The following is a 56365-nucleotide window of genomic DNA, read 5'->3' on the forward strand; positions in this document are numbered from 1 at the left end:
TGGGCGCCGACGTGCACGGTGCGATCGCGCAGCGACTGGGCGAGATTCCGCCGATGCCCGACGCCGCGCCCGGCGAGTCCGCCGGATACGGCGGCGCGCAGGCGCTGCGTGCGGCATTCGACGCCGCGACGCACGCTGGCGGCGCGCTCATGGACGGCGACGAGGTGTACCGGAACCGCTTCGCCGCGTTGCCGTTCGACCAGGCCTATCGGCCGCTGGCGCCGAACGGGCACGGTGCGCGCGTGCATCCGGTCGCGGTGATGCCGGGCGCGCAGACAACCGTCGTGGTCGGCGCGGGCGATCCGGTCCACACCGAACGCGATCACCGGATCCGGATCCAGCATCACGCGCAGCGCGGGCAGAATTCCGCGAGTCGCGAAGCGCATCCACGTGCGGCGAATGCGCCGGCCGATCGTGGCGCCGGCACCTGGACGCGCATGGTGACCCCGGTCGGCGGCGACAACTGGGGCGGCGTGAGCGTGCCGCGCGTCGGTCAGGAAGTCTGGACCGAGTGGCTGGAAGGCCAGCCGGACCGGCCGGTTGCGGTCGCCGCGCTGTACAACGGGCAGGGCAACGCCAACGCGCAGCACAATGCGTTCGCGGGCGGCCCGAGCGGCAGCACGGCCAATGCGGCGGCCTGGTTTGCCGGCAACGACCATGCGGCCGTGCTGACCGGCTTCAAGACGCAGGACATGAGCGCGAGCCAGACCGGCGCGGGCGGCTCGCGGCAATTCATGCTCGACGATACGGCCGGCCAGTCGAGTGCGCGCCTTTACACGACCGATCACGACAGCGGCCTGACGCTCGGCCACATCAAGCAGGTGCAGGACAACCGCCGTCTGGCCGATCGCGGCTACGGCGCCGAACTGTCGACGCAGGCGGCCGGGGCGCTGCGCGCCGGTGCCGGCCTGCTGATCAGCACGGCGCCGGGCGTGAACCAGATGGACGCGAGCGCGGCGAGCCAGGTGCTCGCGCAGCAACGCGAGATGCTGCAGGGGCTCGCGGATTTCGCGCGCAAGCAGGGGGCGGAGCCGGGTGTTAGCACGGCGCAGCCCGGTGTCGCGAGTGCCGGCGCGAGCGCCGCGTCGCCGCTCGCGGCGATCGAGGGGCTGCAGCAGAGCCAGGTGTCGATCGGCGCGACGCGCGAAGGCAACGGCGCGGGCGGTGCCGGCGGCGGCGGTGCGGTTGCGTGGCAGCATCCGCATCTCGTCGCACACGGCGCGGCCGGCGTCGTCGCGATGACCGCGCGAAGCCACGTGTGGACGTCGGGCACGCAAAGCGTGCTGAGCGCAGGACGCGACGTGCAGGTCACGGTCCACGGCAAGTCGAGCATCGTCGCGAAGGAAGGCATCGCGCTGTACACGCACGGCGCCTCGGGCGGCAGCCGCCCGGTGCCGGCCGTCGGCATCGCGCTGCACGCTGCGACGGGCGCCGTCACCGTGCAGGCGCAGAACGCCGGGACGCTCGACGCCAATGCGCAGCGCGCAGTGACGGTGTCGAGCGCGCAGGCGAGTGTCGCGCTGCAGTCGCCGAAGCGGCTGCTGCTGACGGCCGCCAACGCCTTCCTGAAGATGGAAGGCAACGACATCGTGATCGGCGCGCCCGGCAAGGCGACGTTTCATGCGGCCCAGCACACGCTGACCGGGCCGCGTTCCGCGAACGTGCAACTGCCGTCGATGAACAAGCCCGCGTGCGTCGAATGCATGCGGGATCTCGCGCATCGCCATGAAGCGATCGCCACGCGCGGGTGACGGCGATGACAACGCTGCTTCAGACCTGGGAAACGACGGCCGCCGCGGAGCACGCGGCGTTTCCGGATACCCATCGCTATCTGCTGGCCGATGCTTCGCAACTGCCGATCAACGCGGCGCCGTGGCGCGAGCTGATCGCGCAAGGGCAGGTTCACAACCTGCTCGCCGGTCAGCCGGAAGCGAGCAACCCGGAAGTCTGCGCGCTGGTGTGCGACTATCGTGCGCCGCACGTGTCGGCGTTGCTCGAACGGCAGCTCGCGCGGCGGCCGTTCGCGTTTCTGTCGCTGGTCAGCGTCTATCCGCTCGACGAACTCGCGCCGAAACTTGGTATCAGGACGCGCGTGACGTTGCCCGACGATCGCGACGGCCTGCTGCGGTTCTACGATGCGGCGGTGTTCCAGACGCTGGCAGGCGCACTGTCCGGGGCGCGCTATCAGGCGCTGTTGTCGCCGTGCGTGTCGTGGACCTGGGTGTGTCGCGATGGAACCGTCGGTACGGTGCGGCATCCGCGCCGGCACGAGCGGATCTTCTACGCGCGCGTGGACGCCCGCGAGCTCGACGCATTGCGCCGCGGCAGCCGGCCGGACGCCGTGCTGGCCGAATTGCGGCGCAACGGCCGGATCCCGGCCGACGCGGATCCGTTCGACACATACGCGCGCATGCTCACACTGTTCGGCATGCTGGATGCACAGGGGCTGAACGACGACAGGCTCGCCTACCGGATCGGCGCGACGCTCGCGATGGTCGGCCACGTGCGGCTCGACGATGCGAGTGTAGCCGAGTGCATCGCCGCGCATCGGCACGATCACGACGCGTTGTGCGACGCATTGCTGGATCGCCTGCTCGAGCACGGCGAGGCAGCGAATGCCGCGACGGAACAGGAGGCGCAGCGATGAACGTGCCCGCGCTGTTTTCGTTGCGCGGCCGGGCCGGGCGCATGCAATGGTGGAGCGTGACGGTGCCGTTGCTGGTCGCCGGTTCGGTGTTCGACGCGCTCGCCGATCTGCCCGCCGCGCAGCGTGCGCAGACGATCGTCGACCTTGCCGGATGGGCATTCGCGATCGTGATGATCTGGCTGCTGGTCGCGGTGTCGGTGCGGCGCTGGCACGACATCGGCAAGTCCGGGTGGTGGACGCTCGTCCATGCAATTCCCGTCGTCGGCGCGTTCGTCGCGATCGCGATGAACGGGTTCGTCCGTGGCGACGACGTACATAACCGGTTCGATCCGCCGTCGCGCGGTGAAGGCAACAACGACGCAAGTTTGCGAGGGTATCGATGAAATTCAGGGCAGGGATGCACGTTTTGGCGCTGGTCGGGCTCGGTGTGCTCGCCGCATGCGGCAAGCACGGCGTCGACGTGTCGGCGGAGCCGCATAACGTGTGCGTTACCGGATACAACGAGTACGGCCGCAAGCTGCACGAATTCTGGCTCGACAACGAGCACAAGTCCGGGTGCTTCGGCAATCCGGCGGCGCGCGAGGACGGCGAGGCATTCGGCGGCGGCGGCGGCTTTGCGTGTGGCTGCAAGGTGACGCCGGGGCAGAAGGTGAAGCTGTACTGGGAATTCGCGCAACCGCTGGCCGACATTCAGCGCGGCATCCAGCCGGAGCGCAAGACGATCGACGTGACCATTCCGCAGCCGGAATCGCCGACGTCGCGCTATCTGCGCGTGTATTTCCGCAAGAACGGTACCGCCGAGCTGCAGTGGGTCGACGACATGAACGCACCCGAGCTCAAGCCGACCCAGGAGAAGTGAGCGCCATGGCCGAAATCAACCTGAAGAAGGATGCCGCAAGCGCGGAGACGGATCGCGTCAGGGCGGAAGCCGAGCAGATGTGCCCCGCATGCGAGCACATGCTGTGGGTCAGCTTCTATTTCGACGGATTCGGTTTCGGCGACAAGGAAGGACCACGAACCAACATCCTGAAGCTGTTCAACGCCGCATACGACAAGAAGAACAAGAACATGCGGCGCTTCTACTATCCGGGGCTCGGCGCCGATTTCGACCCGGAAGCCGGCGTGCTTCGGCAGGTGTTGAAGGACAAGGCGCTCGACACCGCCGGCGAAAAGGCCGGCGACAAGCTCAAGGAGATGACCGTCGACAAGGCCAAGGAGAAGGGCATGAAGACGGTCGAGGACGCGTGGAAGCAGAGCGGCAGGAAGGGGAATTCCACGCTGAGCGGCCGCGTCGGCGACACGGTTGGCACGGTGTTCGACAAGGCGAAGGAAGGCGTGGGCGACGCACGGAAGCGGCTCGAGCGAGCAGTCGCGCGGCCGGGGGCGGAAAAGAACCGCGCGTTGCGTTACCTGAAGCGCGAATGGCGAGGGTTCTGGCGCGATGTCGTCAAGTATCCGTACCGGATTCCGAAGACGGTCCTGAAGGAGGTCGGCAAGGAAACGCTCGGCGCGCTGGCCGAGTCGTTCCAGCTCTCGCGCGACACGAAGCTCGGCGCCGCGCTGTTCAATACCGGCGTCGATACGCGCCTGAAGGCGGCGGACGAAGATTTCAAGGCGGCCGTGGCGGGCGCGAAGCAGGCGGGCACGATCAACAAGATTCATGTCGCGATCTTCGGGTACGACATGGGCGGCGGCCTCGCGCTGGCCTTTGCCAAACGGTTGCTCGAGGAAACCTGCAAGGGCGGGAAGTACGACGGCGTGGCGGTCAAGATCAAGTTCATGGGCCTGTTCGACTGCGTGACGAACCGTTTCGACGACAACCTGCTGACGGGCTACATTCCGTTGAGCAACGCGGTGTCGTCGGATCTGATCTTGTCGCCGGACATCGAGAAATGCGTGCACTACGCGGCCGCGCATGAACTGCGCGTGTACAAGCCGTTGACGATGCTCGGCGTCGATCCGGCCGACATGCGCGGCCGGCGGCAGGAGCGCCTCTTTCCCGGCGCGCAGGTGGACGTGGGCGGCGGCGCGATCGAAGGCGAGGACGGCATTTCCGACAAGCTTGCGCGCCTGCCGCTCGAGATGATGTACCACCGCGCATACGGCGCGGGCATTCCAATGCCGAGCCTGACCGCGCTGGCGAACGAGGACGGCGCGCTGTATCAGCAGATCGTCGCGCCGCAGGAGGTCCAGGCCTTCCAGCTCGACTACCGGGTGGCCGTCAAGAAGCTCGTGGCGACGACGCGCGAGATTCCGCCGCTGTCGCCGCTGGGCGCCGGCATCGGCTATCCGTCGGCGGCGCTCAGGCCGTCGACCGGGCCGCTCGATTTTCTCAATCCGAAGCCGCTGCCCGACATGACGGACGGTTGCCGCGTGCCCGACCGGACGCCGCCGCGCCCGGTCGTCGTGACCGACCTGCCGAAGGACATCCAGGGCGAGCTGAAGGGCCACATGGTCGTGTACATCCAGTGGCTGCGCATGTGGTACGACCGGGCCGAGAATCGCACGGCCGCGACACAGCGCAAGCCGGGGTGGCTCGGCGGCGCGGCGAATCCGCTGGCGTACGGCCGTTACGAGAAGCTGGTGCGCGAAATCGACTACCAGAAGCAGCACGGCACGCGCCCGGGATACGGGTTCGATCGGAAGCAGGCGATGAAGCAGCTCGACGGCGAGTTGCCCGCGTCGATGTTCAATACCGACCCGCAGGCGCAGGCGCTGTTCTGGCTGTGGAACAATCCTGGCGAGCGCCTGCCGCAAGTCGAAGCGATGTATCCGCTGTTCGTGAAGCACGTGCACGACAGCATGGCCGAGAGCGATATCGAGGCCGTGTGGAGCCACCTGGTGTCGATCAAGAACTACATGAATACGCGGGCGATGCAGAAGATCGCGACCGCGCCCGACAAATCCTTTCTGGATCGCGTCGCGGACGTGTACCACTCGCTGGTGTCGACCGTATCCGCACCGTCCGGCACGACGGTCGTTCGATAGTCGGCCGGCCGCCGACCCACGCCGGCCGCCAACGCGCGGCTGGCCCGTGCGTTACTTCGAGATGTACCAGAGCGCGTCGGTGCTGACGCGCGCGGCCGGCTTCGTCGTGGCCGGCACCTGAGGCGTCGCAACGGGGGGCGGCGTGTTCGACGTCACTGCGGTGGGCCACGTCGCCGGCGTATTCGACGGGGTCGATGCCGTCGACGCATTGGCGGTACTCGCGGTCGGTGCCGAACCTGACGTCGACGCCGTGTCGATGTACCAGAGCGCATCGGACGATGCGATCCGCCTGGTCGACGCATTCGCAGCCGGCTGTTTCGCAGCCGGCGCGGTGGCAGCCGTTGCCGCCGTCGCGCCCGAACGCGGCGTTCCCGCCGCCGCCGTTGCCTGCGCCGTCGTCCCGGCTCCGCCACGCTGCGCACGCGCCTCGAACGGCCCGAGCTGGAAGATTAACGTTTGCGCGGGACGCGTCAGGACGGCATACGGGAACTGCAGCTCCCACGACATCAGCACGCGGCCCGACGACGTTTCCGTGAAGATCGCCGGCAGGTGCTTCATGTCGCTGAACTGCACGTAGACCCGCGCGCCGTCGTCGAACACCTGGGTCGGCTTGGCCTGGTCCGCCCCGGTGACCGTCCAGCCGAAGTTGTACGTGCCGGCCGGGCCAGCGGGGCCGCCCTGCGGGGGCGCCGGCGGCGGAGCCGACGAGATCGTGCGCGGGCGCGTGACCTGCTGCGGGGCGGACACGCTCAGGCTCGCGAACGGGTTGTACGCCTGGGCCTGTTGCGGCGGCGTAAAGGACGGTGGAAGGATGGGCATGGGAGTATCCGGCGAATCCGGCATGGTCCGGATTGCATCATAGACCTTGCGCGCATAGGCGAGGCGCTTGTCGGGCGACGCGGAGTTGTACGCGCCGATCGCGTTCCAGTTGGCGCCGAGCTGGCGGATGTTCTGCGACAGGATCCACGCGCCGACATACGCGTTCGTGCACGCATCGAACAGGCTCTCCCGCGTGATGCCTTCGCGTGCGAGCGTCGGCAGCCAGGTGCTGTTGATCTGCATCAGCCCGATGTCGACCGTGCCGTTCGTGTTGGTGTTGACGGCGTTCGGGTTCATGCCCGACTCCACCTGCGCGATGCCGCGCATCAGGCTGACGCTCACGTGCTGGAACGCGGCCGCGTCGTCGAGGCAATCGGCCCGCGCGACGCCGTGCAGCGCGCACGACAGCGCAATCGTCGACGCGATTTTCAGCGTTTCTCGGCTGATCGAACGGGTGGTCTGACGCGGCATGGCAGGATGGGGCGGAATCCGGGCGCCCGGTGCAAGGAAATTACGCGAGACGCGAAGTGTGCCATAGCGAGCAGGCAAATGGCTCGCGTCAAACTTTCCTTTGCATTTGCCCATGCGCCCGACACGCCTTTTTATCGTGTCCGATCGCGGCGTGCGGCGAAGCATTATCGGTAAATATGGCCGGATTTCACGGTGAATGCCGGGGCAATGGCGGCGCCGGAATACTGACGCATCGCGTCATTCGTTCCAGGAAATCGGTGCTGAATCAAACCGGATGAAAATCGGCAGGCAGCCGATATCCGGGGTGAAACGGGCGATGAAAAGGCGATCGGGAAACACGCCGGCGGCCGGTGCCGCCGTATCGGTCGATGCGGATTCGGCCGGCCGCACGGCGGACAGCCGGCCGTTTTGCATCAGAAGCGGTGACGCAGGCCGAGGTTGACCATCGTCTGCGAGCTCGTGCCCGCGTAGCCGTACGAACCGATCGACGCCTGCGCGCCCATCGAGCCGCCGTTGCCGTCGCCGGTCTGGCCGCTTGCGTGCTGGTACGCGGCGGTCAGGTAGACGTCGGTGCGCTTCGACAGGTTGTAGTCCGCGCCGGCCGATACCTGGTGATAGGTGGCCGACGTGTCGCCGCCCGAGCGCGTATAGCTGTAGCCGACGCCGACCAGCAGCGCGTTCGTCGCCTGGTAGTTCACGAAGCCTTGCCCGGTGTTGTAGTGCTCGTTCGAGTTGAATACCGAGCTCGCATCGCGGCGATACTGCGCGTTGCTGTAGCCGAGGCCGAACGTGAACGGGCCGGCGACGTACTGGCCCGCGATGCGCGCGATGCCGATCGAGTGCGCGCTTGCATAGCCGTTGTTGATCGGGCCGTCGAAGGTGCCATCCGACGAGCTGGTCCAGCCGTTGCGCAGCCCGTTCGACGCAGGGCTGTTGGTCGCGTGGAAGTAACCGCCCGCGACGCTGAACGGCCCGTTGTTGTACGACACGGCGGCCGAATACGATTGCGCGGCGCCGGTGCTGCCGGCGATGCCGCCGAACGAATACATCGCGGAGAACTGCAGGCCCGCATAGACGGCCGACGTGTACTTCACCGCGTTGTCGACGCGGAAGCTGTTGTCGTAGTTGTCGACGTCGCCGGGCGTCGCGAACACGCTGCCGAGATAATTGTCGGCGGTGATGCCCTGCACGAGATCGACGAGCGGATCGTACTGGCGGCCGAACGTGAGCGTGCCGTAGCGGTCGCTCGTCAGGCCGACGAACGCCTGCCGGCCGAACATGCGGCCGCCCTGGCCCTGCCGGCCGTTGCTCGGGTCGAAGCCGTTCTCGAGCTGGAACAGCGCCTTCAGCCCGCCGCCGAGATCCTCGGTGCCTTTCACGCCGAAGCGGCTGCCGGCCAGGTTGCCCGCGCTGCTGTTGCCGAGCATCCACGCGTTGTCCTTGCCCTGCGCATGGTTCACGTAGGTGATCGACGTGTCGATCACGCCATACAGCGTGACGCTCGACTGCGCGTGCGCGACGGGTATCGCCGCGAATGACGCGATGGAAATCAGCGAGAGGGTCGTGCGTTTCATTTCATCTCCTTGCGCATTGGCTTGTATTCGTGATCCGGAATGGCAGGAGACTACCGAGTGCGATTAAAACGGAAAAACGAAATTCTCTTTTGTGGCTTGAGGCAGACAGGGATGTGCTCCAGTCTCGACGATCGAGGGATTTGAATTATTGAAAATTGCGTATCAATTGATTGTCATTTCGCAATTTGGCCATTCCGGCTTGCATATCTCGCGATAATCTCGATCGATTTGACGGGGCGTCGAGGCGACCCGGATATTGTTATCGATCCGTCAAATAACTATTTAATGAATCGATTTGGCCGCGGTGTAATGAATGTGTTAACGACGCGTCGGGCGACGGCATCGCGGCGGCGTCTCCCTTCCTGTCGCGTTGTCGTTGTGCGCGTGGCACGCCGGTCGTCGATCCGGTCTTGTATATAATAATCATTCTCATTTACAAGATCGTTGACGCCTGCGCACCCCGGAACCCGGCCATGTCTGCTGACCAGCTGTCCCTCCATCGAGAAATCGACGCCCTCTATACCGGCCACCACGCGTGGCTGCGCGGCTGGTTGAGCCGGAAGCTCGGTTGCGCGCACCGCGCGGCCGATCTGGCGCACGACACCTTCATGCGCCTGCTCGCACGCGACGAGCCGATCGGCGCCGACGAACCGCGCGCGTTCCTGACCACAGTCGCGCAGCGCGTGCTGAGCAACCACTGGCGGCGCGAGCAGATCGAGCGCGCGTATCTCGATGCGCTCGCGCAGCGCCCCGAAGCGCATGCGCCGTCGCCGGAGGAGCGGGCCGTCGTGCTCGAGACGCTGCTCGACATCGACCGGCTGCTCGACGGCCTGCCGCTCGCGGCGAAGCGTGCGTTCCTGCTCGCGCAACTCGACGGGCTCACGCAGGCCGAGATCGCGCGCGAACTTGGCGTGTCGCTCGCGACGGTGAAGCGTTATCTCGTGAAGGCCGGCACGCAGTGTTTCTTCGCGATGGCGGCCTGACCGATGGCCGCCCCGGGAGCGCCGGCGGTGCCGCCGCAGGTTGCGCGTCGCGCGGTCGAATGGTGGGTCGACCGGCAGGCCGGCCGCACCGGCGAAGCGTTCGACGCCGCGCTCGCGCGCTGGCGCGCGGAGGATCCGGCGCACGACGCGGCATGGCGCCATATCGAAACGATGCAGCACAGATTGGGCGGGCTCACGGCCGGGCTCGACCCGCAGGCCGCGCACGCGGCGCTGCTGTCGCCGCGTGCGGGCCGCCGCCGTGCGGCCGTGAAGGCGCTGGCCGTGCTGCTGTTCGTGGGCGGCGCCGCATGGATGGCCGAGCCCGCGCGGCGCGCGGCGATCTGGCCGGCGGACCTGCGAACGGCGGTCGGCGAGCGGCGCACGGTGACGCTCGCGGATCGCACGGTCGTCGTCCTCGATACCGACACGGCGCTCGACGTGCGCTTCGACGCCGCCGCGCGCCGCCTGCGCCTGCTGCGCGGCACGATCATGGTGACGAGCGGCCACGACGATCGCGTGCCCGCGCGGCCGCTCGTCGTCGCGACCGCGCAAGGCGAGTTGCGGCCGCTCGGCACACGCTTCGCGGTGCGGCAGCGCGACCGCGCGACGCGGGTCGAAGTGTTCGCCGGTGCCGTGCGCGTGCAGCCGGACGATGCGGCGGCAGGCGCGCGCGTGATCGCGGCCGGGGAGGGCGCGGATTTCACGCGCGATGCGATCGGCGCGCAGGCACCGCTCGATGCGTATGCGTCCGCGTGGACGGGCGGCATGCTGGTCGCGTCGCGCATGCGGCTGGCCGACCTCGTCGCCGAGCTCGACCGCTATCGCCGCGGCAGCCTGCGCTGCGATGCGGCCGTGGCCGACCTGCGCGTGTCGGGTACCTATCCGCTCGACGATCCCGCGCGTGTGCTCGACACGCTGAAGGCGACGTTGCCGATCGATGTGCACTACCTGACGCGGTACTGGGCGACGGTCGTGCCGGCCCGTTCCTGAGCGTGTCGAAAAAAATTTCCGCCGACCTGAGCTGTTTCTCGATGTTCGCGTGACATGGGTAATGAAAGCAGCACTGGCCCATCGTCCACCGACTTCCCGATCATGGTTTCCATCCGTCTCACGTATCGGCGCCGTCCGGCGCCCGCCCGACATCTGCCGCGCGCCGCGCACCCGGCCGCACCTGCCGCGCCCGGGCACCTCGCGCGCCGGCTCGCCGGTGCCGTCCTGGTGTCCGCGCTGCTGCCGCTGCCCGCGCTGGCCGACACCGATGCGGCGCCGGCCGCGCAGCGCGCGGCACGCCGTGCGTTCGACATTCCGGCCGGGCCGCTCGAAGCGGCGCTGAACCGGTTCGGCCGCGACGCGGGCATCCTGCTCGCGTTTCCGGCCGAGCTGACGGCCGGCCTGACGAGCGGCGGCGTGCAGGGCCGCTTCGAAGTCGACGGTGCGCTCGACCGCCTGCTGGCGGGCACGGGGCTCGTCGCGTTGCGGCAGCCCGGCGGCGGCTACACGCTGAAGCGCGCGGACGGCACGGTCGCACGACCCGTGGCGGCCGGCATGGCCGCGGGCGCCGAGTTGCCGGCGATCACGGTGCGCGACAGCGCGCTGCGCGCCGAAAGCTATCGCGCGCCGAAGGAGGCGGGCGTGCTGCGTTCCGACATCCCGCTGCTCGACACCGCGCAGGCCGTCAACATCGTGCCGGCGCAGGTGCTGCGCGACCAGCGTCCGCGCAATCTGGACGACGCGCTCGGCAACGTCAGCGGCATCACGCAGGGCAACACGCTCGCGGGCACGCAGGACACGATCATGAAGCGCGGCTTCGGCGGCAACCGCGACGGCTCGGTCATGCAGAACGGGATGCCGCTCGTGCAGGGGCGCGCGTTCAACGCGGCGGTCGACAGCGTCGAGGTGCTGAAGGGGCCGACGTCGCTGCTGTACGGGCTGATGGATCCGGGCGGCGTGGTCAACGTCGTCACGAAGCAGCCGCAGCTCGTGCGCTACAACGCGATCTCGCTCGGCGCGTCGACGTTCGGGCACGGCAAGAACGGCGGCAGCGCGACCTTCGATTCGACGGGGCCGGTCGGCGATTCGCGGCTCGCGTACCGGCTGATCGTCGATCAATCGAACGAGCAGTACTGGCGCAACTTCGGCGAATACCGGCAGACCTTCGTCGCCCCGTCGCTCGCGTGGTACGGCCGCGATACGCAGGTCGTGGTGTCCTACCAGTACCGGACCTTCCATTCGCCGTTCGATCGCGGCACGGCGCTCGATCCGCGTACCAACGCGCCGCTCGACATCCCCGCGCGGCGGCGCCTCGACGAGCCGTTCAACAACATGGACGGCGAATCGCACCTCGCGCAGCTGAGCGTCGATCACCAGTTCAACGCGGACTGGAGCGCGCATCTCGGTTACAGCTACAACCGCGAGACCTACGACGCGAACCAGTTGCGCACGACGGGCGTCGATCCGGTGAAGGGCACGCTGTCGCGCAGCAACGATGCGACGCACGGCTCGCTCAGCACCGACAGCTACGGAATCGGCTACGTGAACGGCAAGCTGACGCTCGGCGGGATGCGGCACGAAGTGCAGGTCGGCTTCGATACCGAATACCGTCGCATCTACCGCAAGGACATGCTGCGGCAGGCCGTGAAGACGCCGTTCAGCTATGTCGATCCCGTCTACGGGCTGCTGCCGCCGTCGAGCACGGTGTCCGCGAGCGACAGCGACCAGACCGACACGCTGCACGATGCGTCCGCGTTCGTGCAGGACACGATCCACCTGACCGACAAGTGGATCGTGTCGGGCGGGCTGCGCTACATCACGTACAACCAGGTCGCGGGGCGCGGCCGGCCGTTCACCGCGAACACCGATCTCAGCGGCTCGAAGTGGCTGCCGCGCGCGGGCGTCGTCTACAAGTGGACCGATACGTTCTCGCTGTACGGCAGCTATTCGCAGTCGCTGAAGCCGTCTTCGTCGATCGCGCCGATGACGGGCTACATCATCGACGGCGCGACGCCGCCCGAGGAAGCGACCGCGTGGGAAGTGGGCGGCAAGCTCGACCTGCCGGGCGGGATGACGGGCACGCTGGCACTCTTCAACATCGACAAGAAGAACGTGCTCGTGTCGCAATACAACGACGCGACCAAGCTGACCGACTGGCGCACGTCGGGCAAGGCGCGCTCGCGCGGGATCGAGCTCGACGTGTCGGGCCGGATCGGCGAGCGCGTGAACGTGATCGCGAGCTACGCGTACATCGACGCGAAGACGACCGAGGATCCGCTTTACGCGGGCAACCAGCTGTGGAACGTCGCGCGCCATACGGCGTCGCTCGCGGCCGTCTACGATGTCGGCACGCTGGCCGGCGGCGACAACCTGCGCATCGGCGCGGACGTGCGCTACGTCGGCGCGCGGCCCGGCGATTCGGCGAACAGCTTCACGCTGCCGTCGTACGTGCTCGCCGACGCGTTCGCGACCTACGACACGCGGATCGGCAAGCAGAAGCTGTCGTTCCAGCTCAACGTGAAGAACCTCTTCAACCGCACCTATTACCCGTCGAGCGCGAACCGCTATTTCGTCGCGATCGGCGATGCGCGACAGGTGTCGCTGCTCACCACGCTGCAGTTCTGACCACGCAATCGCCGCGCGGCCGTCACGGCGGCGCGCGGCTTCGGAGAAGATCCAGATGAACCGGAACATGAAGGCCGGCGCCGTGCGCGCCATTGCCACCGGTGCCGCCGGTGCGCGGCGCCGCGCCTTGCGCGCGATCGCGGGCTCGGTGCTCGCGATCGGCGCGGGCCTGGGCCTCGGGGCAGGGGTGGCTGCGCCCGCGCGGGCGGCCGATGCACCGCAGGCCGTCACGCGCGTCGCGATGCTCGTGCAGCTGCGCGGCCCGAACCTGAAGGTCGACGAACGCATCGGCCAGCATCTCGGCGAACGCGGCTACGCGGTGCGCCTGATCGACGAGTCCTCGACGCCCGACGCGGCGCGCGACGCCGACCTCGTCGTGATCTCGTCGACGGTGTCGTCGAAGAACGTGCGGCCCGGCTGGCGCACGCTCGACAAGCCGCTCGTCACGTGGGAAAACGACCTGCTCGACGATCTCGCGATGACGGGCAAGCGTCACGACGTCGACTTCGGCGAAACGGGCAAGGAACGCTACCTGTGGCTCGTCAATGCGCCGCACCCGATCTCGGCCGGGCTGCCGGCCGGCGCGACCAGCGTGTACGGCAAGCAGGCGCCGATGAGCTGGGGCAAGCCGGGGCTCGGCGCGATCACGATCGCGACCGTGTACGGCCAACCCGACAAGGCCGCGATCTTCGCGTACGAGAAGGGCGCGACGATGGACTACGAAGCGCTCGCGCCGGCGCGCCGCGTGATGTTCTTCATCGACAACGACACGTTCGCGAACCTGTCGCCGGCCGGCGTCGCGCTGTTCGATGCGGCGGTCGACTGGGCGGCCGGGCGGCGCTGACCGACGACGTCGGCGCTATGCCGCCTGCGGCGGCGCGCGCCGTCGTGACGCCGCTTCGATCAGTTGCGCGAGCTGCTGCGCCGGCTCCGACATCATCCGCCGCGCGCGGTGCACGAGCCCGATGTCGCGGTGGAACGTATGGTGTCCGAGGTCGATCGCGCGCACGCCGGCCGGCCAGCGGCGATAGACGGCGGTCTGCGGGACGATCGCGACGCCGACGCCGTTCCCGACCAGCTTGACGATCGCGTCGAGCTCGTCGAGCTCACACGTGTCGCGCACCGCGAGGTGCATCTTTTTCAGGAAACGATCGACCTGGCGTCCGCCGAACGATGCGCGGTCGTAGCGCACGAACGGTTCGCGCGCGAGCAGTTCGGCCCAGTCCTGGCCTTTCACGCCACGCGGCACGATCAGCCGGAACGGTTCCTGCGCGAGCGTCGTCCAGTGCAGGTCGCTCTGCAGCGAAAACGGCGGCCGGATGATCGCGGCCATGTCGATCTCGCCCGCGTCGACCCGGTTGACCAGCTCGATCGACAGCCCCGGTATCACGCGCGTGCGGCACGCGGGATGCCGGCGATGGAAATCGGCGAGCGCGGCCGGCAGCAGCGCGCTCTGCACCGACGCGATCGCGCCGATCGTCACGCGCACGGCGGCCGGCGAGCCGGGGGCCGTCGAGCTCAGGTTCTCGTACAGGCCGAGCAGCGCCTGCGCCTGGCCGAGCACGTGATGGCCCATTTCGTTGAGCCGCGCCGACCGGCCCTGCCGGTCGAACAGCGCGAAGCCGAGCTCGGCTTCGAGACGCTGCATCTGCGCGCTGACGGCCGCCTGCGTGAGCCCGATACGGTGGCCTGCCGCGGCGAACGTGCCTTCCCGGGCGACGGCGACGAGGGTTCTCAGTTCGCGGATCATTCATCAATTCCGTTTGTGAATGACGAAACTATATATTGATTTGATTTTCGATCGACCTTGACTACCATGGTGCCGTCCTCGCGCCACGCGAGCGTTCCATCACGAGGCAACCATGAGTCTTTCCCCGTTTCACCTGGCGATCCCGGTCTACGACCTGGCGGCCGCGCGCGATTTCTACGGCCGTGTGTTCGGGCTGGCGGAGGGGCGTTCGAGCGCGCAGTGGGTCGACTTCGACTTCTACGGGCATCAGCTCGTGATCCACGCGCATCCGAAGACCGCATCGCAGGAAAGCGCGCATACGAACGCGGTCGACGGTCACGACGTGCCGGTGCCGCATTTCGGGATCGTGCTCGACTGGGCGAGCTGGGAAGCGCTGGCCGAGCGGCTGAGATCGTTCGGCGTGACCTTCGTGATCGAGCCGTATGTGCGCTTCCAGGGGCAGGTCGGCGAGCAGGCGACGATGTTCCTGTTCGATCCGTGCGGCAATGCACTCGAATTCAAGGCGTTCCGCGATATCGGCCAGTTGTTCGCGAAGTGACCGGCGGCGTTGTCGGCACCGATTGAAATTGGGTGCGAGAATGCGGCCTTCGGCGCGGCTGCGCACCTGCGCGCCGGCCGGCGCCGCGCGCCGCACGGCATCCGTCCGTGCGCGCCGTTCTCCAGGGAATCCGTATGGACAGTCACATCGCTCCGGTGGAGCTGAAGAAAGCCTACCGTCTCCTCAACCACGGCCCGACCGTGCTCGTGTCGGCCCGCCACGACGGCGTCGACAACGTGATGGCCGCCGCGTGGGCGTGCGCGCTGGACTTCCTGCCGCCGAAGCTGACGGTCGTGCTCGACAAGTCCGCGAAGACGCGCGAGCTCGTCGAGCGCAGCGGCACGTTCGTGATCCAGGTGCCGACGGCCGCGCAACTGCAGCTCACGCACGCGGTCGGCAGCCACAGTCTCGCGGAGCGTCCGGACAAGCTGCGCGAGGCGGGCGTCACGCTGTTCGACGTCGAAGGCCACGACTTGCCGTTCGTCGCCGGCTGCTCGGGCTGGCTCGCGTGCAGGCTGGTTCCCGAGCCGCACAACCAGCAGACCTACGACCTGTTCATCGGCGAGGTGGTCGCGGCGTGGTCCGACACGCGCGTGTTCCGCGACGGTCACTGGTATTTCGAATCGGCCGATCCGGCACTGCGCAGCCTGCACTACATCGCGGGCGGCAATTTCTATGCGATCGGCGAATCGCTGCACGTCGATCCGGACGTGAAGTAAGCCGAACCCGGCATCACGCGGGCGAGCTGTCCCGATCCGGGCGCGCGGTTCACGCGCGCTTTTTCAATTCCGTCAGCATGGTTTCCGCGAACGCCTGCGCGACGCGCGGCAGCGTGCGGCCGCGCTTCGTGACGAGCGCGATCGGCCGCACGAACGCGGGATCGTCGATCGGCTTCGCCACCAGCTCGGGCTCGGCGCGCACCTCGCGCGCGGTCGCGGGCAGGATCGTCACGCCGAGCCCGCCGCGCACCATCGCGACGGCCGTCATCATGTAGGTCGGCTCGCACGCGATGTCGGGCGTGCAGCCGGCCGCGTCCAGCGCGGCATCGACGACGCTGCGCACGCTCGTGCCCTGCGCGGTGAGCACGAGCGGCACGGCCGCGACATCGGCGGTGCTCACGCGGCGCTTGCGCGCGAGCGGATGATCCTTCGGGCACACGGCGACGAGCCGGTCGGCGCCCGCATACAGCACCTCCAGCGACGCATCGAACGTGTCGCCGCCCGTCAGTCCGAGATCGGCTTCCTCGTTGCGCACGAGCGCGGTGACGAGACTCGCGACGCCGTCGCGGATCTCGAAGCCCGCGCGCGGCACGTCGCGCCGGAACGACTGGATCAGCTCCGGCAGCACGCTGGACGCGAAGGTCGGCAGGCACGCGAGCCGCACCGTGCCGCTCGTGCCTTCGCCGAGCGCGCGCGCGTCGCGCAGCACGCGCTCCATGTCGTCGAGCGAACGCTGCAGCAGCGGCAGCAGCTCGCGCCCGGTCTGCGTGAGCGCGACGCTGCGGCTGTTGCGGTCGAACAGGCGCGCGCCGACGATTTCCTCGAGCCGGCGGATCTGCACGGTCAGCGCCGGCTGCGACAGGTGCAGCCGCGCGGCGGCGCGCGTGAAGTTGCCGGCGTGCGCGACGGTGACGAACGCGCGAATGTCGCGAAGATTCAGATCCATAACGGTTCGTGATTGCTGCGATCAAATCATTTCAATTGTGCTATCGCTGCGCCGACCTTACGCTCGTCTCCAACAAAAGACAAGGTAGGAGACACGGATGCTGCCGTTACTCGGGCTTGGCACGATCGTCGTGCTGCTGGCCGCGATTCTGTCGAAGCGGATGTCGCCGCTCGTCGCGCTGATCATCGTGCCGATCGCCGCATCGCTGATCGGCGGCTTCGGGCTGCACACCAGCAAGTTCGTCGTCGACGGGCTGAAGGGCCTCGCGCCCGTGGTCGGCATGTTCGTGTTCGCGATCCTCTATTTCGGCACGATCACCGACGCCGGCACGCTCGACCCGATCATCGACCGGATCCTGCGCGCGGTCGGCACGCGGCCGACGCGCATCGTGATGGGCACGACGCTGCTCGCGCTGCTGATCCACCTCGACGGCTCGGGCGCCGTGTGTTTCCTCGTGACGATTCCGGCCGTGCTGCCGCTGTACGACCGGCTGAAGATGGACCGGCGCGTGCTGGCCGCCGCGGTGTCGATGGCCGCGGGCATCAACTTCCTGCCGTGGACGGGGCCGATGATCCGCGCGTCCGCTTCGCTGCATCTGCCGGTGTCGGCGCTGTTCAATCCGCTGATCCCGGTGCAGGCGATCGGGCTCGTGTTCGTGTTCGGCGTCGCGTACTGGCTCGGGCGGCGCGAGGAGAAGCGGCTCGGCCTGTCGCGCGACGATGCGTCGATTCCGTTGCCGACCCGCGAGCTGACGCCCGACGAGCAGGCGCTGCGCCGGCCGCACCTGTTCTGGTTCAACCTCGTGCTGACGCTCGTCGTGCTCGGCACGATGGTCGTGATGGGCGAGAAGATCCCGCCGGCGATCATGTTCATGGTCGGGCTGTGCATCGCGCTGATGGTGAACTACCCGGACGTCGACATGCAGAGGAAGCGCATCGACGCGCATGCGCGCGCGGCGCTGATGATGGCCGGCATCCTGCTCGCGGCCGGCGTGTTCACGGGGATCATGCAGGGCAGCGGGATGCTGAAGGCGATGGCGCAGGCGGCGGTCGGCTTCGTGCCGCCGTCGATGGCCGGCCACATCCCGGTCGCGCTCGGCCTCGCGTCGATGCCGCTCAGCATGCTGTTCGATCCCGATTCGTTCTACTTCGGCGTGCTGCCCGTGATCGCGGAGGTGGCCGGCCAGCTCGGCGTGCCGGCCGTGCAGGTCGGGCAGGCCGCGCTGCTCGGCCAGATGACCACCGGTTTCCCGGTCAGCCCGCTGACGCCCGCGACCTTCCTCGTCGTCGGCCTGTGCGGCATCGAGCTGGCCGAGCACCAGAAGTTCACGTTTCCGCTGCTGTTCGGCGCGTCGATCGTGATGACGATCGCGTGCGTCGTGCTGGGCATCTTTTGATTTTCACCGGCGGCGCACCCGCCGGACGACGACGGTATGGACATGACAGCAAAGCAACCTGAACGGCGCGTGCGCATCGGCGCGGGCGCCGGCTACTCGGGCGACCGGATCGAGCCCGCGGTCGAGCTGGCCGAACACGGGCAGCTCGACTATCTCGTCTTCGAATGCCTGGCCGAGCGCACGATCGCGATCGCGCAGCAGGCGCGGCGCCAGGACCCGTCGCTCGGCTACGACCCGCTGCTGGACGCGCGGATGCGCGCCGTGCTGCCGGTCGCCGTGCCGAACGGCGTGCGCATCGTGTCGAACATGGGCGCGGCGAATCCGCGGGCGGCCGCACGGCGCACCGCACGGATCGCGCAATCGCTCGGCGTCGCCGGGCTGAAGGTCGCGGCCGTCGAAGGCGACGACGTGCTCGACGTCGTACTGCGCGGCGCGTTCCGCTTCGAGGAATCGGGCGACGACGTCGCCGCCTATCGCGACCGCATCGTATCCGCGAACGCGTATCTCGGCGCCGCGCCGATCGTCGACGCGCTCGCGGCCGGCGCGGACGTCGTGCTGACCGGGCGCGTCGCCGATCCGTCGCTGTTCGCCGCGCCGCTGATCCACGCGTTCGGCTGGCGGATGGACGACTGGGACACGCTCGGGGCGGCGACGGTCGTCGGCCACCTGCTCGAATGCGCGGGGCAGGTGACGGGCGGTTATTTCGCCGACCCCGGCTACAAGGACGTGCCGAACCTCGCGCGGCTCGGGTTTCCGATCGGCGAAGTCGCGGCGGACGGCTCGGTCGTGATCACCAAGGTGCCGCACGCAGGCGGCCGCGTGAGCGCGGCGACCTGCAAGGAACAACTGCTCTACGAGATACACGATCCGGCGCGGTACCTGCAGCCCGACGTCGTCGCGGATTTCACGCACGTCACCGTCGCCGAGGAGGCGGCGGACCGCGTGCGCGTGACGGGCGGGCGCGGCACGGCGCGGCCCGACACGCTCAAGGTGTCGGTGGCGTATGTCGACGGCTGGATCGGCGAAGGCCAGATCTCGTACGGCGGCCCGGGCGCGCTCGAACGCGCGCGTCTCGCGCTCGGGATCGTCCGCGAGCGGCTGGCATTGACCGGCGTCGCCGCGACCGAGCTGCGCTTCGACCTGATCGGCGTCGATGCGCTGTATGGCGACGCGACGCCGGCCGTGCGCGGCGAGCCGGCCGAGGTGCGTGTGCGGGTGGCCGGCCGCGCGGCGAGCGCCGGCGAAGCGGCGCGGATCGGCAATGAAGTCGAGACGCTCTATACGAACGGGCCGGCCGGCGGCGGCGGGGCGTTCAAGTCGACGCGCGAGGTGATCGCCGTGCAGTCGGTGCTGCTGCCGCGCGCGGCCGTGACGCCGTCGTTTTCATTCGTGGAGGCATGATGCAACTGCGTGAACTGGCGCATGCGCGCACCGGCGACAAGGGCAATACGCTGAACGTGTCGGTGATTTGCCGCGATCCGCGCCATTACGATCATCTGCGCACGCATCTGGGTGCCGATGCGGTGAAGGCGTGGCTCGCGGGTATCGTGCACGGCGACGTCGTGCGGTACGAACTGCCGGCGCTCGGGGCATTCAATTTCGTGCTGCGCGATGCGCTCGGTGGCGGCGTCACGCGCTCGCTCGCGCTCGACGCGCACGGCAAGTCGGTCAGTTCGGCGCTGCTGGCGATCGAGGTGCCGGAGCCGGCGTGACGGACGGCTCCGCCCGGGCGGGCGAGCCCCCGTCACGGAATCAGCAACTCGCGAAGCCCGTCCGCATGCTCGATACGTTCGCCGGCGATATGCAGGCGCTGGTCCCTGCGATAGTCGTAAACCGCGCGCGACGCGGCGAGCTGGTCGAAATCGAGCTCGATCGCGTGGCGCGATTCGCCGTTGCCGGCCTCGAAGATCAGGTTGCCGAATGGATCGGCCGCGAGGCTGCCCCCCGCGAACACGACGTCGTGCGTGCTGCCGCCGACGCGGTTGGCGACCACCGTGAACACCTGGTTTTCCATCGCCCGCGCCGTTGCCGACGTGCGGTGGACCGGGCGGTACGGTTCCATGTTGCCGTCGGTGATGAGGATCAGCTCGGCGCCGAGTTCGGCGAGCGCGCGGCCGGTTTCGGGGAATTCGTTGTCGTAGCAGATCAGCAGACCGATCCGCACGCCGTGCCATTCGATCGTCGCGTAGCGGTCGCCGGGCAGCACGACGCCGTGCTCGCTCACCCACAGGTGCGTCTTGCGGTAGCGCAGCGCGATGCCGTCCGGCGTGACGAACACGGTGGTGTTGTAGAAGCGGCCGCCGTCGTTCTCGATCAGCCCGACCACGACGGCAACGTCGCGCGCGCGTGCGGCCGCGATGACCGCGCCGACGCCCGGGCCGTCGAGCGGCTCGGCGCATTCGGCCAGGTTCGACGGATCGAGGAAGCCGGTGAGCTGCGCTTCCGGAAACATCACGATGTCGGTGCCCGGCGCGCAGGTCGCGATCGCTTCGAGCGTGCGCTGCAGGTTGTAGTGCGTGTCGCCGTCGCGACCGGCGAGCTGGACGATGTCGAGCTTCAGTTTCATGGGCGATTTCGGTGGGCGGGGCCGGCGCGGCCGGCTCCGCAACGTTGGACGTCGGAACGCCCGAGTATGCGCCGAACCGCCGGTTTTCCCATCCCGCCGGCGTGTTAACCCGTCAGGGGTATTGATCCCGCGTACTGTCGCCGGCCTGGGCTCAACTTTTTTTGCCGGTCTGACCAGTCGAACCTCAAGTTGCATCGCGTGCGGTCGTTAAGGACGGTTGAGTGCCCATTTGACCAACCGAAAACAACGCGGCAACGGAGATCAACGTCATCATGCTGTCATCGATTCGCGCCCGGATTCTGGCGACCTGCGTCGCCATCGTGGTCACGGCCCTGGCCGTGACAGGCGGCCTTGTGTACTACGTCGTCAAGCAGCACAACGACACGACCATCGACCAGAACCTGCAGTCCGTCCTGACCGGCCACGCGCTCGCGCTCGACGAGTGGGTCGCGAGCCGCGCGCAGCAGACCCAGGCGCTCGCGGACACGCTGACGCCGGGCGAAGGCGATCCGCTGCCGGCGCTGACGCTGCTCGGCAAATCGGGCGGTTTCCAGGTGCTCACGCTCGGCCTGCCGGATCGCACCGCGTATTCGAACGTCCCGCTCGCGGCCGGCTACGATCCGACCGCACGCCCGTGGTTCAGGCAGGCGGTCGACGCCGGCCGGCTCGTCGTCACGGCGTTGTACCGCGACGCGTCGACCGGCAAGCCCGCGTTCGCGTTCGCCGCCCCGATCGTTCGCGGCGGCACGCTGAAGGGCGTGCTCGCGGCGAGCCTTTACATGGAGCGCGCGAGCGCGATCGTGGCGTCGATGCATCCGACGCCGTCGAGTTTCGCGTTCCTGGTCGACAAGAGCGGGCGCCTGATCGCGGGCGCGAAGACCGATCTGATCATGAAGCCGGCCGCCGAGCTGTCGCCCGAACTGACGCCGGAGCGTCTCGCCGGCCTGCAGAAGGCGACCGAACCGGTGGCGATCGACGTGGACGGCGTGACCAAGCTGCTCCGCGCGCACCCGATCGCCGGGACGGACTGGTCGCTCGTCATGGCGCTCGACCGGTCGGACGTGACGGCCGGCATGCGCGCCGTCGCGACGACGACGCTCATTGCGATCCTCGTCGTCGCCTGCGTCGCGGCGGCGCTCGTCGGCGCGTTGACGAACGCGGCATTCAAGCGCGTGCTGCTCGTGCGCGACGCGTTGACCGACGTCGCGAGCGGGAGCGGGGACCTGACGAAGCGGCTGCCGGCCGACGGCGGCGACGAGGCTGCGCAGATCGCGCGGGCCTTCAACCTGTTCGCCGAAAAGATCAGCGCGATCCTGCTGCAGATACGCGGATTCAGCGAATCCGTGAGCGTGGCGAGCGCGGAGATCGCGCAGGGCAACCAGGACCTGTCGAGCCGCACCGAACACGCGGCATCGAGCCTGCAGGAGACCGCGGCGGCGCTCGAGGAGATCGCCGGCACGGCGCGCAACTCGGCCGATGCGGCCACGCAGGTGAGCCGGCTGGCGGAATCGGCGTCGGGCGTTGCCGTACGCGGCGGGGAGGTGGTGAGCGAGGTGGTCGCGACGATGGACGAGATCACGAAGGCGTCGGCCGAGATCTCGAACATCATCGGCGTGATCGACGGCATCGCGTTCCAGACCAACATCCTCGCGCTGAACGCGGCCGTCGAGGCGGCGCGCGCGCACGAGCACGGGCGAGGCTTCGCGGTCGTCGCGGGCGAGGTGCGCACGCTCGCGCAACGCAGCGCGGTGGCCGCCAGGGAAATCAAGCAGTTGATCCAGTCGTCCGTCGAGAAGATCGAAGGCGGATCGGGGCTCGTGAAGACGGCCGGCACGACGATGGACGAAATCGTCGAGGGCGTGCGCGGCATCACGAGCGTGATCGCGGAAATGACGGTCGCGGCGAACGAGCAGAGCACCGGGATCGCGCAGGTGAACCAGGCCGTGTCGCAGCTCGATCACTCGACGCAGCAGAACGCTGCCCTCGTCGAGGAGTCGGCTGCGGCCGCCGCGCTGTTGCGCGAGCAGGCGGCGCAGCTCGCGCAGACGGTCGGCGAATTCAAGCTCGCGGGTTCGCACCGGGCCGCGACGGCATCGGCATCGGCATGATCCGGCCGCGGCCGTCGAAGGCCGCCGCAAAGATGCAGGCAGGGGAGCGAAAACGGGCGCGACGGAGCGCGCTATCCGTCGGTCTGCGCCTTCAGGAACAGTGAAAACAGTTCCGATTGCGAATTGATCGCGAGCTTCCCGTAGATGTTGCGCCGATGCACCTTGACCGTTTCGGCGGAAATCGACAGCTTGTTCGCGACTTCCTTGTTCGAGCGGCCGCTGAGGATCAGCCGGATCACGTCGAGTTCGCGCGCGGTGAGCGGCGTGCCGAGCCGCGCCATCGCCTGCTCGAAGCCATCGTGCGCGCCGGCCCGGCGCGGCGGCGCCTGCTCCGCGGAGGCGGGCTCGAACGCGAGCCGCTGCCGCATCAGCCCGGCCACCCACGGCCGGATCAGGTCGAGCAGCGCAACCTGCCCGGGGCTGAAGCGTCGTTTGCTGCCAAGCGACAGGCACAGCGTGCGCGCATCGTCGAGCACGACGTTGAACTGCACCTCGTCCTCGACGACGTTGTGCGTGAAATAGAGCGTGTAGTACTCGGTATCGCGAAAGCATTCGGGCGCGACGTCCGACAGCCGGAACAGGCCGCTCCTCGGCGCGTCGCGGTTCGCGATGTAGAACGGGTCGAGCTGGTACAGGCCCTGCACGTAGTCGCGGAACAGCGGGTCGGGGCCGCCGCCTTCGTACGGGCATTCGGCGAACACCTGCGGGCGGCCGTCGCCGAAGGTCAGCACGACCCAGCTGTCGACCGCGACGTATTCCTCGATCAGCCGGATCAGCGCCAGCCAGAAGCCAGGCTGGTCGAGCGACTCGATGAGCCGCCCGACCGAACGATGCCACGCGACATCCTGCAAGGTGAGGTTCATGCGGTTTCCGGGTCGGCGGGACCGGTCGGCGCGCGTCGCGCCGTCGCATCGTGCGCATCGACCTGTCCGGGGATGAAGAACGAGATCGTAACGCCGGGCGACGCGAATGGCGAGGCCGCGCACGGTCGCCGTCTCCTGATAAGCTATCGCGATTCCGAGATGGAGAAGTCGATGACTCCCAGCGCCAATACAACTACAAACGCCCATTCCAATATCGATATGACGACGATGCCCCTGACGGGCCAGCCGCTCGACACACTGATGAACCGGCTCGAAGCCGATCTCGAGGAAAGCGATTCGAGCCGCGAGAGCGACCTTGCGGCACGACTGCGTGCGCAGCCGTTGCGTGCCGATTCGCTCGACGCGATCGCGCGCCTGCACACGCTGTGGATGCACGCCGGCGATCCGGCCGCCGCGCGCGCCGTGCTCGACGAGGACGGCACGGGCGTGCACGACGCGGCGCCGCCCGAGGCGCGGCCCGACATCCGCATGCAACTCGCGCTATACCGGCTGCAGGTCGCCCGGCACCTGGGCGAGAACGACGCCGTCACCGAGGCGATCGGCCAGATGCACGACGTCTTGCGCACGTCGCCGACGCTCGATGCCGATCGCTACGTCCGCGCCCGCATTCTCGATACGCTCGAATTCGACCACGCGGAGCATGCGCTCGACGCGATCGAACTGCGGCATGCGCTGAACCGCGCGATTGCCGGCCGCGCCACGTTTCGCGCGTGGGACGAGGCGAACCGGCAATGCCTGCGCGCGTGGGCACTGCGGCGTCTCGACCGGGACGACGACGCGCGTGCGGCGGCCGAGGCCGCGGTGGCTGCGATGGCATCGGCAGCGGCGGACCAGGACATCGACGCCGACGACTGGCTGCGGATCGGCCGGGCGATGATCGAGATCGCGCCGTTGCAGTTCGACACCATTCGCCAGGCCGTCGAGTCGCGCATTGCCGACTGGGCGCTGCCGCCTCGCCGCGAGGCCGAGGTGAGGCTGGCGCGGCTCGCCGCGCGGGCGGCACACGCGCAAGGCGATCTCGCGGGCGCGCTGGCCCGTTGCGAGATGGCGCGCCACAGCCTCGAATCGGACGGCGGAGACGACTTCATCGAATACGAACTGCCGTGGCTGCTCGAGGCGGGCCGTTTCGACGAGGCAGGGCGCAGGGCGTTCTTCCACGTGTACCAGATCGAAAGCAGCATGCTCGACCGGGTCGGGCAGATCATCCATGCGCGCCTGGCCGAGCCGACCGACACGTCGGTCTGGTGGCCGCTGTGCGCGATGCGCGCAGCGGGTTTCCAGCCGACGCTCGAGCGGCTCGTCGAACTCGGCGCGGAAGGGCCCGACGCGCTGGCCGCGCGTTCGCCGACCCATGGCGAGATCTTTGCCGCGTTCGGCTCGCTCGAAGGCGACGCGTTGCGCTACGCGATCGCCGACGCCGCGCGCGAGGTCGCACTGCGGCGCGCGCCCGGCCATCCGTGGATCGCGCGGCTCGCGGCCGTCTACGACGGCGAAACCGGCCGCATCGACGCGACGACCCAGGCCGCGCGCCTGCTCGCGGCCGCGCAGGAAGGCGAGATGTACGACAACCGCACCGGGTTCATGCTGACCGATGCGCGCATTCGGGCGCTGGGTGTCGCCGCCGCGATGAAGCTGCCGCCGCCGCCGCTGCGCAGCGGCTTGTGGAGCTACGGCTACGCGTGCTCGATCGAGGACAGGGCCGAGGAGGCGATCGACGCGCTGCCGGCTGACGAACAGGCGCCGGTACGCGCCGATCTCGAGCGCCTGAAGATCGCCGCGTACGAGCAGGGCCGCGCCTGCATGGAGCGCTTCTTCGAGACGGGCAACGGCCATCCGTACGATGCGTGCGCGCACCTGTATTCGATGCTCTGCAACAACCTCGCGATCCTCTATCGCGGCGAGGAGCGCTACGACGAAGCGCTGGTCCTGCATCGCAACGGGATCGCGGCGAGTTCGTTTGCCGAGCATTACGACGGGGTGCGCTATGTGCTCGCGTGCCAGGAGAAGGATGAAGAGATGCTCGAAGCCGCCGAGCAACTGTGGCACTACGCCGCCGAATACGGTTACAGCCGGCACGAGCCGAACTGGTACGTGCGCGACGTGGTGCGCGCGCTGTACCGCGTCGATCGCTGCAACGAATTGCCGATCTGGCTCGAGCGCCTCGTCGGCTGGCAGCGCGAGCACGACCAGCTCGACGGCAGGTTGCCCGACGAGGCACTGATTGCCCGCCTCGTGTTCGCGGCCCACATGTCGGAGTCGCATCCGGACCAGGCATCGGCGCTGTACGACGCCGCGCGTGCGCAGGCCGACGCGTCGCGCGATCTGAACGTGCTGCTCCGGGCCGCCGACGCGGCGTACGAACTGGGCCGTCAGCCGGACGCGAAATATTTCTACGAACGGGTGCTCGCCGGCAACCGGCACGCCGCCGAACCGCTCGACCTGAAGATGGACGTGATCGAGCGGCGGATCAGCGAGGCCGGTGCGCCGCCTGCGGCGGCGGGCCCGGCGACGGCCGCGCCGGGCAAGCGCTGGTGGAAGTTCTGGCAATGACGGCCGTCGGTCGGCGGGCCGGCTATGCGCCGCGCAACGCGCTGAACGCCGATGCGCTGAAAGCGGCGATCGCCGCGCGCAGCACCGCGCGAGGCGATGCCGACGCGGTGCGCGCGTGGCTGCTCAACCATTTCTACCGGCACGTCGTCGCGAACTTCGAGCCGGCACGCACGATCGGATCGCTCGACGACGCGCGGCAGGCGCTCGGTAACGCCGCGCCGCCGGCGTGGGTCGCGCGGCGCTTCGGTGCGGACGCGAAGACGATCGGCGAGGCTGACGCCGGCAGGCTGGCGCCCGTCGTCTGGGTCGACCCGGGCGATCCGCAGCTTCTCGCGCTCGAAACCACGCTCGTCGAGTTTCTCGAGTCGCGCAAGGGGACCGGGCTCGAGGGCAAGCTCGACCGTGTCAATTGCCCGCAGGCGCTCGCGATGTGGGAACGCGAGCATGCGGAGATGGCGGCCCGGATTGCGCGCGGCTGGCGCGAGAGCCAGCCCGACGCGCTGCGCACCTGGTGTGAAACCGCGAACGGCCGCTTCGTCGAATTCCTGCCCGACAGCGCGCTGCTGCGCGCCGAAATGGCGTTCGAGAGTTACGTGATGCGCCATTGCCTCGGCCAGTTCGCCGACCGGCAGGCGCTGACGGGCGGCTACGGCGGGCGCTACGCGGAAGCGATCGAGGCGCGCACGCTGCGGCTGCTGAGCTTCCGGGACGCGAGCGGCCAGCCGCACATCACGATCAGTGTCGCGATGCGCGCGGACGGCGGCCTCGACGTCGATCAGGTCAAGGGCAAGCAGAACCGGCCGCCGGTCGAGCGCTATGTCGACGACGTGCTGGCATGCCTGAATACGCTGGGGACGACGGATAACACGCCGCCCGACTGCATCGCGCTCGGCGTGGTCCATACGGCGTCGGGGTGGTGCAGGATCGAGGACGTGACGGATGCCGCGTCGCAAGCACGGCTCGTCGCGCGCCATCCGCAATTGTTCGGGCGGCTCGCCGAGCCGACGCCGACCGTCGAGTGGCTGGTCGCCGCGCGGCAGCCCGAACTGCTGCAGGCGCGGCCGCCGCGTGCCGGCTCGGTGCGTTACGCGGTGCGCGCGACGCTGGCGCCCGCGGTGCCGTCCGCGCAACGGGACGACGCACGGCCCGCCTTTGCGACCGAGAACGTGCGCTGGCCCGGCTACGACGCGCCGCACGGCGCCAGTGCCGGCGAATGACGGGGCGAAGACCATGACATTCAAGCTGATCGTCGCGCTGTTCGTGCTGTGGCGTATCGTGCGCTACCTCCGCCGGCGCGGTGCGCGCCATTCGACCTTGTCCGCCCGCAAGCACTGGGCGCTGCTGCTCGCGCATCCGTACGTGGAGGCGACCGGGTTCTCGGGTTTCGACGATGCGGATACGAGCCACCTGAACGACACGTCGCGCAAGTTCCTGCGCGCGCAGATGCTGCATCAGATGGAGTTGCGCACCGACGCGACGGACGACGATGCGCGTGCGCACCTCGCACGCGTGCTCGAGACGCAATGGTTTCGGGCCGACCTGCATGCGCTGCAGCCGACCGATGACCCGCGTGCCGCACTCGCGTTCGCCTGTGCGCGGATGGCGTTCCTCGCGCGCGTGGCGATGCTGATGGGCTGGACCGAGCCGGACACCGCGTGGCGTGTGCTGTTGCTCAACGCGCAGCGCGCGCAGGATTGTTTCGGCAGCTGGGCGGATTTCGGTAGCGCGTATATCGCGGGCCGCAAGCAGTGGGTGGCCGGGTTTCGCGCCGACCCGTTCGGCAAGGCGTTCGACGACGCCACGCTGCAGCGCTGGCTTGCACCGGGTGACGGTGTGTGGGGGCGGGCGGCATGGCCGGGGCTGGCGGCGTTCGATCCCGAACCGGTCGCGCAACCTCGGTGACGCGTTGATGCCGTCAGCAGCTCATTTCGCATACCGCTTTCCGTTCCTGCCGACGCCGACATGATTTCATCGGTTCATCCCCTGTTGCGACGCCTGGCGCTGTCCGTTGCGTGTGCGGTGCCGGCGTCGGTGCTGCCGGCGACGGCGCAGGCGGTCGAGCCGGTCGCGGCCGACCGCCTGCTGCGCACGTTCCTCCATGACCACTACGGCAACTGGCGCGCGGACCGCAAGGGCTGGCAGTCGGACGCGGGCGATTTCATTTATTCGCCGTGCGGGTCGCTGCGCGTCGCGACCGCCGACGGCCCGCGGTATCTGCTCGCGGTGTGCGGCGAGACCGAGGCCGCCGTGCAGGACGGCATGCCGGGGATGGATTCGGACGGCACGACGGGCGCCATCGACCTGTACGTGCTGAAGCCCGCGGCGGACGGCAAGACGCTCGAGCCGGTGGTGAAGAAGACGGATATCGCGTCCGGCAAGCGCGGCGAGCCGGGTACGGTGCGCATCGAGCGGTACGGCCCGCACCTGTTCGGCTTCACGATCGGCGACGGCGTCACGCTGCAGGGCTATACGATGGCGATGCGATCGATCTGGCTGCCGGTCGGCAACGCGATCGTCGAGGCGGCGCCGCGCATCGACGAAGCGCTCGACAACACGGGGTCGCTCGATTGCGGGAACGCGAAGTCGCATTGCGAGAGCCGCACGTTTTCGATCGTGCCCGACACGACCGGCACCGGCGATGTCTATCCGTTGACGGTCACGGAAACGGGCTCGCGCGGCGACAAGGCGATTCACGCGCGCTACACGGTGACGTTCGACGCGGCACGCGGCCGCTACGTGGTGCCGAAGGCGTTGCGCGCAGGATACTGACCGTTCGCGCGAAGGAACGGGCGGCGCGGTGCCGCCCGCGCGTCACACGTACAGATACCGCACGAGGTGGAAGAACACCGGCGCGGCGAAGCAGATCGAGTCGACGCGATCGAGCATCCCACCGTGGCCCGCGATCATCGAACCCCAGTCCTTGGTGCCGAGCGAGCGCTTGACGGCCGACAGCACGAGGCCGCCGACGAAGCCCGCGATCACGATCGCGAGCGAGATCCCGAACGCGGCGCCGAAACTGAACGGCGTCACGCGATACAGCGACGCGCCGCACAGCGTCGCGAGCAGCCCGCCGCCAACGAACCCCTCGATCGTCTTGGACGGCGACAGCTGCGGCGCGATCTTGCGGCGCCCGAACAGCTTGCCGACGACATACTGCAGCACGTCGCTGATCTGCACGACGAGCAGGAAGAAGAACAGCAGCAGCGCGTTCTGTCCCGTGTAGCGCGGAATGTCGAGGATCAGCACGGCCGGCGCGTGGCTCAGCCCGTACACGCACACCATCAGCGCCCAGTTGATCTTCGCGTTGCGGCTCAGGAATTCGCGCGTGTCCTGCGTGAGCGCCGACACGAGCGACATCGCGAAGAACAGGTGCACGGGCACGAAGATCGAGTACATCCCGTACCAGTTGATCCCGAGCAGCAGGTATTGCACGGGGATCGCGACGAAGAACGCGATGAACAGCGTCGTGTGGTCGCTCGCGGTCGTCGGCGTGAGCGTGATGAATTCGCGCAGCGTCAGGTAGGACAGCACCGCGAACACGAGATACGTGACGTTGTTGCCGAGGCCGATCGCGATGACCATGATCGCGATCATTGCCCACCACGCACGGATGCGCTGGTTCAGGTTGACGATGGTCGCGCTCGTGCCGCCGCTGCGCGCGCCGAGGATCGCGCCGATCACGGTGGCGATGACGAGCACGCCCGTGACGCCCGCGACCAGTTCCCAGAAGAGAGTTCGCATGGGGGATATCCGGAAAAGGGAAAGGAGGGGGCGGTGTTCAGCCGGCCGGCCGCTGCGGCGGCGCGAGCGCGACGACCGCGTCGCGCATGCGGGCGAGGAACGTCGGCTTGTCTTCCTGGGCACCGAGCGCATCGTTCGCGCCGAAGTGCACCTTGCAGATCAGCGGCACCGGCCAGATCGCACCCTTCGGCATGATCCGTTGCAGGTTCTCGAGGTAGACGGGCGCGAGCGCGACGTCCGGAAACTCGGTCGCGAGGTGGAACAGCCCGCTCTTGAACGGTTGCGGCAGGATCTCGGCGCCGCGCGTGCCTTCCGGGAAGATGATGATCGAATGGCCCTGCCGGAGCGCGTCGCGCACGGGGTCGAGCGGATCGCCGCCGGATTCCCGGTGGCGATCGATCAGCACGACGTTCAGCAGCTTCTGCGCGATGTGGCGCTTCGCGTCGCTGCTGTCCCAGTAGTCGCGCGCGGCGACGGGCCGCACGACCGCGCGCACGTCGCGCGGCAGCGCGGCGAGGATCGCGAGCGTGTCGATGTGGCTCGTGTGGTTCGAGAAGTAGATCTTCTGCGTGGGGGACGGCGGCGCCTGATGCCAGACCGGATACGCGCCGGCGACGAGCCGCACGATGGACAGCAGGAAGTCGCGCTGCCAGACGTTGAGAATGTTCATCGGCGTCGCGCCTCCTGCCTGCCTGCATGGCCCGCGGCGCATGCGCGGCGGGCGGAACCCCGGAATGCCGGCGCGGCAGGATGCGCGCCGGACGGCCCTTGTTTAAATTTTTTCAAATTCGTGGCTGCCTGTCGCAGGTCCGCGATAATCGGACGATTCGCCGCCACACGCTGTTGCGTCGCGGCGAATGCGCCGGTCGGCGGCGTGATAATCGGCTGTTGCACGAGTGCCCGTTTGCAGTTCGAATGGATCGTGCTGCGCTCGGGCCAGCGGATTATCGCGAGTTTCCGTCAAAAACGCCAGATTGGCGCCGCGCTTGCGCGCCGGGCGCATGCTTGACGCATCGGAGCCGCTCGGCGACGATTAGGGCCGTCCATGGAAGGCCGTCCAGGGCCGTTTCGCCGCCCGGGGCATGGCGGCGGGAAAGGTGTCCGACTGTGCCGCGCGAATAGAACGAATACGAAACGATGAGCCTCTACGCACTCAAACCCAAATTCCAGAACCGTCTGCGCCCGTTCGCGAACTCGCTCGCCGAGCGCGGCGTCACGGCCAACCAGGTCACGCTGTTCGCGGCCGGCGGCTCGATCGTCGTCGGCGCGCTCGCCGGGCTCGGCGTGTTTGCCCGTGCGCTGTTCCTGCTGATCCCGCTGTGGCTGTTCGTGCGGATGGCGCTCAATGCGATCGACGGGATGCTCGCGCGCGAGCACAACCAGAAAAGCACGCTCGGCGCATATCTCAACGAACTCGGCGACGTCGTGTCCGATGTCGCGCTGGTGCTGCCGTTTCTCGCGATTCCGGCGTTCGCTCCGGCAGACGTCTGGCTGTTCGCGCTGACGGCGGTGATCGTCGAATGCGCGGGGCTGATCGGCCCGCTGGTCGGCGTGAGCCGCCGCTACGACGGCCCGTTCGGCAAGAGCGACCGCGCGCTCGCCCTCGGCGCGTTCGCGCTGTGGATCGGGCTCGGGTTTCCGGTCGGCGGTGTCGCCGCATGGCTGTGGCGGCTGCTGATCGTGCTGTCGATCGTGACCGTGGTCCGGCGCGTGCAGGCCGGCATCGCGGAAAAGGGCGGTTGAAAGGGTAGTCAAGGCAGTCAAAGGCAGTGGCGGTACCGGGCGCCGGAGGGCGGCGCACCAAGATTCGAATAACGAAACGAGAGAAAACGCATGAGCGCACGCCTGGCCCGCGAGGCCGACTTCATCACGCACGACGGCGAAACGCTGTTCTATCGTCACTGGCCCGCAACGGGCCCGCGCTGCCGCGGCGCCATCGTGCTGCTGCATCGCGGCCACGAACATTCGGCGCGCGTCGCGCATCTCGTCGACGAGCTCGACCTGCCGGATTTCGCGTTCTTCGCGTGGGATGCGCGCGGCCACGGCCGCTCGCCCGGCGCACGCGGCTACAGCCCGAGCGCGGCCGCGTCGGTACGCGACCTGCAGACCTTCGTCGAACATATCCGCGACACGCACGGCATCGCGATCGAGGACATGGCCGTGGTCGGCCAGAGCGTCGGCGCGGTGCTCGCGGCCACCTGGGTGCACGACTACGCGCCGCCGATCCGCGCGCTCGTCGTCGCGTCGCCGGCGTTTCACATCAAGCTCTACGTGCCGTTCGCGCGACCGGGCCTGCGGCTGATGCACAAGCTGCGCGGGCTGTTCTACGTGAACAGCTACGTGAAGCCGAAATTCCTCACGCACGATCCCGAGCGGATCGCGAGTTATGCGTCCGATCCGCTGATCACGCGGCCGATCGCGGTCAACATGCTGCTCGACCTGCACGACACCGCGCAGCGGATCGTCGCCGATGCGGCCGCGATCACCGTGCCGACGCAACTGCTGATCTCGGGCGCCGACTGGGTCGTGCATCGCGGCCCGCAAGACCGCTTCTTCGAACGCCTCGGCGCCGCGCGCAAGGAGCGCATCGTGCTGCCGGGCTTCTATCACGACACGCTGGGTGAACGCGATCGCGCGCAGGCGCTCGCGCCGCTGCGCGCATTCGTGCTGCGCGAATTCGATGCGCCGAGCCCGCGCGTGTCGCTCGCCGATGCCGACCGGCGCGGTGCGTTCCACGACGAATACGCGGCGCTCGGCCGGCCGCCCGCGAATGCGTTCGCGCGTGCGTACTGGGCGCTCACGCGAGCCGGCCTGAAGGCCGGCGGCGCGCTGTCGGACGGTATCGCGCTGGGGCTGCGGCTCGGTTTCGATTCGGGCTCGACGCTCGATTACGTGTATCGCAACCGCGCGCAGGGGCGGCTCGGCGTCGGTGCGCTGATCGACCGCACGTATCTCGATTCGCCGGGCTGGGTCGGCATCCGCCAGCGCAAGGTGCATCTGCAGGAGCTGATCGGCGCGGCGATCGGCCGCCTGCGCGGCCACGGCACGCCGGTGCGGATCGTCGACATCGCGGCCGGGCACGGGCGCTACGTGCTCGACGCGATCGCGTCGGCCGCCGAACGCGACGGCGCGGCGCCCGACGACATCACGCTGCGCGACTACAGCCCGCCGAACGTCGAGGCCGGGCGCGTGCTGATCGCGCAGCGCGGCCTCGAGCCGATCGCGCGCTTCGAGCGCGGCGACGCGTTCGACGAGGCGTCGCTCGCGACGCTCGAGCCGCGTCCGACGCTCGCGATCGTGTCGGGCCTCTACGAACTGTTCGGCGAGAACGCGCTGATCGAGCGCTCGCTGCGCGGGCTCGCGCAGGCCGTGCCGCCGGGCGGTTATCTCGTCTATACGGGGCAGCCGTGGCATCCGCAGCTCGAATTCATCGCGCGCGCACTGAACAATCACCGCGGCGAGGCGACCTGGGTGATGCGCCGCCGCTCGCAGGCCGAGATGGACGAACTCGTCGCGCGCGCGGGGTTCCGCAAGCTCGACCAGCGGATCGACGAAATGGGCATTTTCACGGTCAGCCTCGCGCAGCGGGTCGACGCGTCATGAGCGAATTCGGCGGCGACGCGCGCGGCCTGGCGGCGCAGGCGTCGGCGGCCGGCGCACGCGACGCGTCGTTCGCGCTGCGTCTCGGCTGGCTCGCGGTGATGGGCGCCGTGTTCTTCTCGACCTACGGCTTCGCGAACTGGCTCGCCGCGCGCCGTGCGGCGGTGCCGACCTTCGCGTTCGGCTGGGAACACGCGATCCCGTTCGTGCCGTGGACGATCGTGCCGTACTGGTCGATCGACCTGCTGTATGCGCTGTCGTTCTTCTTCTGGACGCGCCGCGCCGACCTGCTCGATCACATGAAACGGCTGTTGACCGTGCAACTGGTATCGGTTGCGTGCTTCATCGCGTGGCCGCTGCGCTTCGGGTTCGAGCGGCCCGACGCGGGCGGCGTGGCCGGTACGCTGTTCACGCTGCTGATGGGGTTCGACAAGCCGTTCAACCAGGCGCCGTCGCTGCACATCGGGCTGCTCGTCGTGCTGTGGGCCGTCTATGCGAAGCACGTGCGCGGTACGCTCGCGCGCGTCGTGCTCCATCTTTGGTTCGCGGCGATCGGCGTGTCGGTGCTGACGACCTACCAGCATCACGCGATCGACGTGCCGACCGGTGCGGCCGTCGGCTGTCTCGCGCTGTTCCTGTTCCCGCTGCGCGATGCCGCGGGCCGGCTGCCGGGCGCCGATGCGTCGCCGGGCGCGGCCGGCCGCGCGCTCGCGCGTCGTTATGCGCTCGGCGCGGCGGCGGTCGCGCTCGTGGCGCTCTGGTGCGTGCCGCGCGCGCCCGGCTGGGCGCTGGCGGCCGGGTGGGTCGCGCTGGCGCTCGCGTGTGTCGCGTGGATCTACCGGCGCGGCGCACCCGGCGCGTTCCAGAAGGATGCGCACGGGCGTTTCCCGGTCGTCATCCGCTGGCTGCTCGCGCCGACGATCGCCGGCGCATTCGTCAATTCGCGGCTGTGGACGTTCCGGCAGCCGGCGCCGGTGCGGATCGACGAACGCGTGTCGCTCGGCCGCACGCCGACCACATCCGACGTGCGCCGCCACGGTTTCACGGCACTGGTCGACCTGACGGCCGAAATGCCGCGCTGGGCGGCGGCCGACGCATCGCTCGCCTATACGAGCGTGCCGCAGCTCGACCTCGTCGCGCCGACGGCCGCGCAACTTGCGCAGGCCGTCGCGGCGCTCGAACGCCTGCACGGGGAAGGGCGCGACGTGCTGGTCTGCTGCGCGCTCGGCTACGGGCGCAGCGTGTTGTGCGCGGCCGCGTGGCTGGCGGCGCGACGCGGGTTCGGCGATGCGCGCGACGCGCTGGCCGCGGTGCGCGCGGTGCGGCCGCATGCGGTGTGGTCGGACGACGGCGTGGCCGTGCTGCAGCACTGGATCGATCACCGCCGCGGCGTGGGAGGTGTGTGATGCGCGACCCGTCCGCGCCATTCAGGATTGCCGCCGCGCGCGGCGCGCTCGATGCAGGCGCGTGGGCGATCGCGGCCGCACTGGCCGCGGCCGGCGCGGGCTGGTGGATCGCATCGGGCTGGGCGCCGGCGACGGTCGCGCGCGTGCTGCTGGCCGTCGTCAGCACCGGGTCGGGGATCGCGGCGCTGTGGGTTGCGGTGCGGATCGAGATCGACCGCCGGCTGTTCGCCGCGCTTGCGCGCGCGGCGGCCGGCGACGCATCGGTCGACGATGCCCTCGCCGCGCTCGACCGCGCGCTCGCCGATCTCGGCTGGATCGACGCGTCGAAGGCCGGACGTGCGCTCGACGCACGCGTGCGCGGCGCGGTCGGGCTGTGCCGCGCAGGTGTGCTCGTCGCGATCGTGCAGTGGCTGGTGGTCGGGCTCGCGATTGCCGTTTCGCAGATCGGCTAGTCAGCGGCCGTGTGAGCTCGCCGCGCGTGGTCGACGCTGTCGTTCCGGCCGCCCGTGCATCGAGGAAGCCGTCTTCGAGTGCGCGTTACGCGTGAGCCGTCCGCTGCGACCGCGTGCGCTTCACCTCATACATCGCCTGGTCCGCATGCTCGATCAGCGCGGTCATGTCGGTGCCGTCGTCGGGCAGCAGCGCGATTCCGACGCTGACGCCGAGCCGCAGCGGGCGCCCCTCGAATTCGAACGGCTCGCTGACCTGGCGCGCGAGCCGCGTGCTTTGCGCATGCGCATCGTCGCGGTTGCCGATGTTCGGCAGGATCACCGCGAATTCGTCGCCGCCGATGCGCGCGACCGTATCCGAGCGCCGCACCGCGCCCTGCATCCGCGTGGCGATCTCGCGCAGCGCCGCGTCGCCCGCGCGGTGGCCGAACCCGTCGTTGATCGGCTTCAGCCCGTCCATGTCGATGTTGAGGATGCCGAGCCGGCCGTTCGCGCGCAGCGTCGTGTGCATCGACTGCCGCAGGCGGTCGTAGAACAGCGCGCGGTTCGGCAGGCCCGTGAGCGCGTCATGCGTCGCGCGCATGTAGAGTTCGTTCGCCTCGTTGCGCGCCGCGTAGAACATCGCGGCGGCGATCAGGTCGGCCGTCAGCCGCAGCGTGCCGGCATCGGCTGGCGAAAAGCCGTCGACTTCCGGCGACATCACCTTCAGCACGCCGACCGTCGTGTCGGCATGGGTGAGCGGCATCACGAGCATCGAGCGCAGGCCGACACGCCGGCATGCGTCGCGATCGACGCGCGGGTCGGTTTCCGAATCGATGCAGTGCAGCAGCTCGCCTTGCTGCACGCACAGGCCGGACAGGCTGCCCGAGCGCCGCAGCCGCAGGCCGAGCATCCCGGCCGCGGTGCCCGACGCGGCGCGGTACACCATGTCGTCACCCTCGGCGAATTCGACCGCGGCGGCGCTCGCACCGGTGAGCTGCGGCACCTGCTCGGCCACATAGGCCATCACGCTGCCGAGGTCGAGGCCGAGCTTCGCGATCTCGGTCTGGGCGGCAATGATGCGCAGCAGGGTATCGGGGGACGGAGTGGCGGTGTCGGCGATTTGATTCAAGTCAGTTTTCCGTGAAAGAAAGCACGTCCGGCGGCACGGGATTGCGGTAGCATACGCGCCGCTTCGCGGCGGCGCGTTTCGGGGCGGTCTGCAACGGACCGCCGCCGGCCGGCCGAACCGCGCCGGCAGTATGCCGTTCGGCCCGTCGGGCGACAACGGCGCAATTCTTACCATTCATCCCTCTCGCGCAGCATTTTCGACTGGATTGAGGTTTTTTTCGCTTCATCGTCGCGAATCGGGGTAAGTTTTGTCCTATTTTTGAGATAGTGTGACGAATGGGCGCGTGCCGGTGCCAGGCGCGCGCGCAGCACGATGACAGGCGATTAAAGAAATCGCCGCATCGTTTCGATAAATGAATCAGGCCAGTTGGATAGATATGAGGGGAAGCAGTGGGATTGTTCACTCACGGGCATAGCTGCTTTGCGCGCATCGGTTCCGATGCAACGAATGACCTGACGATCCTGACGAAACGGAGCGGCGCATGAAGCCGGCCGTGTCGCTGTTCGTCCTGTCGGCCGCCATGGTCGGCGCGTTTCACGCCGCCGCGTTGTCGGCCGCACCGATGCCGGCCGTGCCGGCCGCCGCCGCCGCCGCGGCCTCGGGCGCGATGCCGGCGCCGGTGCTCGCGGCCGCGCCCGCGCCCGCGGCGGCCAGTACGCCGTCGGCCGGCTTGCCGGCGACGACGGTGCACCTGCCGTTCGCGTCGCTCGGTGCGTTCGATCCGCTGCGCCTGCGCGGCGCCGACGACGCGCGCACGATCAACGCAGGCGTGCGGCTCGACCGCGTGGTCACCGGCGCGCGGCTGCGCCTGACCTACGCCTATTCACCGTCGCTGGTCTTCCCGATGTCGCACCTGAAGGTGTCGGTGAACGGCGAGGTGATCGCGACCGTTCCGTTCGACGCCGCGCAGGCGGGCCGGACGGTCACGCAGGAAATCCCGATCGATCCGCGCTACTTCTCGGATTTCAACCAGATCGGCCTGCGCCTGATCGCGCACTACACGCTCGACCATTGCGAGGATCCGTCGAACTCGGCGCTGTGGGCCGACGTGAGCCCGAAGAGCGAGCTGATCCTCGACGAGTCGCCGGTGCGCCTGCCGAACGATCTCGCGCTGCTGCCCGCGCCGTTCTTCGACCGGCGCGACAACGGCCGCGTGCGGTTGCCGTTCGTGCTGCCGGCGTCGCCGGATTCGGCGACGCTGCGCAGCGCGGGCGTGCTCGCGTCGTGGTTCGGCGCGCTGGCCGATTACCGGCATGCGCGGTTCCCGGTGTCGTCCGGGCTGCCGACGGACGACCAGGCGGTGGTGATCGGCACGGCCGCGACGCTGCCGGCCGGCCTCGCGCTGCCGTCGATCAACGGCCCGCTGCTCGCGGTGGCCGACAACCCGGCCGCGCCGGGGCGCAAGCTGCTCGTCGTCACGGGCCGCACGGCGGCCGAGGTCGACGATGCGGTCGCGACGCTCGTGCTGGGCCGCGCGGCGCTGTCGGGGCCGGCGGCGACGGTCGCGCACGTCGATCCCGGCGCGCCGCGCAAGCCGTACGACGCGCCGCGCTGGCTGCCCGTGAACCGGCCGATCGCGTTCCGCGAGCTCGTATCCGATACGCGCCAGCTGGAAGTGCGCGGCACGACGCCCGACGCAATCCGCCTGAACCTGCGCGTGCCGGCCGATCTGCATTCGTGGAACGGCGCGGGCGTGCCGATCACGCTGCGCTACCGCTACACGGCGCCGACCGTGCAGGACAACTCGACGCTCGCCGTCGAGATCAACGAGCAGCTCGTGAAGTCGTACCGGCTCGGGCCGGCCCAAGCCGAGGACGCGCACGGCCGCATGCAGCTGCCGCTGCTGTCGGTGCCCGAAGGGCGCGTGACGAGCGACGTCGACATCCCGGCGTTCCGGGTCGGCAGCGGCAACCAGCTGCAGTTCCGCTTCACGCTCGACTCGCAGAAGACGGGCCTGTGCTCGAGCACGGCGACCGAGCCGCAGCGCGCGGCGATCGATCCCGATTCGACGATCGACTTCTCGCACTTCGTCCATTACGCGCAATTGCCGAACCTCGCGTTCTTCGCGAACAGCGGCTTCCCGTTCACGCGCTTCGCCGACCTGTCGCAGACGGCCGTCGTGATGCCCGACCGGCCGTCGCCGCAGGAGCTCGAGGCCTACCTGACGATGCTCGGCCACATGGGCGAATGGACCGGGTTTCCGGCCCTGCGCGTGCAGGTCGCGCGGCCCGGCGACGTCGCCGCGCTGTCGGGCAGCAAGGACCTGCTCGTGATCGACGGCTCGCCCGCGTCGCCGCTGCTCGCGCACTGGCGCTCGGCGCTGCCGCTCGTGATCGGCGAGCAGGGCAGCGCGGGCGGCGAAGGCACCGCGCGCATCGCGTTCTCGGTGAAGGAGCGCTGGCGCAACGGCGTCGGCCTGGCCGAAGGCGGCGCGCACATCGAGCAGACGGGTTCGCTCGCGGCGCTTGCCGGGTTCGAGCTGCCGGGCAGCCGGGGGCGCAGCGTGGTCGCGCTGACGGCGACCGACCAGCCGCGCCTCGGCGATCTGCTCGACGTGTTCGAGAACGCCGGGCTCGTGTCGCAGCTGCAGGGCGACCTCGCGCTGGTGCGGCCGGGGCAGGTCGACAGCCTGCGCGTCGGCGAGCCTTACGTGGTCGGCTTCGTGCCGTGGTATGCGCGCGTGTGGACGGAAGCGGCGCGGCATCCGGTCGTGCTCGGTGCGGTCGGCGTGGTCGCGGGGCTGCTGCTCGCGCTCGGCGTGTTCAGCGTGCTGCAGAGAATCGCCGCGCGTCGACGGGGGATGTAACGGATGGCGCGGGTTATGGCGAAGCGACGGGCAACGCGGCCGGCGCGGCGCGTCGGCGCGGCACTCGCGCTGGCGGTGGCGATGACGTGCGCGGGAGCCGGCATGGCCTCGCGCGCGCACGCCGCGGGTGCGGCTGACGCGGCCGATGCAGGATGCGGCGCGGCGTGGCCGCGCTGGGACGCGTTCAAGCGCGATTTCATCTCGGCCGACGGCCGCGTGATCGACGTCGGCTCGGCCGATTCACGCACGGTGTCGGAGGGGCAGGCGTATGGACTCTTCTTCGCGCTGGTCGCGAACGACCGGCGCATGTTCGACACGATCCTCGCATGGACCGAGAACAATCTCGCGCAGGGCGACCTGAGCGCGCACCTGCCGGCGTGGCTGTGGGGCCGTGCGCCCGACGGCGCGTGGCGCGTGCTCGACGCGAACGCGGCGTCGGACGCCGACCTGTGGATCGCGTATGCACTCGTCGAGGCCGGACGGCTGTGGCACGAGCGCAGCTACACGGCGCGCGGCGCGCTGCTCGCGAAGCGCGTGCTCGACGACGAGACCGCGACCGTGCCGGGCCTCGGCCTCACGCTGCTGCCGGGGCCGACGGGGTTCAAGCTGGCCGACGGTCAGTGGCGTTTGAACCCGAGCTATTCGCCGCCGCAGGTGATCCGCGCGCTCGGCGCGCGCCTGCCCGACGACCGGCGCTGGGCCGCGCTCGCCGCCAGCACCGGCCGCGTGCTGCTCGACACGGCACCGAAGGGCTTTTCGCCCGACTGGGCGCTGTATCGCGCGGGCACGGGTTTCGGGCCCGATCGCGACACGCATGCGCAGAGCGCGTACAACGCGATCCGCGTGTACCTGTGGGCCGGCATGCTCGACCGCGCCGATCCGCTCGCCGCGCCGCTGCTCGCACGCTTTGCGCCGTTCGCCGACTACATCGCCGCGCATGGCGCGCCGCCGGAGAAGGTCGATACGACGACGGGCGTCGCGGGGCCGAACGACGGCAACGGCGGGTTTTCGGCGGCCGCCGTGCCGTTCCTCGACGCGCGCGGCCAGCGCGCGCTCGCCGATGCGCAGGCGGCGCGTGTCGATACGCTCGCGCGCCAGTCGGCGCCCGGTTACTACACGAGCGTGCTGACGCTGTTCGGGCTCGGCTGGCGCGACGGACGCTACCGGTTCGGCGCGGACGGCACGCTCGACGCCCGCTGGGGAGGCCGCTCGTGCGCCGCCCGCTGAAGCGCGCCGCGCCGCACGTCGCGGGATTCGCGTGGCTCGCGTCGTCGGTGTGCGCGGCGGCGCCGGGCACCACGCCGGGCACGACGATGGCATCTTCCGCGACGCCGGCGGCCGCCGCGTCCGCCGATGCGCAGCGCCAGCTTGAAACCGCGCGGATGTGGGGCGTCAAGCATCGCGACGACCTGGCGCGCGACGCGCTGCGCAAGGGGCTGCTGATCGCGCCGGGCGATCCCGAGCTGCTGGCCGAACAGGTTCGCGTGCTGCTGCGGCTCGGCGACGCGAAAGGCGCGCAGGCCTCGCTCGCGCGCCTGCAGGCACAGTCGCCGAATGCGCCCGCCACGCGGCGGGTCGCCGACGAATATCGCGTCGCGACGAGCGGGCGCGGCGAGATGGCGCAGATCCGTCTGCTCGCGCGCAGCGGCCGTGCCGACGAGGCGGCACGGCGGATCGTCGCGCTGTTTCCGAACGGTGCGCCGGAGGGCGCGCTCGGCGCCGAGTACTACCAGATCGTGTCGAATGCGCCGGGCGGGCGCGAGCCGGCGATCGCCGCGCTGCGCCGCGCGGTCGCGGCCGATCCGCAGGACACGAGCGCGGCGATGGCGCTCGTGCGGCTCCTGAACCAGCGTGCCGACACGCGGCCTGAGGCGAACCGGCTCGCGTGGGCGCTCGCGAAGCGCGCGGACGCCGACCATACGGAGGCGATGGCGCAGTGGCGGCGCGTGCTGCAGTCGGCCGGCAGCGATCCCGCGTACCTCGATGCGCTGCATGCGTACCTCGTGCTCGTGCCGGACGACACCGAATTCGTCGATCGCGCGGCGGCACTGGATCGCCAGCGCGACGCGCAGCGCCGGCTCGAGCGCAATCCCGACTACATCGCGCAGCAGCGCGGCCTGCAGGCGCTCGCGCGCGGCGACCTGGCCGGCGCCGATCCGCTGCTGACGCGCGCCGCGCGCGCACGCGCGGACGACGCCGACGCGGTCGGCGGGCTCGGCCTGCTGCGCCTGCGCGAAGGGCGGCACGACGAGGCGCGCGCGCTGTTCACGCGCGCCGCGACGCTCGCGACCGACCAGCGCGGCAAATGGCAGGGCCTCGCGCGCACCGCGCAGTTCTGGGGGCTGCTCGCGCAAGGCCGCGCGGCGGCGGCTGCGGGACGTCCGCAGGACGCGGAGCGCGCGGCGCGTGCGGCACTCGCGATGCAGCCGGACAGTCCGGACGCGAAGCTGCAGCTTGCCGATGCGTTGCTCGCGCAGCGCGACTGGGCGCGCGCGGAGCCGTTGCTGCGCGAGCTGCTGGCCGCGCGTTCGCCGAGCCTCGCGGCCGTGCGCGATACGGCCACGCTGTATCAGAACACCAGCCGCGCGGACCGGATCGGCCCGCTGCTCGACGCTCTGCAAGGCCGCGTGACGGGCCGCGACGACCGGCACGCGCTCGACGGCCTGCGTGCCGACCTGCTCGCGGACCAGGCGCGCGTGCTGGCGGACAAGGGCGAACGCGGGCCCGCCGCGCAGCGCTACGAGGCGGCCGTGCGCGCGGTGCCCGACGCGCCGTGGACGCGCTTCGCGCTCGCGCGCCTCTATCGCGACATGGGGCTGCCGCAACTCGGCCGCACGGTGATGGACGACGGGCTCGCGCAAGGCGCGACGCCCGAGATGCGCTACGCGACCGCGCTGTATCGCAATTCGCTCGACGACGTGGCGGGCGCGCAGGCCGCGCTCGCGCCGGTCGACGACGCGCACCGTACGGACGGGATGCGCGCGCTTGCGCGCAAGCTCGATGCGCAACGCGCGCTGGCCGACGCACGCGGTGCGCTCGCGCGCGGCGACCGCACGGCGTTCGCCGCGTCGCTCGCGCAGGCCCAGGCGAGCGCGCCGGACGATCCCGACATGCTCGCCGCGATCGGCGCGCAATGGATCGACGCGGGCGAACCGGATCGCGGCCTCGCACCGTTGCACGACTGGATCGCCGCGCACCCGCGTGAAGCCGATACGGACGTGAGGCTGCGCTATGGCGACCTGCTCGGCAGCGCGGGGCGCGACGACGCGCTTGCCGCGTGGCTCGACACGCTGCGCCGGGAACCGTCGCTGACGCCCGCGCAGACGGCGCGGATCGAGGACCAGTCGCTGCGGCTCGTGTTGCGGCAGACCGACGATGCGATCGCACGACAGGACTACGCGCAGGCGCGCAAGCTGCTCGATCGGGCGAGCCCGGCCGGCCGCGCGGACAAGCGTCATGCGCTCGAACGGGCCGATCTCGAACGCGCGCAAGGCCGTTACGACGCGGCGCGCGATGCGCTCGCGCCGGTCGTCGCGCGCACGCCGGACGATGCCGATACGCAGCTCGCGCTGGCACGCATCGACGAGGACAGCGGCAACCGTGCCGCCGCGCTGGCGCGCGTGCAGGCGGTGCTCGCGCGCACGCCGGACGACGACGTCGACACGCAACTGTCGGCCGTGCGCCGCCTGAACGCGCTGCGCCGCGCGGACGAAGCCGCGCAGGTGACCGACCGGCTGCATGCCGCGTATCCGGCGCGCGCCGACGTGACGGTCGCGGCCGGGCGCGTGGCCGAGGCGCAGGGCCGCTATGACGACGCGGCGTCGCTGTACCGGTTGTCGCAGTCGCAGGAGCGTGCGACGGGCGTGAGCCCGGGCCGTGACGGCCTGACGTCCGCGCAGGCCGCGTTCGCGGATCTCGAGCAGCGGCGCAATCCCGAGATCGAGACCGGCTGGACGCCTGCGTACAAGTCGGGCGACGAAGGGATCTCTTCGTATCGCGCGCAGCAGGTGCCGATCTACATGCAGATGCCGGTCCGCTACGACGGGCATGTGTTCGCGCAGATCGACACCGTGCATCTCGACCCGGGCACGCTCGATACGAGCAACCCGAATGCGTATTCGCTCAAGACCTTCGGCACGTTCGCGGCGCTCAGGGCGCAGAACGCGCTGACGCCCGCATCGATCGCGAATCCGCCGGGCTCGCTGCACCAGTCGACGACGGGCGTCGCGCTCGGTGCCGGCTATCTGTCGGACGCATGGCGCGTCGACCTCGGCACGTCGCCGCTCGGTTTTCCCGTGCATTACCTCGTCGGCGGTGTGCGCTATCGCTTCGACGCGGGCCCGGCCAGCTTCTCGGTGAACGCGTCGCGGCGGCCGGAAACGAGCAGCGTGCTGTCGTACGCGGGGATGCGCGACCCGTGGACGGGCGCGGTCTGGGGCGGCGTGCGCCGCGACGGCGTGAACCTGCGCGCGTCGGTCGACGTCGGCCGCACGAACCTGTTCGCGGAACTCGGCGCGGGCGTGCTGTCCGGCCGAAACGTCGAGCGCAACGCAGAAGTCACGCTGCGCACGGGTTTCACGGTGCCCGTGTACGAGCGCGCGACGATGAAGGTCAGCACCGGGCTCGTCGGCAACGCGTGGCACTACGCGCAGAACCTGCGCTACTACACGTACGGGCAGGGCGGTTACTACAGCCCGCAGCGCTATCTGTCGCTCGGCGTGCCGATCGAATGGGCGGGGCGGCACGATGCGCTGTCGTGGGACCTGACCGTCACGGGCGGGATCTCGAACAGCTACGAGAAGGATTCGCTGTATTACCCGACGTTCTCGGACCAGCGGGCCGCGCAGGTGGCGGCCGGGTTCGTGTACGCGGGCAGCTCGACGCGCGGCGTGTCGTTCTCGTACGGCGTCAACGGGATCGTCGAGTATCGCGTGAACCCGCACCTGAGCGTCGGCGCGCAGCTGCACGTCGACCGGTCGCACGACTACGCGCCGAGTTCGGCGCTCGTGTACCTGCGCTATGCGTTCGACGCCCGTGCGCAACGCAGCTGGCTCGTCACGCCGACACCCGTGCGGCTTTATTCGGATTACTAGGGGAACGCGCCGTGAATACGGAAATCGATGCCACCCGTCCCGCGCTCGGCGCCGCCGGCCTGCTGGGCCGCCTGCGTGCGCTGCTGGGCGCGGGGCCGGCCGGCGGCCGCGCCGGCACGGTGAGCCGGCTCGCGATCGACGGCTTGCCCGACGCGTGGACGCAGCTGGAAGCGGGCGGCCTGTACGCGATCTACGCGGCCGGCGGTACGCCGGCCTGCGATGCGCTCGTGTGGGAGAGCGCACGGCAGGCGCGCACGCGCGACGTGACGGTCGTGCTCGCGCGCGACGCGGCGCACGTTGCCGGGCAGATGCGGGCGCGCGGCTTCGCGGACGGCGCGCATCCGGCCGGCTGGCCGCGCAACCTGAACGTGCTCGCGATGCCGCCCGCGCCCGCGGCCGATCCGGCCGGCGGTGACGGCGCCGGCACAGGCACGGGCGCGACGGCCGACGCACCGCGCCGCGCGGCACCGGGCCCGTTCGCGCGGCTGACCGGCGGCCTGCGCGCGATGAAGCGTTACGGCTTTCGCGCACGCTCGCTGTATTTCGTCGAGGGCGCGCAGCGCTGGTTCAGCTGGGACGACCCGATCGCGCTCGCCGACGAGGCGCACGCACTCGCCGACTGGTGCCGCACGCGCCGGATCGCGCTCGTGCTGCTGCTCGATCCCGAAGCGCCCCGCGCGGACGACGCGGCACGCACCGACGATGCACCGCTCGTGCGCGATGCGGATCGCACGCCGCGCAGCGGTTTCCACGGTATCTGCTCGGGCGTCGCGCAGTTGCAGCGCACCCACGGCGAGCTGCTGTGGATCGTCGATTTCTGGCGGGCGGGCGATACGCTCGCGGCCGGCGAGGTACGGCCGCTGCGTTTCGCGCCGGGCGGCCGGCTGTCGGCGAGCATCGACGGCGGCGCGACCGAGCCGGCGAACCGGATGAAGCTCGCGAGCGACGAGGATCGCGTCGTCGTCAGCCGCGCGGTGCTCGACGGCACGAACCGCGCGCCGCAGGGCTGGGAAATCGTCGAGGACAACGCGGCCGTCGTTGCCGCCTGCGCGCGTGCCCAGGCCGCGACCGCGGTGCTCGCGTTCCGTTCGCATGCGCAGCTCGAAGCGCTGTGCGCGGACGTGCACACGCTGCGCCGGCAGTGCGGCGGTGCGCTGAAGATCGCGGTCGTCGAGCGCGGCGAAGTGCTGCGCCAGCAGTTCGAGATGCTCGTGCTGAGCGTCGGCGCGAGCCGCGTCATCGCACGCGACCTGCCGGTATCGCGACTGCAGGGGGCCGTGCACGCACTGCGCGGCCAGCTCTATGCGCGGCCCGTCGCGGCCGACTATCGTGCGGCGCTCGCGGCCGCGCTCGGCGATTCGGTGCTCGGTTATCTGCCGGTCGGCGCGTTCTGCCTGCGGATTCGCGCGGTGCTCGATCGCGGCGCCGTGCTCGCGCTGCCGCACACGCTCGCGAAGATCGCGCTGCTGCCCGGCGTGTCGCACGTCGACGCGCTGCGCCATTGCCGCCCGCGCCGCGCGGGCGACGTCGTGACGGCCGATGCCGCGCACCTGTACGTGTTCCTGTTCGCGTGCGAACCGGCGGACGCGGAGGACGCGCTCGCGCGCATCTTCGACGTGCCGGTCGACACGCTGTCCGACCGCGTCGTGTGTCTCGGGCAGGGCAGCATCGATACCGAACTCAACGCGCTGAAGGCCGAGAACCGGCGTGCGCCGATCGCCGACTACAGCGATTTGTTCGGGACCGCGCAGCCGGCGGGCGCCAGTCGCGCCCCGCTCGCGCGCACCGGGCCCGGCGACGCGTTGCCCGACGCGAGCGAAGTGAGCGGTGCGATCGACGCGATCGATACGATCGTCGCGCTCGAGGCGATCGGTGCGACGCCGGCCGCCGCGGCCGCCGATGCTGCGGCGCCGGAACCCGTCATTCTCGCCGCGCGCAAGCGCAGCGCCATCCGCAGCGCGATGCCGCTGCGCAAGGAGGGGGTCGCATGATCGCCGAACTCGTCATCGGATTCATCGTCGGCATCGCGATCGCGGTGCCCGTGTGGATCGTCGCGCAGCATCTCGGCGTCGGCCGCGGCTTTCACGCGCCGCGCGGGATCGACCGGCGTGACGCGGTGCCGTGCGAACTCGTGCCGGTCGCGCTGCGCGGACGGCTGCTGCCCGACGCCGGGCGCGAGCGTGGCGAGCATGACGAACGTCACGGCGAGGCGGCCCGATGAAGACGATCGCGATTACGTCGACGACCGGGGGCGCGGGCCGCACGACGCTCACGGCCGCGCTCGCGGTGCTGCTGGCGCGCCGCGGCCGGCCGGTCGTCGCCGTCGAATTCGACGCGCAGAACCTGATGGGCGCGACGCTCGGCCTCGACACGCTGGCCGAGCACGGCCTCGCGCAGAGCGTGCTCGGCGGCGCCGAGCCGTGGCATGCGCACACGTGGCGCAACGCCGATGGCGTGCTGTTCGTGCCTTACGGGCAGGTCGACGCGGCCGGCGCAGCCGCATGCGATGCGCGGCTCGCGGCGGATCCGGCGTGGCTGTCGCGCGCGCTCGACGAGATCGCGTTGCCGGCCGACGGCGTCGTGCTGATCGACACCGCGCGCTATCCGTCGACGCAGGCCGAGCAGGCGATTCGCCGCGCGGACCTGACGCTCGTCGTCGTGCCGCCCGAGCCGGCCGCCTGCGCGACGACGGCCGCGCGGCTCGATGCGCTCGGGGCGGGCGGCGAACTGCACATCGTCGTGAACCGGCTGAATCCGGCGCGCGACATGCAGCGCGACGCGCTCGCGATGCTGCGTGCGGTCGCGGGGCCGGCGTCGATGCTCGAGCAGCGCATCCACGTCGATGCGGCCGTGCCCGAAGCGCTCGCGCGCGGCAGCTGGATCTTCGACGACGCACCGTATTCGCAGGCGTCGCACGACCTGAACGGCGTCGCGAACTGGGTCGATACCTGGCTGGCGGCACGCGCGGCCGTTCGCCGCGGAGCGGCGCGATGAACGCGCGCATCGCGCCGCGCCTGCGCGCATTCGGACGCCGCACGGCCGACTGGATCGCGCGCGGCATCGGCTTGCCCGCGCAACGCACGCTGGTCGACTGGCTCGTGCGGCTGTTCTTCCACGCCCCGCCGCCCGGCCGGCCCGATCACGTGCGCCGCTGGGTGCGTGTCGCGTCGCTGCGGCTCGCGCAGGAGTGGGGCGTGCTGCAGCCGCTCAGCCCGCGCGAATGGCTGTGGCGTGCGATCGTGCGGGCGCCGCGCGCGGCCGACGGCCGCCCCGCGCGCGATCCGCTCGCCTGGTTCGACAAGACCGTCGTGCCCGTCTACGTGGCCGGGCGCGCGGTCGGCCGGCGCATCAACGCGTTGCTCGAGCGTCTGCCATGGGTGCGCTGGGGCGGCTGGCTCGATGCGCGCGCGAACGGCGTCGGCCGGCGCCGCTGGCTCGCGCCGCTGCTGCTGGTGGCCGGCGCACTGCTGTGGGCCGCGGCCGGGATGTCGCCGCTGATGCCCGGCGCGCAGTTCGCGTTCTTCGCGATCGTCGCGGTGCTGGCGCTCATGCTGCGCCGCCTGCCGGGCCATCTGCCGACGCTCGCGCTCGCGTCGCTCGCGCTGCTCGCGACGGTGCGCTACGTGTGGTGGCGCACCACGCAGACGCTCGATTTCCGCAGCCCCGTCGAGGCCATCGCGGGCTACCTGCTGTACGGCGCGGAAGCCTATACGTGGATGATCCTGCTGCTCGGCTTCGTGCAGACCGCGTGGCCGCTCGACCGGCCGATCGTGCCGCTGCCCGACGATCCCGACACCTGGCCGACCGTCGACATCTACATCCCGACCTACAACGAGCCGCTGTCGGTCGTGAAGCCGACGGTATTCGCCGCGCAGAGCATCGACTGGCCGAGCGCGAAGCTGCGCGTGTACCTGCTCGACGACGGCCGGCGCCCCGAGTTCGCGGCGTTCGCGGCCGAGGCCGGCATCGACTACCTGACGCGCGACGACAACCGCCACGCGAAGGCCGGCAACATCAACCGCGCGCTGCCGAAGACGCACGGCGAATACATCGCGATCTTCGACTGCGATCACGTGCCGACGCGCTCGTTCCTGCAGACGACGATGGGCGTGTTCCTGCGCGACCCGAAGTGCGCGCTGGTGCAGACGCCGCACCATTTCTTCTCGCCCGATCCGTTCGAGCGCAACCTCGGCACGTTCCGCGAGATCCCGAACGAGGGCAACCTGTTCTACGGCCTGGTGCAGTCGGGCAACGACCTGTGGAACGCGACGTTCTTCTGCGGCTCGTGCGCGGTGCTCAAGCGCAGCGCGCTGGAAGAGGTGGGCGGCGTCGCGGTCGAGACCGTGACCGAGGATGCGCACACGGCGCTCAAGCTGCACCGGCGCGGCTATACGTCGGCGTACCTGCCGACCGTGCAGGCGGCCGGCCTCGCGACCGAAAGCCTCGCGGGCCACGTGAAGCAGCGCACGCGCTGGGCGCGCGGGATGGCGCAGATCTTCCGCATCGACAATCCGTTCCTCGGGCGCGGGCTCGGCCTGATCCAGCGGATCTGCTACGGCAACGCGATGCTGCATTTCTTCTACGGGATTCCGCGGCTCGTGTTTCTGACGATCCCGCTCGCGTACCTGTTCTTCCACCTGTACTTCATCAACGCGTCGTCGCTGGCGCTCGCGAGCTACGTGATCCCGTACCTGGTGCTCGCGAACGTCGCGAACTCGCGGATGCAGGGGCGCTACCGCCATTCGTTCTGGGCCGAGGTCTACGAGTCGGTGCTCGCGTGGTACATCGCGCTGCCGACCACCGTCGCGTTCTTCAGCCCGAAGCACGGCAAGTTCAACGTGACCGACAAGGGCGGCAAGATCGACGAAGGCTACGTCGACTGGTCGACGTCGAAGCCGTATCTCGTGCTGTTCGGGCTGAACGTGCTCGCAATCCTCGCCGGCATCTGGCGGCTCGTGGTCGACCAGGGCGACGAGGCGTCGACGATCCTGATCACGCTCGGCTGGACCGTGTACAACCTCGCGATGCTCGGCGCCGCGCTCGCCGTCGCGCGCGAGACCAAACAGGTGCGCGTCACGCACCGGATCGCGATGCGCGTGCCGGCCACGCTGCTGCTCGCCGACGGCTCGACGGCCGCATGCTTCACGAGCGACTACTCGACGGGCGGCCTCGGTCTCGAAGCGGTGCCGGGGCTCCCGGTCGCCGTCGGCGACACGCTGACGGTGTGCGTGACGCGCGGCGACCGGCCGTTCCCGTTCCCGGTGCGCGTGAGCCGCGTGACGCCGACCCATGTCGGCGTGAGCTTCGAGGAACTGACGCTCGAACAGGAGCGCCAGCTCGTGCAATGCACGTTCGGGCGCGCGGACGCGTGGCTCGACTGGCACGAAGGCCAGCGCGTCGACACGCCGCTCCGCGGGCTGAAGGAAGTGCTGCGCATCGGCCTGGACGGCTATGTACGGATGTGGAAGGGTGCGGCGCGCGGCCTGCAGGCCATGCTGGCGCCGAAACTCGATCGGGCGCGCGACTGACGCGGCGCTCATCATGGAGTGGGTTAGATGACGTTCTGGAATCTGTATTTCATCCTGAAGTTCGCGCTGTTCGCGACCGGGCACCTGCAGCCGTTCTGGCTCGCGAACCTCGCGTTCGCGGTGGCGCTCGCGATGAGCGCGCCGATCCGGCGGCGTGCGTGGCGCATCGTCCGGCAGGTCGTCGCGATCGCGATCGCGGTGCCGCTGCTCGCGCGCGAGCTGCATGCGCCGCCGCTTGCCCGTCTCGCCGAGGCCGCGCGGGAAGTCAGCACGTTCCGTCTCGACTACTGGATGGAGCTGCTGCCGCGCCTGCTGCCGCCCGTGCTGGTGCTGACGGTGGCCGGCGTGCTGATCGTCTACTTCATCGTCAACCGCTGGCTGCGCGTCGCGACCTTCGTGCTGGCCGTGCTGGTCGTGATGCCGCTGTGGCAGGCCGGCAGCGGGCTGATGGCGCGTGTCGTCGCGCCGCTTCCGCAGCAGGCGAACGCGGCGGGCACGACGCTCGCCGGCCAGCCCGAGGACCACAACGCCGCGCTCGCGACGTTCCGCACGCAGGAGTCGCAGCGACAGGTCGCGTTCGGCCACCTCGGCAGCGATCCGGCCACACAGTTCGACGTGATCGTGCTGCACATCTGCTCGCTGTCGTGGGACGACCTCGATGCCGCGAAGGCGCGCAACCATCCGATGCTGAGCCATTTCGACTACCTGTTCTCGAACTTCAGCACGGCCGCGAGCTACAGCGGCCCGGCGGCGATCCGCGTGCTGCGCGCGAGCTGCGGGCAGGAAGCGCACGCCGACCTGTACAAACCCGCGCCGCAGCAGTGCCACCTGTTCTCGCAACTGGCGAGCGCCGGTTACTCGGTGCAGTCGCTGCTGAACCACGACGGCCACTTCGACAATTTCCTGCAGGTGATCCACGACAACATCGGCGTGGCCGACGCGCCGATGATCTCGAACGCGGCCGCGCCCGTTGCGATGCACGCGTTCGACGGCTCGGCGATCAAGGACGACTACACGACGCTCGCGAACTGGTATGCGCAGCGCGCGTCGGTGCAAGGCCCGGTCGCGCTGTACTACAACACGATCAGCCTGCACGACGGCAACCGGATCGTCGGCAGTTCGCTGACGAGCATCGACTCGTATCCGCAGCGCGTGACGAAGATGATGAACGACTTCGACCGCCTCGCCGACCTGATCGCGCAATCCGGCCGCCGTGCGGTGATCGTGTTCGTGCCCGAGCACGGCGCCGCGCTGCGCGGCGACAAGTACCAGGTCGCGGGCCTGCGCGAGATCCCGACGCCGCGCATCGTGCACGGGCCGGTGGGCGTGCGGCTCGTCGGCTTTGCCGGCAATCACGGCGCGACGACCGTGATCGACCAGCCGACCAGCTTCCTCGCGCTCGCGCAACTGCTGTCGAACCTCGTGTCGAACAGCCCGTTCAAGCCGGGCACGACGCTCGCGCAATACGCGGCCGACCTGCCGCGCACGCGGATGGTCGGCGAGAACGAGGGCACGGTGACGATGCAGACGGCCGAGGGTTACTCGGTGAAAACTCCGGATGGCGTATGGATCGACGAACAGTAATGCTGCACGGTGACGGCGACGACGATCGCCTGTCGCAACCGAACGACGTGCTCGGCCTCGCGCGGCATCTGCCCGCGCTCGATCCCGGGCGCTATGTCGACGAGCAGGCGCGCCGTGCGTTCATCGAGTCGCTCGACCGCTGGCCGACACTGGCGAAGCTGATGGGATTGAAACCGTCGACGTAAGACGGACGGGACGACGGCCGGCATGCGTGCCGGCCGTCGGTTGCCTGCGGGCGATCCTGCCTATTGGGCCTGTTGCGCCTGTTGCGCCTTGCGTTCCGGCTGGCGCGTCCATTCGTTTTCTTCGCCCGGCACCTTGCCGAAGGTCTGGTCGGCCCACGCGGCGCGGGCCGCGTCGATCTTCGCGCGCGTGCTCGACACGAAATTCCATTCGATGAAACGCTCGCCCGGCAGGTGCGCACCGCCGAGCAGCATCACGCGTGCGCCGCTTGCGCTGGCGAGCGCCACGGTCGCACCGGGTTCGAGCACGGCCATCGTCGCGGGGGCGAGCGGCGTGCCGTCGATGGCGAGGTCGCCGTCGACCAGGTACACGCCGCGTTCCTCATGTTCGGCATCGAGCGCGAGCGTGCCGCCTGCCGCGAATTCCGCATACGCGTAGAGCGTCGGCGAGAACACGGCGACCGGCGACGCGAGCCCGAACGCGGTACCCGCGATCACGCGCACGGTCGTGCCGTCACGTGTGAACGACGGCAGCGTGTCGGCCGGATGATGGACGAACGCGGGCGTGGTGTCTTCATGCTCGACCGGCAGCGCGACCCAGGTCTGGATCCCGTGCACCGGCTGCTCGCGCGGCCGGTCTTCGTCGGGCGAGCGCTCCGAATGCACGATGCCGCGGCCGGCCGTCATCCAGTTCACGTCGCCCGGCACGATCTTCTGCCGGAAGCCGAGGCTGTCGTGATGCATCAGCGAGCCGTCGAACAGGTAGGTGACGGTCGCGAGGCCGATGTGCGGATGCGGCAGCACGTCGATGCCGCGGCCGGCCGGCAGCACGGCCGGCCCCATCTCGTCGAAGAAGATGAACGGGCCGACGAGGCGCGCGGCGCGCGCGGGCAGCACGCGGCGCACGACGAGGTTGCCGATGTCGCTTTCGCGCGGCGTGAGCAGGGTCTTGATCGAGGCGGACATGGTGGGGATTCTCGTGGTCGATACGGGGCGCGTCAGGCGATCGCCGTGTCGATGGTGATCGGATGCGAGAGGATCTTGTGCACCGGGCATGCGTTCGCGATCTGCAGCAGGCGTTCGCGCTGTTCGCCGGACAGGTCGCCGTCGAGCGTGATGCGGCGCACGATCGTGCTGCCCGCGCTGCCCGATTCGTGCGCGAGCTTCACGTGCACTTCGGCGAGCGGCCAGCCCTTGCGTTGCGCATACATCTTCAGCGTGATCGCGGTGCATGCGCCGAGGCTCGACAGCAGCAGCGCGACGGGCGTCGGCGCGGTGTCGCCGCCGCCGAGCGGCGTGGGCTCGTCGGCGCGCCACTGGTGGACGCCGTCGGTGAAGTGGACGAGGTAATCGACGGCGCCGATGCTTGCTTCGACGGACAGTTCGCTCATTGCGGTTCCATAAGGAGAAAAGGGGGAGGCGGCGGCTTGGCCGGGCTTCAGGGTTCGAGCAGGCGCTGCAGGCGCAGCTCCTCGAAATCGAGTTCCGATTCGATCCGGTGCAGCACCGTGTCGTCGACCTTGCCGTCGCGATGCAGGTCGAGCAGCGCGCGGCGCGACACGCCGACGAGATCGAGTTCGACGCGCAGCATGCGTGCCCGCACGTTGGCCGGTTCGGTGCCATGACGATGCGCGCGTTCGTTGAAGGTCACGCGGTTCCGGTATTCGGCGAGCAGGCGGTCGAGCGAAGGGCGTTCGAGGCTCGACCCGCGCTGTTCGAGCGCGTCGAGTTCGGCGAGCGCCGCGCCGAACGTGTGCGCGCGCACGGCGTGTTCGGACATCGTGTGCCGCGCGGCCGGGCGCAGCTTCAGTACGCGGATCAGCGGCGCGAGCGTGCCGCCCTGCACGACGAGCGTCGCGATGATCAGCAGGAACGTGCTGAACAGGATCAGGTCGCGGCCGGGGAAGGTGGCCGGCAGTGCGATCGCGGCCGCGAGGCTCACGACACCGCGCATGCCCGACCAGCCGAGCACGACGGCTTCGCGCCACGACCACGGAGCGTGGCCCGCGCGCGGCGCGCGCAGGCGGCCCGGCAGCCACATCGCGACGAACACCCACACGAGGCGCGCGCCGATCGCGGCGGCGGTGGCGGGCAGCGCGACGCGCAGGCCGGCCATCAGCACCGCGCCTTCGTGGTTCACGCGTGCGAGGATCGCGTGCAGCGCGAGGCCGATCAGGATGAACACGAGCGCGTCGAGCACGAACACGATCGCTTCCCAGGTCGCCTTCGCCTTGATCCGCATGTCGGCGTCGAACACGCGATGCTGGCGCACGCCGAGCACGAGGCCGCAGGTCACCACCGACAGCACGCCCGAGCCGTCGACGGCTTCCGCGATCCCGTAGCTGCCCCACGCCATCGCGAAGGTCACGACGATGCCGAGCATCGGGTCGCGCAGGCGCGGCAGCACCCAGCACATCGCATGGCCGCACGCGAGGCCGACCGCGATGCCGATCAGCGTCAGCGAGAAGAACAGGCCGGTGGCGCTGGCGGCCGTGATCGATACCGCCAGCGCGGCCGACACGGCCATCTGGTACAGCAGCAGACCCGACGCATCGTTGACGAGGCTCTCGCCTTCGAGCACCGCGACGAGCCGCGCGGGCAGCGGGTGGCGCTGCAGGATCGCCTTCGCGGCAACCGCGTCGGGCGGCGACACGATCGCGCCGAGCGTGAAGCAGGCGGCCCACGGCAGCGCCGGGTTCACGGCATGCACGGCGAGCGCGACCGCGACGGTGGTGAACACCACCGCGCCGAGCGCGAGCGACGCGATCGATGCGAGCTCCTGCCGGAATTCCTTCCACGCGGTGTAGAACCCGCTCGACATCAGCAGCGGCGGCAGCACGGCCACGAGCAGCAGCGCCGGGTCCATGTCGGGCACACGCTTGCCGGCGACCGCGACCACGCAGCCGCCGAGCAGCAGCACGACGGCCGGCGGAATCGAGATGCGTTCGGCGAGCCACGTGAGCGCGCCCGCGCCGCAGATCAACAGCAGCAGGTAATGAAACAGTTCGACGTTGGTCATGAGCCTGGCGTCACGACGGCTTGCGGTCGTTGGCGGCGCCGCCCGGCAGCGTACCGAACATGTGCTGGCTGCATTGTGCGTCGCGCCATGCGGTATTGAGCCGGTGGCCGGACAGCATCCGGCGCGCGAGCGGGAGGATCTGCTCGCCGGCCAGCATGCCGAGCAGGCCGAGGAGCGCGATGATCGGCGGCGCCGGCGAATTCACGCCGAGCGCGCCGTAGATGACGCCGGCGAGGATGCCGGCGAACAGCGACAGAAAATACGGTTTCATGATGAAAACCTCTCGTGATAGGCTGATCGGGCGCGAAGGCGGTGCCTTCAATGTGCTGGAAGCGTATCGGGTTTACGTGCGGAAAAAAAGGGCGGACAGCCCTCGGAGACCCCCTCTTTCGGAATTCGATCGATTCCATTTCTTGGATGTTCGAGCCGCGACTTTTCCGATTAAATGGCTGCAACCGGAACACGCCAATCCGGAGCAACGCACAGCCGGCTCCTCCGCCATCCCGGTCGAGGCAAGCCTTGAACGTTTCCAGACCAAAGGATGATTCGCGCCATGAGCAACCCCAAGCTTGAAGTTCTCACTCCCCAAAATAGCCAGATCATCTTCATCGACCAGCAGCCGCAGATGGCGTTCGGCGTGCAGTCGATCGATCGCCAGACGCTGAAGAACAACGTCGTCGGGCTCGCCAAGGCCGCGAAGGCATTCAACATCCCCACCACGATCACGACGGTCGAGAGCGACAGCTTCTCGGGTTACACCTACCCCGAACTGCTCGACGTGTTCCCGAACCAGAAGACGCTCGAACGCACGTCGATGAACTCGTGGGACGACCAGAAGGTGCGCGACGCGCTGGCCGCGAACGGCCGCAAGAAGGTGGTCGTGTCGGGCCTGTGGGCGGAGGTCTGCAACACGACGTTCGCGCTCTGCGCGATGCTCGAAGGCGACTACGAGATCTACATGGTGGCTGACGCGTCGGGCGGCACGTCGAAGGACGCGCACGACTACGCGATGCAGCGGATGATCCAGGCCGGCGTCGTGCCGGTCACCTGGCAGCAGGTCGCGCTCGAATGGCAGCGCGACTGGGCGCGCCGCGACACCTACGACGCGGTGATGGCGATCGCGAAGGAACACTCGGGCGCGTACGGGATGGGTGTCGACTACGCGTACACGATGGTCCACAAGGCCGCCCAGCGCACCGCGACGCCGCACGAGTCGATTCCGGCCGTGCCGGCGAAGTAACCGGCCGCATGCTGCCGCCCGGTCAGACGGGCGGCAGCGCCCACGGCGCGTG

50 protein-coding genes (2 of these 50 only partly in view) are annotated in these 56365 nt (G+C 69.7%); 34 read left to right on the forward strand and 16 right to left on the reverse strand.

Features of this window, described 5'->3' with window-relative positions; translation table 11 throughout:
- The 5 genes in view from ACTJLD_RS37830 to ACTJLD_RS37850 are tightly spaced (at most 5 nt apart) and all read left to right on the forward strand, a layout consistent with a single transcriptional unit that may run on beyond the window.
- On the forward strand, positions 1–1751 hold the 3' portion of the coding sequence (locus tag ACTJLD_RS37830; protein WP_440661337.1) for a type VI secretion system Vgr family protein. Its footprint begins 1066 nt before the window's first position; 1751 of the gene's 2817 nt are visible here — the last part of the coding sequence; its start codon lies beyond the left edge, outside the window; it ends in the stop codon at positions 1749–1751.
- 5 nt (positions 1752–1756) lie between these two features.
- Entirely contained in the window at positions 1757–2647 is an 891-nt protein-coding gene (locus ACTJLD_RS37835) for a DUF4123 domain-containing protein (protein ID WP_226153263.1), read from the forward strand.
- Positions 2644–3030 carry a DUF805 domain-containing protein gene (locus ACTJLD_RS37840; protein ID WP_059527045.1) on the forward strand — a complete coding sequence of 129 codons (387 nt, stop codon included), beginning with the start codon at positions 2644–2646 and terminating at the stop codon, positions 3028–3030. The genes ACTJLD_RS37835 and ACTJLD_RS37840 overlap by 4 nt, the downstream gene beginning before the upstream one ends.
- Complete coding sequence (locus ACTJLD_RS37845) at positions 3027–3506, forward strand: DUF3304 domain-containing protein (protein WP_034195792.1); 480 nt, start codon at positions 3027–3029, stop codon at positions 3504–3506. The genes ACTJLD_RS37840 and ACTJLD_RS37845 overlap by 4 nt, the downstream gene beginning before the upstream one ends.
- A 5-nt stretch (positions 3507–3511) precedes the next feature.
- Positions 3512–5635, forward strand: coding sequence for a phospholipase effector Tle1 domain-containing protein (locus ACTJLD_RS37850; protein ID WP_060357313.1), 2124 nt, complete (start codon positions 3512–3514; stop codon positions 5633–5635).
- A 51-nt stretch (positions 5636–5686) separates the two neighbouring features.
- On the opposite strand, the gene ACTJLD_RS37855 is transcribed toward ACTJLD_RS37850, so the two are convergent.
- The 3 genes from ACTJLD_RS37855 to ACTJLD_RS37865 all read right to left on the reverse strand — a co-directional run bounded on the left by ACTJLD_RS37855 (position 5687) and on the right by ACTJLD_RS37865 (position 8499).
- Entirely contained in the window at positions 5687–6925 is a 1239-nt protein-coding gene (locus tag ACTJLD_RS37855) for a transglycosylase SLT domain-containing protein (protein WP_124840072.1), read from the reverse strand.
- 237 nt (positions 6926–7162) lie between these two features.
- Positions 7163–7339, reverse strand: a complete 177-nt coding sequence (locus tag ACTJLD_RS37860) for a hypothetical protein (protein WP_155633597.1) — start codon at positions 7337–7339, stop codon at positions 7163–7165.
- Positions 7339–8499: a porin gene (locus ACTJLD_RS37865; RefSeq protein ID WP_060312166.1), complete on the reverse strand. Its 1161-nt coding sequence runs from the start codon at positions 8497–8499 to the stop codon at positions 7339–7341. The genes ACTJLD_RS37860 and ACTJLD_RS37865 overlap by 1 nt, the downstream gene beginning before the upstream one ends.
- A gap of 473 nt (positions 8500–8972) precedes the next feature.
- On the opposite strand from ACTJLD_RS37865, the gene ACTJLD_RS37870 reads away from it, so the two are divergent.
- From ACTJLD_RS37870 to ACTJLD_RS37885, 4 genes are read left to right on the forward strand one after another with little or no spacing between them, the layout of a single operon-like run.
- Complete coding sequence (locus tag ACTJLD_RS37870) at positions 8973–9482, forward strand: sigma-70 family RNA polymerase sigma factor (RefSeq protein WP_119336593.1); 510 nt, start codon at positions 8973–8975, stop codon at positions 9480–9482.
- 3 nt (positions 9483–9485) lie between these two features.
- The gene (locus ACTJLD_RS37875) at positions 9486–10472 is read left to right on the forward strand and encodes a FecR domain-containing protein (protein WP_440661342.1); all 987 of its coding nucleotides are present in this window, start codon (positions 9486–9488) and stop codon (positions 10470–10472) included.
- 54 nt (positions 10473–10526) lie between these two features.
- Entirely contained in the window at positions 10527–13097 is a 2571-nt protein-coding gene (locus ACTJLD_RS37880; RefSeq protein ID WP_440661344.1) for a TonB-dependent siderophore receptor, read from the forward strand.
- Between the two features lie 55 nt (positions 13098–13152).
- Positions 13153–13941, forward strand: coding sequence for a hypothetical protein (locus ACTJLD_RS37885; protein WP_440661346.1), 789 nt, complete (start codon positions 13153–13155; stop codon positions 13939–13941).
- 15 nt (positions 13942–13956) lie between these two features.
- On the opposite strand, the gene ACTJLD_RS37890 is transcribed toward ACTJLD_RS37885, so the two are convergent.
- On the reverse strand, positions 13957–14847 hold the full coding sequence (locus ACTJLD_RS37890; protein WP_440661347.1) for a LysR family transcriptional regulator: 891 nt from the start codon (positions 14845–14847) through the stop codon (positions 13957–13959).
- A gap of 112 nt (positions 14848–14959) precedes the next feature.
- Between ACTJLD_RS37890 and ACTJLD_RS37895 the strand changes: the two genes are divergently transcribed.
- Positions 14960–15385 (forward strand): VOC family protein, encoded by a 426-nt coding sequence (locus tag ACTJLD_RS37895; RefSeq protein WP_059695678.1) that lies wholly within the window; start codon positions 14960–14962, stop codon positions 15383–15385.
- A 134-nt stretch (positions 15386–15519) separates the two neighbouring features.
- A complete protein-coding gene (locus tag ACTJLD_RS37900) occupies positions 15520–16104 on the forward strand; it encodes a flavin reductase family protein (RefSeq protein WP_027787800.1) in 585 nt (194 codons plus the stop codon).
- Positions 16105–16153: 49 nt separating this feature from the next.
- Here ACTJLD_RS37900 and ACTJLD_RS37905 read toward each other — a convergent pair whose 3' ends face one another.
- On the reverse strand, positions 16154–17050 hold the full coding sequence (locus ACTJLD_RS37905; RefSeq protein ID WP_027787799.1) for a LysR family transcriptional regulator: 897 nt from the start codon (positions 17048–17050) through the stop codon (positions 16154–16156).
- A gap of 97 nt (positions 17051–17147) precedes the next feature.
- Here ACTJLD_RS37905 and ACTJLD_RS37910 point away from each other — a divergent pair, with 97 nt between their 5' ends.
- Genes ACTJLD_RS37910 through ACTJLD_RS37920 form a run of 3 tightly spaced genes read left to right on the forward strand, consistent with a single transcriptional unit; the run spans position 17148 to position 20158 of the window.
- A complete protein-coding gene (locus tag ACTJLD_RS37910) occupies positions 17148–18446 on the forward strand; it encodes a CitMHS family transporter (RefSeq protein ID WP_027787798.1) in 1299 nt (432 codons plus the stop codon).
- Positions 18447–18488: 42 nt separating this feature from the next.
- Positions 18489–19847 (forward strand): acyclic terpene utilization AtuA family protein, encoded by a 1359-nt coding sequence (locus ACTJLD_RS37915; RefSeq protein WP_059695750.1) that lies wholly within the window; start codon positions 18489–18491, stop codon positions 19845–19847.
- Positions 19847–20158, forward strand: a complete 312-nt coding sequence (locus ACTJLD_RS37920; RefSeq protein ID WP_027787796.1) for an AtuA-related protein — start codon at positions 19847–19849, stop codon at positions 20156–20158. The genes ACTJLD_RS37915 and ACTJLD_RS37920 overlap by 1 nt, the downstream gene beginning before the upstream one ends.
- Positions 20159–20190: 32 nt before the next feature.
- Here ACTJLD_RS37920 and ACTJLD_RS37925 read toward each other — a convergent pair whose 3' ends face one another.
- The gene (locus ACTJLD_RS37925; protein WP_321918477.1) at positions 20191–21012 is read right to left on the reverse strand and encodes a carbon-nitrogen hydrolase family protein; all 822 of its coding nucleotides are present in this window, start codon (positions 21010–21012) and stop codon (positions 20191–20193) included.
- A 272-nt stretch (positions 21013–21284) separates the two neighbouring features.
- Between ACTJLD_RS37925 and ACTJLD_RS37930 the strand changes: the two genes are divergently transcribed.
- Positions 21285–23120 carry a methyl-accepting chemotaxis protein gene (locus tag ACTJLD_RS37930; RefSeq protein ID WP_440661351.1) on the forward strand — a complete coding sequence of 612 codons (1836 nt, stop codon included), beginning with the start codon at positions 21285–21287 and terminating at the stop codon, positions 23118–23120.
- A 71-nt stretch (positions 23121–23191) separates the two neighbouring features.
- Here the strand turns inward: ACTJLD_RS37930 and ACTJLD_RS37935 are convergent, their stop codons facing one another.
- The gene (locus ACTJLD_RS37935) at positions 23192–23983 is read right to left on the reverse strand and encodes a response regulator transcription factor (RefSeq protein ID WP_059695691.1); all 792 of its coding nucleotides are present in this window, start codon (positions 23981–23983) and stop codon (positions 23192–23194) included.
- A 219-nt stretch (positions 23984–24202) separates the two neighbouring features.
- Between ACTJLD_RS37935 and ACTJLD_RS37940 the strand changes: the two genes are divergently transcribed.
- The 4 genes from ACTJLD_RS37940 to ACTJLD_RS37955 are packed head-to-tail and all read left to right on the forward strand — an operon-like array spanning position 24203 to position 29323.
- On the forward strand, positions 24203–26554 hold the full coding sequence (locus ACTJLD_RS37940; RefSeq protein ID WP_440661354.1) for a hypothetical protein: 2352 nt from the start codon (positions 24203–24205) through the stop codon (positions 26552–26554).
- Positions 26551–27771 (forward strand): hypothetical protein, encoded by a 1221-nt coding sequence (locus tag ACTJLD_RS37945; protein ID WP_091924393.1) that lies wholly within the window; start codon positions 26551–26553, stop codon positions 27769–27771. Before ACTJLD_RS37940 ends, ACTJLD_RS37945 begins: the two co-directional genes overlap by 4 nt.
- Positions 27772–27784: 13 nt before the next feature.
- Positions 27785–28456 (forward strand): DUF1266 domain-containing protein, encoded by a 672-nt coding sequence (locus tag ACTJLD_RS37950; protein WP_440661356.1) that lies wholly within the window; start codon positions 27785–27787, stop codon positions 28454–28456.
- Positions 28457–28516: 60 nt separating this feature from the next.
- The gene (locus ACTJLD_RS37955; RefSeq protein ID WP_440661358.1) at positions 28517–29323 is read left to right on the forward strand and encodes a topoisomerase IV; all 807 of its coding nucleotides are present in this window, start codon (positions 28517–28519) and stop codon (positions 29321–29323) included.
- A 42-nt stretch (positions 29324–29365) separates the two neighbouring features.
- Here ACTJLD_RS37955 and ACTJLD_RS37960 read toward each other — a convergent pair whose 3' ends face one another.
- The 3 genes from ACTJLD_RS37960 to ACTJLD_RS37970 form a co-directional block, all read right to left on the reverse strand.
- Positions 29366–30295, reverse strand: coding sequence for a phosphatidate cytidylyltransferase (locus ACTJLD_RS37960; RefSeq protein WP_027787788.1), 930 nt, complete (start codon positions 30293–30295; stop codon positions 29366–29368).
- Between the two features lie 37 nt (positions 30296–30332).
- Entirely contained in the window at positions 30333–30965 is a 633-nt protein-coding gene (locus ACTJLD_RS37965) for a lysophospholipid acyltransferase family protein (protein WP_059682194.1), read from the reverse strand.
- A gap of 102 nt (positions 30966–31067) precedes the next feature.
- Complete coding sequence (locus tag ACTJLD_RS37970; protein WP_155253126.1) at positions 31068–31298, reverse strand: hypothetical protein; 231 nt, start codon at positions 31296–31298, stop codon at positions 31068–31070.
- A 134-nt stretch (positions 31299–31432) separates the two neighbouring features.
- Here ACTJLD_RS37970 and ACTJLD_RS37975 point away from each other — a divergent pair, with 134 nt between their 5' ends.
- The 4 genes from ACTJLD_RS37975 to ACTJLD_RS37990 all read left to right on the forward strand — a co-directional run bounded on the left by ACTJLD_RS37975 (position 31433) and on the right by ACTJLD_RS37990 (position 35753).
- Positions 31433–32038 (forward strand): CDP-alcohol phosphatidyltransferase family protein, encoded by a 606-nt coding sequence (locus ACTJLD_RS37975; RefSeq protein ID WP_027787786.1) that lies wholly within the window; start codon positions 31433–31435, stop codon positions 32036–32038.
- Between the two features lie 90 nt (positions 32039–32128).
- Positions 32129–33898, forward strand: a complete 1770-nt coding sequence (locus tag ACTJLD_RS37980; RefSeq protein WP_059682197.1) for a bifunctional alpha/beta hydrolase/class I SAM-dependent methyltransferase — start codon at positions 32129–32131, stop codon at positions 33896–33898.
- Complete coding sequence (locus tag ACTJLD_RS37985) at positions 33895–35301, forward strand: phosphatase PAP2/dual specificity phosphatase family protein (protein WP_440661361.1); 1407 nt, start codon at positions 33895–33897, stop codon at positions 35299–35301. Before ACTJLD_RS37980 ends, ACTJLD_RS37985 begins: the two co-directional genes overlap by 4 nt.
- A complete protein-coding gene (locus tag ACTJLD_RS37990; RefSeq protein WP_059695710.1) occupies positions 35301–35753 on the forward strand; it encodes a hypothetical protein in 453 nt (150 codons plus the stop codon). The genes ACTJLD_RS37985 and ACTJLD_RS37990 overlap by 1 nt, the downstream gene beginning before the upstream one ends.
- A gap of 85 nt (positions 35754–35838) precedes the next feature.
- Here the strand turns inward: ACTJLD_RS37990 and ACTJLD_RS37995 are convergent, their stop codons facing one another.
- Positions 35839–36861: a sensor domain-containing diguanylate cyclase gene (locus ACTJLD_RS37995; protein ID WP_244101948.1), complete on the reverse strand. Its 1023-nt coding sequence runs from the start codon at positions 36859–36861 to the stop codon at positions 35839–35841.
- 481 nt (positions 36862–37342) lie between these two features.
- On the opposite strand from ACTJLD_RS37995, the gene bcsB reads away from it, so the two are divergent.
- The 9 genes from bcsB to ACTJLD_RS38040 are packed head-to-tail and all read left to right on the forward strand — an operon-like array spanning position 37343 to position 52057.
- Positions 37343–39667 (forward strand): cellulose biosynthesis cyclic di-GMP-binding regulatory protein BcsB, encoded by a 2325-nt coding sequence (gene bcsB, locus ACTJLD_RS38000; RefSeq protein ID WP_440661364.1) that lies wholly within the window; start codon positions 37343–37345, stop codon positions 39665–39667.
- Between the two features lie 3 nt (positions 39668–39670).
- Positions 39671–40894, forward strand: a complete 1224-nt coding sequence (gene bcsZ / locus ACTJLD_RS38005; protein ID WP_440661366.1) for a cellulose synthase complex periplasmic endoglucanase BcsZ — start codon at positions 39671–39673, stop codon at positions 40892–40894.
- The gene (locus ACTJLD_RS38010; RefSeq protein WP_440661368.1) at positions 40879–44760 is read left to right on the forward strand and encodes a cellulose synthase subunit BcsC-related outer membrane protein; all 3882 of its coding nucleotides are present in this window, start codon (positions 40879–40881) and stop codon (positions 44758–44760) included. The genes bcsZ and ACTJLD_RS38010 overlap by 16 nt, the downstream gene beginning before the upstream one ends.
- Positions 44761–44771: 11 nt before the next feature.
- Complete coding sequence (gene bcsE, locus ACTJLD_RS38015; protein WP_440661370.1) at positions 44772–46751, forward strand: cellulose biosynthesis protein BcsE; 1980 nt, start codon at positions 44772–44774, stop codon at positions 46749–46751.
- Positions 46748–46981, forward strand: coding sequence for a hypothetical protein (locus ACTJLD_RS38020; RefSeq protein ID WP_226256043.1), 234 nt, complete (start codon positions 46748–46750; stop codon positions 46979–46981). The genes bcsE and ACTJLD_RS38020 overlap by 4 nt, the downstream gene beginning before the upstream one ends.
- Complete coding sequence (gene bcsQ, locus ACTJLD_RS38025; RefSeq protein WP_027787776.1) at positions 46978–47754, forward strand: cellulose biosynthesis protein BcsQ; 777 nt, start codon at positions 46978–46980, stop codon at positions 47752–47754. The genes ACTJLD_RS38020 and bcsQ overlap by 4 nt, the downstream gene beginning before the upstream one ends.
- Positions 47751–50288 (forward strand): UDP-forming cellulose synthase catalytic subunit, encoded by a 2538-nt coding sequence (bcsA, locus tag ACTJLD_RS38030; RefSeq protein WP_440661372.1) that lies wholly within the window; start codon positions 47751–47753, stop codon positions 50286–50288. The genes bcsQ and bcsA overlap by 4 nt, the downstream gene beginning before the upstream one ends.
- 27 nt (positions 50289–50315) lie before the next feature.
- Positions 50316–51872, forward strand: coding sequence for a cellulose biosynthesis protein BcsG (bcsG, locus tag ACTJLD_RS38035; protein ID WP_060312201.1), 1557 nt, complete (start codon positions 50316–50318; stop codon positions 51870–51872).
- The gene (locus ACTJLD_RS38040) at positions 51854–52057 is read left to right on the forward strand and encodes a hypothetical protein (protein ID WP_027787773.1); all 204 of its coding nucleotides are present in this window, start codon (positions 51854–51856) and stop codon (positions 52055–52057) included. Before bcsG ends, ACTJLD_RS38040 begins: the two co-directional genes overlap by 19 nt.
- A gap of 60 nt (positions 52058–52117) precedes the next feature.
- Here ACTJLD_RS38040 and ACTJLD_RS38045 read toward each other — a convergent pair whose 3' ends face one another.
- Genes ACTJLD_RS38045 through ACTJLD_RS38060 form a run of 4 tightly spaced genes read right to left on the reverse strand, consistent with a single transcriptional unit; the run spans position 52118 to position 55344 of the window.
- Positions 52118–53020 carry a pirin family protein gene (locus ACTJLD_RS38045; RefSeq protein WP_059695728.1) on the reverse strand — a complete coding sequence of 301 codons (903 nt, stop codon included), beginning with the start codon at positions 53018–53020 and terminating at the stop codon, positions 52118–52120.
- Positions 53021–53052: 32 nt separating this feature from the next.
- Positions 53053–53445, reverse strand: coding sequence for an OsmC family protein (locus ACTJLD_RS38050; protein ID WP_021160831.1), 393 nt, complete (start codon positions 53443–53445; stop codon positions 53053–53055).
- A gap of 47 nt (positions 53446–53492) precedes the next feature.
- Positions 53493–55073: a cation:proton antiporter gene (locus ACTJLD_RS38055; RefSeq protein ID WP_027787771.1), complete on the reverse strand. Its 1581-nt coding sequence runs from the start codon at positions 55071–55073 to the stop codon at positions 53493–53495.
- A 10-nt stretch (positions 55074–55083) separates the two neighbouring features.
- Positions 55084–55344 carry a DUF1427 family protein gene (locus tag ACTJLD_RS38060; protein ID WP_027787770.1) on the reverse strand — a complete coding sequence of 87 codons (261 nt, stop codon included), beginning with the start codon at positions 55342–55344 and terminating at the stop codon, positions 55084–55086.
- Between ACTJLD_RS38060 and ACTJLD_RS38065 the strand changes: the two genes are divergently transcribed.
- On the forward strand, positions 55343–55618 hold the full coding sequence (locus ACTJLD_RS38065; protein ID WP_138143315.1) for a hypothetical protein: 276 nt from the start codon (positions 55343–55345) through the stop codon (positions 55616–55618). The genes ACTJLD_RS38060 and ACTJLD_RS38065 overlap by 2 nt on opposite strands.
- An 8-nt stretch (positions 55619–55626) precedes the next feature.
- Positions 55627–56313 carry a hydrolase gene (locus ACTJLD_RS38070; protein WP_440661377.1) on the forward strand — a complete coding sequence of 229 codons (687 nt, stop codon included), beginning with the start codon at positions 55627–55629 and terminating at the stop codon, positions 56311–56313.
- A 22-nt stretch (positions 56314–56335) separates the two neighbouring features.
- Here ACTJLD_RS38070 and ACTJLD_RS38075 read toward each other — a convergent pair whose 3' ends face one another.
- Positions 56336–56365: the final stretch of a LysR family transcriptional regulator gene (locus ACTJLD_RS38075; RefSeq protein ID WP_027787768.1), read on the reverse strand. 894 nt of this gene lie beyond the right edge of the window; only the last 30 of its 924 coding nucleotides appear in the window; its start codon lies off the right edge, out of view; its stop codon occupies positions 56336–56338.

Source organism: Burkholderia sp. 22088 (genome assembly GCF_052045915.1).
In the GTDB taxonomy this organism is placed as follows: Bacteria; Pseudomonadota; Gammaproteobacteria; order Burkholderiales; family Burkholderiaceae; genus Burkholderia; species Burkholderia cepacia.

Coding starts and splice junctions, on each gene's coding strand:
- ACTJLD_RS37835 (WP_226153263.1), top strand. CDS start 1,757: ATGACAACGCTGCTTCAGACCTGGGAAACGACGGCCGCCGCGGAGCAC.
- ACTJLD_RS37840 (WP_059527045.1), top strand. CDS start 2,644: ATGAACGTGCCCGCGCTGTTTTCGTTGCGCGGCCGGGCCGGGCGCATG.
- ACTJLD_RS37845 (WP_034195792.1), top strand. CDS start 3,027: ATGAAATTCAGGGCAGGGATGCACGTTTTGGCGCTGGTCGGGCTCGGT.
- ACTJLD_RS37850 (WP_060357313.1), top strand. CDS start 3,512: ATGGCCGAAATCAACCTGAAGAAGGATGCCGCAAGCGCGGAGACGGAT.
- ACTJLD_RS37855 (WP_124840072.1), bottom strand. CDS start 6,925: ATGCCGCGTCAGACCACCCGTTCGATCAGCCGAGAAACGCTGAAAATC.
- ACTJLD_RS37860 (WP_155633597.1), bottom strand. CDS start 7,339: ATGCAAAACGGCCGGCTGTCCGCCGTGCGGCCGGCCGAATCCGCATCG.
- ACTJLD_RS37865 (WP_060312166.1), bottom strand. CDS start 8,499: ATGAAACGCACGACCCTCTCGCTGATTTCCATCGCGTCATTCGCGGCG.
- ACTJLD_RS37870 (WP_119336593.1), top strand. CDS start 8,973: ATGTCTGCTGACCAGCTGTCCCTCCATCGAGAAATCGACGCCCTCTAT.
- ACTJLD_RS37875 (WP_440661342.1), top strand. CDS start 9,486: ATGGCCGCCCCGGGAGCGCCGGCGGTGCCGCCGCAGGTTGCGCGTCGC.
- ACTJLD_RS37880 (WP_440661344.1), top strand. CDS start 10,527: ATGGGTAATGAAAGCAGCACTGGCCCATCGTCCACCGACTTCCCGATC.
- ACTJLD_RS37885 (WP_440661346.1), top strand. CDS start 13,153: ATGAACCGGAACATGAAGGCCGGCGCCGTGCGCGCCATTGCCACCGGT.
- ACTJLD_RS37890 (WP_440661347.1), bottom strand. CDS start 14,847: ATGATCCGCGAACTGAGAACCCTCGTCGCCGTCGCCCGGGAAGGCACG.
- ACTJLD_RS37895 (WP_059695678.1), top strand. CDS start 14,960: ATGAGTCTTTCCCCGTTTCACCTGGCGATCCCGGTCTACGACCTGGCG.
- ACTJLD_RS37900 (WP_027787800.1), top strand. CDS start 15,520: ATGGACAGTCACATCGCTCCGGTGGAGCTGAAGAAAGCCTACCGTCTC.
- ACTJLD_RS37905 (WP_027787799.1), bottom strand. CDS start 17,050: ATGGATCTGAATCTTCGCGACATTCGCGCGTTCGTCACCGTCGCGCAC.
- ACTJLD_RS37910 (WP_027787798.1), top strand. CDS start 17,148: ATGCTGCCGTTACTCGGGCTTGGCACGATCGTCGTGCTGCTGGCCGCG.
- ACTJLD_RS37915 (WP_059695750.1), top strand. CDS start 18,489: ATGACAGCAAAGCAACCTGAACGGCGCGTGCGCATCGGCGCGGGCGCC.
- ACTJLD_RS37920 (WP_027787796.1), top strand. CDS start 19,847: ATGCAACTGCGTGAACTGGCGCATGCGCGCACCGGCGACAAGGGCAAT.
- ACTJLD_RS37925 (WP_321918477.1), bottom strand. CDS start 21,012: ATGAAACTGAAGCTCGACATCGTCCAGCTCGCCGGTCGCGACGGCGAC.
- ACTJLD_RS37930 (WP_440661351.1), top strand. CDS start 21,285: ATGCTGTCATCGATTCGCGCCCGGATTCTGGCGACCTGCGTCGCCATC.
- ACTJLD_RS37935 (WP_059695691.1), bottom strand. CDS start 23,983: ATGAACCTCACCTTGCAGGATGTCGCGTGGCATCGTTCGGTCGGGCGG.
- ACTJLD_RS37940 (WP_440661354.1), top strand. CDS start 24,203: ATGACGACGATGCCCCTGACGGGCCAGCCGCTCGACACACTGATGAAC.
- ACTJLD_RS37945 (WP_091924393.1), top strand. CDS start 26,551: ATGACGGCCGTCGGTCGGCGGGCCGGCTATGCGCCGCGCAACGCGCTG.
- ACTJLD_RS37950 (WP_440661356.1), top strand. CDS start 27,785: ATGACATTCAAGCTGATCGTCGCGCTGTTCGTGCTGTGGCGTATCGTG.
- ACTJLD_RS37955 (WP_440661358.1), top strand. CDS start 28,517: ATGATTTCATCGGTTCATCCCCTGTTGCGACGCCTGGCGCTGTCCGTT.
- ACTJLD_RS37960 (WP_027787788.1), bottom strand. CDS start 30,295: ATGCGAACTCTCTTCTGGGAACTGGTCGCGGGCGTCACGGGCGTGCTC.
- ACTJLD_RS37965 (WP_059682194.1), bottom strand. CDS start 30,965: ATGAACATTCTCAACGTCTGGCAGCGCGACTTCCTGCTGTCCATCGTG.
- ACTJLD_RS37970 (WP_155253126.1), bottom strand. CDS start 31,298: ATGCGCCCGGCGCGCAAGCGCGGCGCCAATCTGGCGTTTTTGACGGAA.
- ACTJLD_RS37975 (WP_027787786.1), top strand. CDS start 31,433: ATGAGCCTCTACGCACTCAAACCCAAATTCCAGAACCGTCTGCGCCCG.
- ACTJLD_RS37980 (WP_059682197.1), top strand. CDS start 32,129: ATGAGCGCACGCCTGGCCCGCGAGGCCGACTTCATCACGCACGACGGC.
- ACTJLD_RS37985 (WP_440661361.1), top strand. CDS start 33,895: ATGAGCGAATTCGGCGGCGACGCGCGCGGCCTGGCGGCGCAGGCGTCG.
- ACTJLD_RS37990 (WP_059695710.1), top strand. CDS start 35,301: ATGCGCGACCCGTCCGCGCCATTCAGGATTGCCGCCGCGCGCGGCGCG.
- bcsB (WP_440661364.1), top strand. CDS start 37,343: ATGAAGCCGGCCGTGTCGCTGTTCGTCCTGTCGGCCGCCATGGTCGGC.
- bcsZ (WP_440661366.1), top strand. CDS start 39,671: ATGGCGCGGGTTATGGCGAAGCGACGGGCAACGCGGCCGGCGCGGCGC.
- ACTJLD_RS38020 (WP_226256043.1), top strand. CDS start 46,748: ATGATCGCCGAACTCGTCATCGGATTCATCGTCGGCATCGCGATCGCG.
- bcsQ (WP_027787776.1), top strand. CDS start 46,978: ATGAAGACGATCGCGATTACGTCGACGACCGGGGGCGCGGGCCGCACG.
- bcsA (WP_440661372.1), top strand. CDS start 47,751: ATGAACGCGCGCATCGCGCCGCGCCTGCGCGCATTCGGACGCCGCACG.
- bcsG (WP_060312201.1), top strand. CDS start 50,316: ATGACGTTCTGGAATCTGTATTTCATCCTGAAGTTCGCGCTGTTCGCG.
- ACTJLD_RS38040 (WP_027787773.1), top strand. CDS start 51,854: ATGGATCGACGAACAGTAATGCTGCACGGTGACGGCGACGACGATCGC.
- ACTJLD_RS38045 (WP_059695728.1), bottom strand. CDS start 53,020: ATGTCCGCCTCGATCAAGACCCTGCTCACGCCGCGCGAAAGCGACATC.
- ACTJLD_RS38050 (WP_021160831.1), bottom strand. CDS start 53,445: ATGAGCGAACTGTCCGTCGAAGCAAGCATCGGCGCCGTCGATTACCTC.
- ACTJLD_RS38055 (WP_027787771.1), bottom strand. CDS start 55,073: ATGACCAACGTCGAACTGTTTCATTACCTGCTGCTGTTGATCTGCGGC.
- ACTJLD_RS38065 (WP_138143315.1), top strand. CDS start 55,343: ATGATGAAAACCTCTCGTGATAGGCTGATCGGGCGCGAAGGCGGTGCC.
- ACTJLD_RS38060 (WP_027787770.1), bottom strand. CDS start 55,344: ATGAAACCGTATTTTCTGTCGCTGTTCGCCGGCATCCTCGCCGGCGTC.
- ACTJLD_RS38070 (WP_440661377.1), top strand. CDS start 55,627: ATGAGCAACCCCAAGCTTGAAGTTCTCACTCCCCAAAATAGCCAGATC.